This is a genomic window from Pseudocitrobacter sp. 2023LY-00077, from assembly GCF_055796175.1.
Window position 1 is genome coordinate 115343 of the sequence record NZ_JBSPEI010000014.1, and the last position, 49143, is coordinate 164485.

General features: G+C 54.8%; 40 protein-coding genes and 1 riboswitch. Of the genes, 19 read left to right on the top strand and 21 right to left on the bottom strand.

Annotation, left to right across the window (positions count from 1 at the left end):
- Nucleotides 1–45: 45 nt before the first annotated feature.
- The 9 genes from ACWWFX_RS18095 to priA form a co-directional block, all read right to left on the bottom strand.
- A complete protein-coding gene (locus ACWWFX_RS18095; protein ID WP_473224420.1) occupies nucleotides 46–1242 on the bottom strand; it encodes a hypothetical protein in 1197 nt (398 codons plus the stop codon).
- Between the two features lie 405 nt (nucleotides 1243–1647).
- Entirely contained in the window at nucleotides 1648–2415 is a 768-nt protein-coding gene (locus tag ACWWFX_RS18100) for a hypothetical protein (protein WP_473224421.1), read from the bottom strand.
- An 11-nt stretch (nucleotides 2416–2426) separates the two neighbouring features.
- Complete coding sequence (gene rraA, locus ACWWFX_RS18105; RefSeq protein WP_015966507.1) at nucleotides 2427–2912, bottom strand: ribonuclease E activity regulator RraA; 486 nt, start codon at nucleotides 2910–2912, stop codon at nucleotides 2427–2429.
- A 92-nt stretch (nucleotides 2913–3004) separates the two neighbouring features.
- Nucleotides 3005–3925 (bottom strand): 1,4-dihydroxy-2-naphthoate polyprenyltransferase, encoded by a 921-nt coding sequence (menA, locus tag ACWWFX_RS18110; protein WP_276223552.1) that lies wholly within the window; start codon nucleotides 3923–3925, stop codon nucleotides 3005–3007.
- Between the two features lie 70 nt (nucleotides 3926–3995).
- Nucleotides 3996–5327 (bottom strand): HslU--HslV peptidase ATPase subunit, encoded by a 1332-nt coding sequence (gene hslU / locus ACWWFX_RS18115; protein ID WP_015966505.1) that lies wholly within the window; start codon nucleotides 5325–5327, stop codon nucleotides 3996–3998.
- Nucleotides 5328–5336: 9 nt separating this feature from the next.
- Entirely contained in the window at nucleotides 5337–5867 is a 531-nt protein-coding gene (gene hslV / locus ACWWFX_RS18120; RefSeq protein ID WP_015966504.1) for an ATP-dependent protease subunit HslV, read from the bottom strand.
- A gap of 90 nt (nucleotides 5868–5957) precedes the next feature.
- On the bottom strand, nucleotides 5958–6953 hold the full coding sequence (gene ftsN, locus ACWWFX_RS18125; protein ID WP_456146734.1) for a cell division protein FtsN: 996 nt from the start codon (nucleotides 6951–6953) through the stop codon (nucleotides 5958–5960).
- Between the two features lie 99 nt (nucleotides 6954–7052).
- Entirely contained in the window at nucleotides 7053–8075 is a 1023-nt protein-coding gene (gene cytR / locus ACWWFX_RS18130) for a DNA-binding transcriptional regulator CytR (protein ID WP_015966502.1), read from the bottom strand.
- A gap of 149 nt (nucleotides 8076–8224) precedes the next feature.
- Complete coding sequence (priA, locus tag ACWWFX_RS18135) at nucleotides 8225–10420, bottom strand: primosomal protein N' (protein WP_473224422.1); 2196 nt, start codon at nucleotides 10418–10420, stop codon at nucleotides 8225–8227.
- Nucleotides 10421–10632: 212 nt separating this feature from the next.
- Here priA and rpmE point away from each other — a divergent pair, with 212 nt between their 5' ends.
- Both rpmE and ACWWFX_RS18145 read left to right on the top strand, forming a co-directional pair.
- Nucleotides 10633–10845, top strand: a complete 213-nt coding sequence (gene rpmE, locus ACWWFX_RS18140) for a 50S ribosomal protein L31 (protein ID WP_015966500.1) — start codon at nucleotides 10633–10635, stop codon at nucleotides 10843–10845.
- Nucleotides 10846–11150: 305 nt separating this feature from the next.
- Nucleotides 11151–12572 (top strand): MFS transporter, encoded by a 1422-nt coding sequence (locus ACWWFX_RS18145; RefSeq protein WP_473224423.1) that lies wholly within the window; start codon nucleotides 11151–11153, stop codon nucleotides 12570–12572.
- 396 nt (nucleotides 12573–12968) lie between these two features.
- Here ACWWFX_RS18145 and ACWWFX_RS18150 read toward each other — a convergent pair whose 3' ends face one another.
- Nucleotides 12969–13577, bottom strand: coding sequence for a YiiX family permuted papain-like enzyme (locus ACWWFX_RS18150; protein ID WP_473224424.1), 609 nt, complete (start codon nucleotides 13575–13577; stop codon nucleotides 12969–12971).
- A gap of 65 nt (nucleotides 13578–13642) precedes the next feature.
- The gene (gene metJ, locus ACWWFX_RS18155; RefSeq protein WP_015966498.1) at nucleotides 13643–13960 is read right to left on the bottom strand and encodes a met regulon transcriptional regulator MetJ; all 318 of its coding nucleotides are present in this window, start codon (nucleotides 13958–13960) and stop codon (nucleotides 13643–13645) included.
- Between the two features lie 264 nt (nucleotides 13961–14224).
- On the opposite strand from metJ, the gene metB reads away from it, so the two are divergent.
- Both metB and ACWWFX_RS18165 read left to right on the top strand, forming a co-directional pair.
- Complete coding sequence (gene metB / locus ACWWFX_RS18160) at nucleotides 14225–15385, top strand: cystathionine gamma-synthase (protein ID WP_108476311.1); 1161 nt, start codon at nucleotides 14225–14227, stop codon at nucleotides 15383–15385.
- Nucleotides 15386–15387: 2 nt separating this feature from the next.
- Complete coding sequence (locus tag ACWWFX_RS18165; RefSeq protein ID WP_473224425.1) at nucleotides 15388–17820, top strand: bifunctional aspartate kinase/homoserine dehydrogenase II; 2433 nt, start codon at nucleotides 15388–15390, stop codon at nucleotides 17818–17820.
- A gap of 87 nt (nucleotides 17821–17907) precedes the next feature.
- Here ACWWFX_RS18165 and ACWWFX_RS18170 read toward each other — a convergent pair whose 3' ends face one another.
- Nucleotides 17908–18282, bottom strand: coding sequence for a carboxymuconolactone decarboxylase family protein (locus ACWWFX_RS18170; protein WP_276223533.1), 375 nt, complete (start codon nucleotides 18280–18282; stop codon nucleotides 17908–17910).
- A gap of 89 nt (nucleotides 18283–18371) precedes the next feature.
- Between ACWWFX_RS18170 and ACWWFX_RS18175 the strand changes: the two genes are divergently transcribed.
- The 4 genes from ACWWFX_RS18175 (at nucleotide 18372) to ACWWFX_RS18190 (ending at nucleotide 23679) form a co-directional block, all read left to right on the top strand.
- On the top strand, nucleotides 18372–19280 hold the full coding sequence (locus tag ACWWFX_RS18175; protein WP_276223531.1) for a LysR family transcriptional regulator: 909 nt from the start codon (nucleotides 18372–18374) through the stop codon (nucleotides 19278–19280).
- A 157-nt stretch (nucleotides 19281–19437) separates the two neighbouring features.
- Nucleotides 19438–20328: a methylenetetrahydrofolate reductase gene (metF, locus tag ACWWFX_RS18180; RefSeq protein WP_015966493.1), complete on the top strand. Its 891-nt coding sequence runs from the start codon at nucleotides 19438–19440 to the stop codon at nucleotides 20326–20328.
- A 164-nt stretch (nucleotides 20329–20492) separates the two neighbouring features.
- Nucleotides 20493–22673, top strand: coding sequence for a catalase/peroxidase HPI (gene katG, locus ACWWFX_RS18185; protein WP_456146728.1), 2181 nt, complete (start codon nucleotides 20493–20495; stop codon nucleotides 22671–22673).
- A 100-nt stretch (nucleotides 22674–22773) separates the two neighbouring features.
- Nucleotides 22774–23679, top strand: a complete 906-nt coding sequence (locus ACWWFX_RS18190) for a DMT family transporter (RefSeq protein ID WP_456146727.1) — start codon at nucleotides 22774–22776, stop codon at nucleotides 23677–23679.
- Nucleotides 23680–23750: 71 nt separating this feature from the next.
- Here ACWWFX_RS18190 and gldA read toward each other — a convergent pair whose 3' ends face one another.
- The 3 genes from gldA to ptsP are packed head-to-tail and all read right to left on the bottom strand — an operon-like array spanning nucleotide 23751 to nucleotide 28042.
- Nucleotides 23751–24854: a bifunctional L-1,2-propanediol dehydrogenase/glycerol dehydrogenase gene (gene gldA / locus ACWWFX_RS18195; RefSeq protein WP_276223518.1), complete on the bottom strand. Its 1104-nt coding sequence runs from the start codon at nucleotides 24852–24854 to the stop codon at nucleotides 23751–23753.
- Nucleotides 24855–24866: 12 nt separating this feature from the next.
- Nucleotides 24867–25529 carry a fructose-6-phosphate aldolase gene (gene fsa / locus ACWWFX_RS18200; RefSeq protein WP_473224426.1) on the bottom strand — a complete coding sequence of 221 codons (663 nt, stop codon included), beginning with the start codon at nucleotides 25527–25529 and terminating at the stop codon, nucleotides 24867–24869.
- Nucleotides 25530–25540: 11 nt separating this feature from the next.
- The gene (gene ptsP / locus ACWWFX_RS18205; RefSeq protein ID WP_473224427.1) at nucleotides 25541–28042 is read right to left on the bottom strand and encodes a phosphoenolpyruvate--protein phosphotransferase; all 2502 of its coding nucleotides are present in this window, start codon (nucleotides 28040–28042) and stop codon (nucleotides 25541–25543) included.
- 308 nt (nucleotides 28043–28350) lie between these two features.
- On the opposite strand from ptsP, the gene ACWWFX_RS18210 reads away from it, so the two are divergent.
- From ACWWFX_RS18210 to ACWWFX_RS18220, 3 genes are all read left to right on the top strand, one after another.
- Nucleotides 28351–29430, top strand: a complete 1080-nt coding sequence (locus ACWWFX_RS18210) for a PTS fructose transporter subunit EIIC (protein ID WP_276223512.1) — start codon at nucleotides 28351–28353, stop codon at nucleotides 29428–29430.
- A 17-nt stretch (nucleotides 29431–29447) separates the two neighbouring features.
- Nucleotides 29448–29768 carry a PTS fructose-like transporter subunit IIB gene (locus ACWWFX_RS18215; protein ID WP_276223510.1) on the top strand — a complete coding sequence of 107 codons (321 nt, stop codon included), beginning with the start codon at nucleotides 29448–29450 and terminating at the stop codon, nucleotides 29766–29768.
- Between the two features lie 64 nt (nucleotides 29769–29832).
- Nucleotides 29833–30189 carry a PTS fructose-like transporter subunit IIB gene (locus ACWWFX_RS18220; RefSeq protein WP_456146723.1) on the top strand — a complete coding sequence of 119 codons (357 nt, stop codon included), beginning with the start codon at nucleotides 29833–29835 and terminating at the stop codon, nucleotides 30187–30189.
- On the opposite strand, the gene ACWWFX_RS18225 is transcribed toward ACWWFX_RS18220, so the two are convergent.
- The 4 genes from ACWWFX_RS18225 to argE all read right to left on the bottom strand — a co-directional run bounded on the left by ACWWFX_RS18225 (nucleotide 30176) and on the right by argE (nucleotide 37290).
- On the bottom strand, nucleotides 30176–31027 hold the full coding sequence (locus ACWWFX_RS18225) for a helix-turn-helix transcriptional regulator (protein ID WP_473224428.1): 852 nt from the start codon (nucleotides 31025–31027) through the stop codon (nucleotides 30176–30178). The genes ACWWFX_RS18220 and ACWWFX_RS18225 overlap by 14 nt on opposite strands.
- Before the next feature lie 200 nt (nucleotides 31028–31227).
- Nucleotides 31228–32961 carry a phosphoethanolamine transferase CptA gene (locus ACWWFX_RS18230; protein WP_276223505.1) on the bottom strand — a complete coding sequence of 578 codons (1734 nt, stop codon included), beginning with the start codon at nucleotides 32959–32961 and terminating at the stop codon, nucleotides 31228–31230.
- Nucleotides 32962–33185: 224 nt separating this feature from the next.
- Nucleotides 33186–35837 carry a phosphoenolpyruvate carboxylase gene (gene ppc / locus ACWWFX_RS18235; protein ID WP_276223503.1) on the bottom strand — a complete coding sequence of 884 codons (2652 nt, stop codon included), beginning with the start codon at nucleotides 35835–35837 and terminating at the stop codon, nucleotides 33186–33188.
- A gap of 301 nt (nucleotides 35838–36138) precedes the next feature.
- Entirely contained in the window at nucleotides 36139–37290 is a 1152-nt protein-coding gene (gene argE / locus ACWWFX_RS18240) for an acetylornithine deacetylase (RefSeq protein ID WP_276223500.1), read from the bottom strand.
- Between the two features lie 181 nt (nucleotides 37291–37471).
- Here argE and argC point away from each other — a divergent pair, with 181 nt between their 5' ends.
- From argC to oxyR, 4 genes are all read left to right on the top strand, one after another.
- Entirely contained in the window at nucleotides 37472–38476 is a 1005-nt protein-coding gene (gene argC, locus ACWWFX_RS18245; protein WP_473224429.1) for an N-acetyl-gamma-glutamyl-phosphate reductase, read from the top strand.
- Nucleotides 38477–38488: 12 nt separating this feature from the next.
- Nucleotides 38489–39262 carry an acetylglutamate kinase gene (gene argB, locus ACWWFX_RS18250; RefSeq protein WP_015966480.1) on the top strand — a complete coding sequence of 258 codons (774 nt, stop codon included), beginning with the start codon at nucleotides 38489–38491 and terminating at the stop codon, nucleotides 39260–39262.
- 101 nt (nucleotides 39263–39363) lie between these two features.
- Nucleotides 39364–40737 (top strand): argininosuccinate lyase, encoded by a 1374-nt coding sequence (gene argH, locus ACWWFX_RS18255; RefSeq protein WP_456146717.1) that lies wholly within the window; start codon nucleotides 39364–39366, stop codon nucleotides 40735–40737.
- A 350-nt stretch (nucleotides 40738–41087) separates the two neighbouring features.
- Nucleotides 41088–42008, top strand: coding sequence for a DNA-binding transcriptional regulator OxyR (gene oxyR, locus ACWWFX_RS18260; protein ID WP_015966478.1), 921 nt, complete (start codon nucleotides 41088–41090; stop codon nucleotides 42006–42008).
- Here the strand turns inward: oxyR and sthA are convergent.
- A complete protein-coding gene (sthA, locus tag ACWWFX_RS18265) occupies nucleotides 41991–43391 on the bottom strand; it encodes a Si-specific NAD(P)(+) transhydrogenase (protein WP_149464197.1) in 1401 nt (466 codons plus the stop codon). The genes oxyR and sthA overlap by 18 nt on opposite strands.
- A gap of 197 nt (nucleotides 43392–43588) precedes the next feature.
- Between sthA and fabR the strand changes: the two genes are divergently transcribed.
- Both fabR and ACWWFX_RS18275 read left to right on the top strand, forming a co-directional pair.
- Nucleotides 43589–44224 carry an HTH-type transcriptional repressor FabR gene (fabR, locus tag ACWWFX_RS18270; protein ID WP_015966476.1) on the top strand — a complete coding sequence of 212 codons (636 nt, stop codon included), beginning with the start codon at nucleotides 43589–43591 and terminating at the stop codon, nucleotides 44222–44224.
- A 15-nt stretch (nucleotides 44225–44239) separates the two neighbouring features.
- Nucleotides 44240–44599: a YijD family membrane protein gene (locus ACWWFX_RS18275; RefSeq protein ID WP_015966475.1), complete on the top strand. Its 360-nt coding sequence runs from the start codon at nucleotides 44240–44242 to the stop codon at nucleotides 44597–44599.
- A 55-nt stretch (nucleotides 44600–44654) separates the two neighbouring features.
- Here the strand turns inward: ACWWFX_RS18275 and trmA are convergent, their stop codons facing one another.
- Nucleotides 44655–45755, bottom strand: a complete 1101-nt coding sequence (trmA, locus tag ACWWFX_RS18280; protein WP_276223482.1) for a tRNA (uridine(54)-C5)-methyltransferase TrmA — start codon at nucleotides 45753–45755, stop codon at nucleotides 44655–44657.
- Nucleotides 45756–45869: 114 nt separating this feature from the next.
- A riboswitch (cobalamin riboswitch) is annotated at nucleotides 45870–46051 on the top strand.
- 66 nt (nucleotides 46052–46117) lie between these two features.
- On the opposite strand from trmA, the gene btuB reads away from it, so the two are divergent.
- Both btuB and murI read left to right on the top strand, forming a co-directional pair.
- Nucleotides 46118–47989, top strand: coding sequence for a TonB-dependent vitamin B12 receptor BtuB (btuB, locus tag ACWWFX_RS18285; protein ID WP_473224430.1), 1872 nt, complete (start codon nucleotides 46118–46120; stop codon nucleotides 47987–47989).
- Nucleotides 47934–48785, top strand: coding sequence for a glutamate racemase (murI, locus tag ACWWFX_RS18290; RefSeq protein ID WP_015966472.1), 852 nt, complete (start codon nucleotides 47934–47936; stop codon nucleotides 48783–48785). Before btuB ends, murI begins: the two co-directional genes overlap by 56 nt.
- Nucleotides 48786–49143: the final 358 nt, after the last annotated feature.

Below are 49143 nucleotides of genomic sequence, written 5' to 3' on the forward strand. Positions count from 1 at the left end.
AGTTTTCAGGCGCTTCCCGCGCGTAAACGCGCGGGATATCGGTCATCAAAAATAGTAGCCGATATTGACGTTGGTGCGGAAATACCATTTTCCGCTGCCTTCCGACTGTGTGCTGGTCCAGCCCGTGGCGTTAAGCGCACCGCCCCACGGATTAACATTTTTCGCCCAGCTAAGGTCGACCCAGAACATCACCGGTAGCGCGAAGACCTGCACCCCGACGGTGTTCATCTGGGAGTTACTCCAGTCGCTTTTGTCTTTCCATAACACACTGTAATCGTTATAGAACCGTAGTTTTGATACCGCGCCCCATTTGACGTCCACATCACGGGCCACGTTGAGCGACGCGGTGGTGGCTTTTGCCGGGATTAAATACGACGGCGTCAGGCCGTTGCCACCCATCAGAATGGTATCGTCGCTTACGCCCGCCGGATTTTTCGGATCGTACTGGTAACGGATCACCTGTGAGGAGAGCTGCCACGGTCCGTTTTGCACGGTTCCGTGCAGGCCCGCCGCCCAGAAAGTGCCGTCATCATTGGTCTCGCGATTGTGCAATCGCGCCAGCGCCAGCGATCCGCCCAGCTCATTATTCCAGCCCCCGCCGTGGAATGTTCGCGCCAGCCGCACGTTCACCTGATCGCGTTTCTCATTACGCTGCTGATGCTGGCTGGGATAATTGGTATTTTTTAAGCGGTCATAATCCCCGACATCTGGCGCATAGCGCAGGTTCTCAGGCTCCATCCACGGGAAATAAGCCACATCCAGCGACCAATTATTATCGTGATATTGGTAATTTACCCCGCTACCGGCATTGGCGCCGAACCCTAAATAAAAGGGAATGCCGTATGACCAGCCAAATTGTGGATACGGCTCCAGGCCAAAAGGCTTGCCGGGAATGCCAAGCTGCACGCTATTATTCTGATCTAACCGATACCCCACATAGGCGCGGTCAATCGCATATTTATGGTGATCCTGGAACCAGAATCCGGCATCAAAGAAATAGTTATTATAAAAACCGCTGCTGTCGATACGGAATGTATCAAAACGCAGATGCGGCGGATCGCGATAATTACTGCCTTTCCAGTCTTCATAGCGATAATTTGCCCGCAACGCCCCGCCAATATCTAACCCGGCGCTGCTGTCCGCACTGCGCCAGCCAATATGCGGGAAGGGCTTACCGCCTTCCGCCAGCGCGGATGCGGCGGTGCATGCGCCCAGCAGCAGCGCGAAAAATTGTTTACGCATAGCTCACCTCTTATTTCATATTCAATATGCAATAGCTCGCCGCCGCGGATAAAATCAGCGAGAATTAATTGATGTCGTTTCGCCAGTGAAACGAATATTATTTTTTATGAATTTGTTTCAAATATGAAACTCAGTTTATTATTTGATATAAAGAAAATCGCACGTGAAAGGTAGGCCGTCAAGGCATAAAACTTGAGCTATAACGCAATATTATTAAATGATTGAATATCGATTGGTATTTTTTAGAGGGGGGAGGGTATGTCTCAAATATGAAACAAAAGAATTTATTGGCGGCTAAGTGGAGCCCTATCCGCCATGTAATGACTGGATAAGTAGGCTATTCCCAAGGATGATGATGAGCACAAAGAGTGCTCCAGTTAAGCCGCTTAAATAGCAAGTTTTTATTTAATCCTTTATAGCCTTTGCAGACTGCATAATTCCCATGATTTCATCATAATACTCATCATCATATTTCTGATCGATAACCGCCGCCACCTGGATAAAATGGGTATTATCAAATAGCGTCATCAAAATAGACCGTTTTTCATCGCCATCATCGGTTGTGGCGATATAGTCCTGATAGGCGCAGCGGAAGCCGTCAACCTGACAGGGAAAAAGCGTAAACACATCCGCCTGATAGCTACTCTTGAAGCGAATCTGCTGTGATGTGAGTAATTCATCAAAGTTATGAACATTACTTGAATCCTGCATGCTGGATATCACGGAGATCCCGGCATGAGCATTTTTCATCACCACCGTCATACGGTAGCCATGAGGCGTGGTCACCACCGTTTTCCACTCGTTACTCGGGAACGTCAGCGTGATGGGCGCATTCGGTGCGGTGTACTCCCAGCTAAAAAATTGCCAGAAGTGTGTGGCGCAGCTGAACAGGAGTATTATCCCCATCACCCAGCTTGTACCGGCAATAATTTGCGGCTGCGCCGTTTTACGAAATATTACGCAGAATGCAGCCGCCACAAGGCAAGCGGTACCTAACGGATAAAAAAAGACGAGATTAACATAGGAGATAATATTACCAGCGTCGTCCGTGATCAGGTTTTTCCATTGCAGATGCTTGATAATAATAACTGAAATATATAAAACGCCTAAAACTATAAATCGCATATATACATCCGTGTATAAAAAAGGGGAAATAAATTTCCCCTTTATCATATGCGAATTATTTACTCGATATCCAGCGGATCTTCAGAAAGGATAATGCCGGTGTTATCAGCATAGAGATGGTCGCCGGAGAAGAAAGTTACGCCGCCGAAATTGACGCGTACGTCGCTTTCGCCAATGCCTTCGCCAGCTGCGCCAACCGGAATGGCGGCAATGGCCTGGATGCCGATATCCAGCTCTTCAAGGTCATCAACCTGACGCACGGCACCGTAAACCACAATGCCTTCCCACTCGTTCTGGGTGGCGATACGCGCCAGTTCCGCATCAATCAGCGCGCGGCGTACAGAACCGCCGCCGTCAACCAGCAGAATGCGGCCACGGCCATTCTGTTCGAGCAGATCATACAGCAACCCGTTATCCTCGAAACATTTCACGGTGGTGATTTGCCCACCAAACGACAACCGCCCGCCAAAGTTGGAGAACAGGGGTTCCACGACGTTGACATCTTCCTGGTAGATGTCGCAAAGCTCGGAAGTATCGTATTTCATAGGATTAACACTCAGTTGCTGCGAGTGATTTCAGTATATCGCGCTCTGTGCACTGTTGGCAAAATCATCAATTGTTAATTGATATTTGTCAGTTAACCCAGTGCCTTGCTCAGGATAATCCCAACGATAAACAGGACGTTAGTGAGCAGCGCGCCTTTGACCGTGCGTTCAAGCATCGGGCGCATTGCGACCGGCTCACGCTGCGTCATGACGTAGCGCGCCTGTTTGAACAGCAGCGGCGTGGCGAGAATAAACAGCCAGCCCCATACGTTTTGCAGCGAAATCAGGTTAAACAGTGCCAGACACACCAGTGTGCCGCCAAGCAGGCAAGCGTGATAGCGACGTGCGCCCACCGGGCCTAAACGTACCGCAAGCGTGTTTTTGCCGTTTTCGCGATCGCTGTCGATATCGCGCAGGTTATTGATATTCAGTACCGCCGTTGCCAGCAGCCCGCACGCCGTGGCGGGAAGAATCAGCGTGGCGCTCAGCATATGCGCCTGCAAATACCAACTGCCGATAACGCTCAACCAGCCGAAGAAAATGAGTACAGAAATATCACCCAGACCGATATATCCGTAAGGGCGAGTGCCCACGGTATAGGTGATTGCGGCGACAATTGAGAGCAATCCCAGTACCAGGAAACCGATAAAGTCACCGATGTTTTGATACGCCGCAAACAGCAGCCCCAGACCGGAAAGACAAATGAGCGCCACGGTAATCATCAGCGCGCGTTTCATTTGCGACTGGGTGATGGCACCTTTTTGCATGCCGCGTAGCGGCCCGATGCGATCGGGTTTATCACTGCCCTTCACCGCATCGCCATAATCGTTCGCGAGGTTAGAGAGGATTTGCAGCAGGCCCGCAGTAACCAGCGACAGCACAGCCACAGTTGCATCGAAGTGCCCTTGCCACCAGGCGAGCGTAATGCCCACAAGGATAGAGGCGAAGGCCAGAGGTAACGTTTTAGGGCGCAGGCTTTCAAGCCAGGCCTGGGTGCGGCTGATTTCAGTCATAGTGATTTTTTGCCAATAAAAATGGGGCTTTTCAGCCCCATCAACAGTGATGAATATGCATTGAACGCGATTATAGGATAAAACGGCTCAGATCTTCATCTGCAACCAGCGCATCCAGGTGTTTGCTCACGTATTCCGCATCAATTGTGATGCTTTGACCATTTAAATCACTGGCGTCATAGGAAATATCTTCCATTAAACGCTCCAGAACCGTGTGCAGACGACGCGCACCGATGTTCTCGGTGGTTTCGTTAACCTGCCATGCGGCTTCGGCAATACGCTTGATACCGGATTCGGTGAACTCAATGTTCACGCCTTCGGTCGCCATCAGCGCTTTGTACTGAACGGTAACGGACGCATTTGGTTCGGTCAGGATGCGTTCGAAGTCGCTGGTGGTCAGCGCCTGAAGCTCAACGCGAATCGGCAGACGGCCCTGCAGTTCCGGGATCAGGTCAGACGGTTTTGCCACCTGGAATGCACCGGAGGCAATAAACAGAATGTGATCTGTTTTCACCATACCGTGCTTGGTGGACACGGTGCAGCCTTCAACCAACGGCAGCAGGTCACGCTGTACGCCTTCGCGGGAAACGTCCGGACCGGAGGATTCGCCGCGCTTACAGATTTTGTCGATTTCGTCGATGAACACGATACCGTGCTGCTCAACCGCGTCGATAGCGTCTTGTTTCAGCTCTTCCGGGTTAACCAGTTTCGCCGCTTCTTCTTCAATCAACAGCTTCATCGCATCTTTGATTTTCAGCTTACGCGGTTTCTGTTTCTGCCCGCCGAGGTTCTGGAACATCGACTGCAGCTGGCTGGTCATCTCTTCCATTCCCGGAGGCGCCATGATTTCAACGCCCATCGGTGCAGCAGCGAGATCGATCTCAATTTCTTTGTCGTCCAGCTGGCCTTCACGCAGTTTTTTGCGGAATGCCTGACGCGCGGCAGACGGTTCAGCCTGCTGCTCCGCCTGGCCCCAGTTGTTTTTGGCCGGTGGGATCAGCACGTCGAGGATACGCTCTTCGGCCATCTCTTCCGCGCGGAAACGGTTCTTTTCGATGGACTGCACGCGCACCATTTTGATGGCGGAATCGGTCAGATCGCGGATGATGGAATCCACTTCTTTACCCACATAGCCCACTTCGGTGAACTTGGTCGCTTCAACTTTGATGAATGGCGCGTTAGCCAGCTTGGCCAGACGACGCGCGATTTCGGTTTTACCGACACCGGTCGGGCCGATCATCAGAATGTTTTTCGGGGTTACTTCGTGACGCAGCTCTTCATCAAGCTGCATACGACGCCAGCGGTTACGTAAGGCGATCGCAACGGAGCGTTTGGCCGCGTCCTGACCAATAATGTGTTTGTTCAGTTCGCTGACAATTTCGCGTGGGGTCATTTCAGACATGGTCAATCCTTACGCTTTAGACGGTAATTCTTCAATGGTGTGGAAGTGGTTGGTGTAAATGCAGATATCGCCTGCAATATCCAACGCTTTCTCAGCAATATCGCGCGCGCCCAGTTCGGTGTTTTCCAGCAGGGCACGGGCTGCGGCCTGGGCGTATGGACCACCAGAACCGATAGCAATCAGGTCATTTTCCGGCTGAACGACGTCGCCGTTCCCGGTAATGATGAGGGATGCGGTTTCATCCGCGACGGCAAGCAGGGCTTCCAGCTTGCGCAGCATACGGTCGGTACGCCAGTCTTTCGCCAGCTCAACGGCGGCTTTCACCAGGTGGCCCTGGTGCATCTCCAGCTTACGTTCGAACAGCTCGAACAGGGTGAAGGCATCAGCGGTGCCGCCAGCGAAACCGGCAATTACTTTGTCGTTGTACAGGCGACGGACTTTCTTCACGTTGCCTTTCATCACGGTATTGCCAAGCGTAGCCTGTCCATCACCGGCGATTACGACGTGGCCGTTACGGCGAACACTTACTATTGTTGTCACGAGCAGACCCCTTGTTGCAAATACGGAATAGGGGCCCCGCAAGCTTTGCGGGGCAGAATGTCATTATAGATGGGGGGTATTTCGGGGGTTTCAACCCCCGGAAGCGAGTCTTATGCAGTTTCCGTGACCGGCCATTTTCAGGCGGTTGAGGGTGCTGTCGGCATTATCTTTGCCTTTGATAGGCCCGATGACGACGCGGTTCCAGCCATTATTGGTGGTGATGCGCGAATCAAACCCTTCGAACGCCAGCTGTGCACGCACGGTTTCGGCCTGCTCCGCGCCTTTAAACGAACCGCACTGTACCATCCAGCGGCGCTCGTCTTTTTTCTCGGTTGCCTTAGGCGGCGTGGTTTCACGCGTCACCGGCGCGGCGGCCTGCTGTTTAGGCGCAGACGTCGTGGTGTGCGCAGGCGTTTGCAGCAGATCCTGATACGGCTGCTGGTTAGAAGCGGCCGCTTTCGGCTGCTGCGTCTGACGCGGCGGCTGCTGTGTGGTTTGCGCCTGGCGCGCAGGTTGCTGTGTCTGCTGTTGCGTGCGCGGCTGCTGCACAGGCTGCGTTTGCGCCCATTGTTGCTGCTGTTGCGCTTGCTGAGCCTGCTGCGCTAAACGCTGACGTTGCAGCGTTTGTTGACGCTGTTCCGGCGTTTGCTCGTTCCACGGCACTTCCGTCAGCTGCGTCGGCTGCTGGCGCATATCGGCCTGCATTTGCGCAAGCAGCTGGCGCTGTTCGTCGGTCAACTGGTTCGGGTTCATGACTTCCCCGCCCGCAGACGGTTCCGTTGGCGCACGCACGCCTGGCTGGCGGCTTTCCAGTTCTTTAATGTAGCGCCAGCGTTCTTCCGGTTTTGGCGGTAGACCATTCCCTGTCATCTGACGGCTTTGCAGCGTTTCAGAATCTTCTTTTTTATGATGGGTAATAAAGTACAAACCACCGATAAAGGCGACGACCACCGCGGCGGCAATGGCCACCATCGCCGGTGATACCGCCGGGAAGCTACTTTGATTTTTCCGCGAACTCCGTGAGGTGCTCTTTTTGCGCCGCGAAGGAGCCTGTTGGCTGCGGCGTACATAATCTCGTTGTGCCACTATCGTTTCGCTGTATTTATTCGTTCGTGAACCCGACATGTTACTTAAGCGACGAGGCTTTGACCAGACAAGCAAGTCCTAAAGCCCCACACTTTTATGTCATATTTTTTGTGTGCTGCCGCGAATGACCAGTTCACAGTCCAGAAGACGCGAGCCGCTGTCGACATATTGCCCACTTAGCTGATTCAGTAATAACAGCATCGCTTCCCGACCAATGTCGAAGCGCGGCTGAGAAACGGTCGTGAGCGGTGGGTCGCAGAACTCCGCCAGCGAGATGTTATCAAAGCCGATAATCGACAGGTCGTCCGGGATTTTCAGACCGTGACGTTTGGCGCAGGAAAACGCGCCGAGTGCCATGATATCGCTATGGCAGAACACGGCGGTCGGCGGTTGCGGCAGCGCCAGAAGCTGCTCAAGCGCCTTAGCGCCCGCTTCGTAGGTAAAGTTGCCGCGCGTGATGTACGCCGGATCTACCGTGATACCGCTGCGGCGCAGCGCCTGCACGTACCCCTGTAAGCGGTAGTGGCACAGCGGCATCTCTTCTGGCCCGGCGATACACGCAATGCGTTTATGACCCAGCTCGTGCAGGTAGTTAACGGCATTGAACGCGGCGGTGAGGTTATCGATGTGCACTGTCGGCAGCCCCAGCTCCGGGGCGAATTCGTTGGCCATCACCATCGGCGGCAGATTGCGCTGCTCTTCAATGCTGGCATCAAACGGCAGTTGCGAACCGAGCAGCAACATACCGTCGATCTGCTTGGTGATGATTAAGTCGATGAAGGTTTTTTCCTGCTGATTCTGATGCGCGCAGTCGCCTATCAGCACCAGATAACCCTGCGAGGCAGCGGTGACTTCGATACCGCGGATCACTTCGCTGAAGAAGGGATCGCAGATATCCGGCACGATGACCAGAATGGTCCGGGATTCATTGCGTTTCATGTTACGCCCCTGCGCCTGCGGGAGGTAACCGACTTCCAGTGCGGCCTGCTCAACGCGAGTTCTCGTTGCCTGTGAGACCTTCTCGGGGTTCATTAATGCGCGTGATACGGTTGCCGTAGAGACTTTCGCCTGCATAGCAACGTCTTTCATGGTTGCGGCCACAACCGGTTTTTTAGCCTTCACCTGATTTCTCCTCGCTGACTGGCGCAGACACGTCCCCTGTGTCTGACATCAGACACACTTTTATCAGATAGTTAATCCGATCTGTTACAGAATTTTCATAAAAAGTGTGACGATTGTTAGATTCCTCGATCTTGCTCGCAACCTGAGAATTAACCTTCAATCGGGTCAACGTCGAGGACCCACTTCACTTTGCGCGCTTCCGGCAGCGTATTGATGAGGACCAGCGCGCCGTTGACGATATGTTGCAGGCGCACGCGGGAAGGGTGTTGCAGCAAGATTTGCCAGCGATAACGCCCGCCGCGTTTCGGCGCGAGGGCCGGAACCGGGCCGAGAACCCACAGTTTGTCATCCGCCAGCGGGCTGGCCTGCAGCAGATTACGCAACTGTTGCAGGAACACTGGCGCCTGCTGATTGTTGTGATCTTCCGCGCGAATCAGCACGTGGCTGGTCCACGGTGGAAGCTGCATGGTCTGGCGCTCGGCCAGCGCCTGCTCGGCAAAGGCGTCGTAGCCTTTATACAGCAGCGTTTGCAGCAACGGGTGATCCGGATGGTGCGTTTGTAAAACCACTTCGCCCTGTTTACCTGCACGGCCTGCGCGCCCGGAAACCTGGGTGTAAAGTTGGGCAAAACGTTCCGCTGAGCGGAAATCCGCCGAGAAAAGTGCGCCATCGACATCGAGCAGGGCAACCAGCGTGACGTCGGGAAAGTGGTGGCCTTTGGCCAACATCTGGGTGCCAATCAGAATACGTGCGCCGCCGCGATGCACTTCCGCCAGATATTGCTCCAGCGCGCCTTTGCGGCTGGTAGTATCGCGATCGATACGGGAAAGCGGTACGCCGGGGAAGAGCGGGGCCAGCACCTGCTCCAGTTGCTCGGTTCCCAGCCCAACTGGCACCAGATGTGTTGAACCGCAGGAAGGGCATTGGCGCGGGATCGGGCGCTGGCTGTCGCAATGGTGACAACGCAAATGATGCTGCGACTGGTGCAGCGTGTAGTAGCTGTCGCAGCGTGGGCATTCGGCTATCCATCCGCAGTCGTGGCATAGCAATGTGGGCGCGAAACCGCGGCGATTGAGGAACAGAATCACCTGATTATCCGCCTGCAAATGCTGGCGCATGCGGTTGATGAGCGCCGGTGAAAGCCCCGCCTGCAACTGCTGACCTTTTAAATCAAGCACGTGCTGCGTAGCTGGCCGCGCATTCCCGGCGCGACGCGTCAGGCGCAGCATGTGATATTTATGCTGGCGCACGTTGAGCAGCGTTTCCAGCGCAGGCGTCGCCGAGCCGAGAATTATCGGAATTTGTTCGCTGTGCGCGCGCCAGACAGCGAGGTCGCGGGCATGATAGCGCCAGCCTTCCTGCTGCTTATAAGAGCTGTCGTGCTCTTCATCGATAACAATCACGCCGAGGTTTTTAAACGGCGTAAACAAGGAAGAACGCGTGCCGATAACGATCGCCGCCTCGCCGCTTTTGGCTTTCAGCCAGGCGTTCAGGCGCTCGCTGTCGTTAAGCCCGGAGTGCAGCACTTCCACGGGCGCGTTAAAACGTTCACGAAAGCGGGCGATAGTCTGCGGCGTCAGGCCGATTTCCGGTACCATCACCAACGCCTGTTTCCCCTGCGCCAGCACGTTTTCCAGCACGCTGAGATACACTTCGGTTTTACCGGAACCCGTCACCCCCGCCAGCAGCCACGCAGAGAAGCGGTCAGATGCGCTATGGATCGCGCCCACGGCGGTAGCCTGTTCGGTATTCAGACGCAGTCGTTCGCCAATGGCGGAGTAGCCTTCGCGCCAGTCCTGCAATGCAGGCGCTTCGCTGGCCAGTTCACTCAGGCCCTTACTGCGCAGCGACTGCAACGCCGCTTCGGTAAATTCCAGTTCTGCGACCTGATGACGCCAGATTTTCCCCTGACGCAGCGCGGCCAGCGCCTGTTGCTGTTTTGGTGAGCGCTTCAGACTATTGATATCCACCGCCTGGCCCTGCTCGGTGGCAAACCAGTACCACAGCGGCGCATGGCTGGCCGGTTTCCCCTGACGCAGCAGAATCGGTAGCGCGTGGAACAGCACATCGCCAATCGGGTGATGATAGTAATCCGCCGCCCACAGCAACAGTCGCCACACCGAGGTGGTGAACACCGGTTCGCTGTCGAGCACTTCAATGACCGGTTTCAGCTCATCCAGCGGCAGTTCGCTTTTTTCGCTGACTGACACCACCATGCCAACGCGCTCCTGTTTGCCGAACGGCACGCGAACGCGACATCCCGCTTTGGCGCTGAGGCCTTCAGGCAGCAGATAGTCAAACGTACGCGGTAGCGGAACGGGCAGGGCGACGTGGGCAACAGGCATTTTTTCTTCCTGGACTTGAAAAGTGGCGGGTTAGTATACACATTGTATTCAGGTGAAGAACGGATCAGTTTGCATACCCTGTTCAGATTCTGTATGATCCGCCGCCTTTGATGCAGAAAAAATGCGTCGAAAGCCGAGAAGTTTACTATCAACATCGCGTGGTGTCTGGCGTTAGGGCTGGAAGAGCGACGCGGCCTTAACTGAGGTTTCCCATGAAAAAAGGTATTCACCCGAATTACGTAGAAATTACTGCAACTTGTTCTTGCGGTAATGTTATCAAGACTCACTCCACTGCGGGTCATGATCTGAACCTGGACGTTTGTGGCGCATGCCACCCGTTCTACACTGGTAAGCAGCGTGACGTTGCTACCGGTGGCCGTGTTGACCGCTTCAACAAGCGTTTCAGCATCCCGGGCAGCAAATAAGTTTTGCTTCTCCGAAAAAGGCGCCGAAAGGCGCCTTTTTTGTATCTGTAAGAAATGTAATTGACAAATTCTATTACTATCTTGAATGTATATAAAATGCAAAAAATAAAACCATGTTTTATTTTTATGTGCAATGTGTTATTTTAGTGATCGTTATCTTCTCGATCTTTTGTTTTTTGCCATTTTATATTCACAGGTGGCAAAAAACAGAAGGTGTCGCCACTTCCCCTGAAACTAAAATTGCCAGCGTAATTAAATCATCTCTAAATATATTTTCGTGAATAATATGTCTAAGGAGTGACATCATGCCTGGCAATGAATATATTACGAAAAACAGCAGTGTGGCGATCAGACCTTTTGGATTCAGAGATAAAATAGGTTATTTATGCGGTGACCTGGGAACCTGTTTTATTCTTGGGTTGGTCAACAGCTTTTTAATGATTTACTACACTAACGTTCTGGGCGTTTCCGGTGTGATTGTCGGTTCGCTCTATTTTGTCACCAAACTTTTCGATGCATTTGTTGATGTTACCGTTGGGCGCTTATGTGATACCTCGAAACTGACGGCAACCGGGCGTTTTAATCCGTGGGTGCGAAGGATGAAGTACCCTTTCTGCATTATTTCGGTGGTGCTTTTTCTGCCGTTTGTGCATGATTTTTCGTATACAGCGAAAATTATTTATATCTGCTGTTCCTATTTTATTTATGGCTCGTTGTTATCGACCGTCAGTATTCCTTACGGCGCGATGTCAGCGGCAATTACCTCCAACCCGGACGAACGTGTTTCGCTTTCAACGTATCGCAGTATTGGCTCGGCAATCGGAGGGGGGACAACCGGTTTCTTTATTCCTATCCTGATGTATACCACCCTGGTTGATGGAAGCCAGGTGATTTCCGGCCAGCACTTTTTCTGGATTTCAATAGGCTGCGCCATTCTGGGTTTTATCTTTTTAACGCTGACCTGCCAACTCACCACAGAGCGGGTGCGCGTAGAGAAAAAAGAGAGCATGCCTGTTTCCGTTTTACTGAAAGGGTTGCTGCGTAATAAGGCGCTGATTGTTTTAGTGGTGGTCGATTTACTGATTGTGATTAACCAGGGACTTTCCGGCACTAACATGACCTATCTGTTTAATGACTATTTCCACAATAAAGAAGCAATGTCCGTCGCCCTGTTGTTTACCTTCGGCTCGCTGGTGCTGCTGGCACCGTCGGCATCCTGGCTGACAAAACGGTTTGGTAAAAAAGAGGCCAGCGTCGGCGCGCTGCTGTTTGCGGTGGCGATGTATCTGGTTATGTACTTTATTCACATCACCGATGCGAAAGTGTACCTGGTATTCCTTTTCCTCGCGACGCTGGGGGCCGGGCTGTTCAACCTGATGATTTGGGCATTTATGACCGATGTCTGTGACTACCATCAGTATGTGACCGGCGATCGTGAAGATGGCACCGTTTATGGCGTGAACTTCTTCGCCCGTAAAGTGGGTCAGGCGTGCGCGGGGGCGATTGGCGGCTTTATGCTGGCGATTATCGGTTATCAGTCTTCCTCGACCGGCGGCGCGGTGCAAACCAGCGTGGTGCAGGAAAATATCTACACCATGGCCAACCTGTTACCGGCATTATGCCTGTTCCTGGCGGCAGTGATTTTGATTTACTTCTATCCGCTGAACCGGAAACAGACGCTAAAAATGGAAGAAACGCTGAATAAACTCAATGGTATCAGTAAGTAATCCGGAGTAAGTCGTGTCGGGCGCGGGTTTGCTTGTCGGGTGGCGCTGCGCTTACCCGACCTACGGGTTGCGGGTTGCTTGTCGGGTGGCGCTGCGCTTACCCGACCTACGGGGTGCGGAGTTGCTTGTCGGGTGGCGCTGCGCTTACCCGACCTACGGGGTGCGGAGTTGCTTGTCGGGTGGCGCTGCGCTTACCCGACCTACGGGTTGCGGGTTACTTGTCGGGTGGCGCTGCGCTTACCCGGCCTACGGGTTGCTTGTCGGGTGGCGCTGCGCTTACCTGGCCTACGGGTTGCGGGTTGCTTGTCGGGTGGCGCTGCGCTTACCCGACCTACAGATTGCAGAATTTGTAGGCCTGATAAGCGCAGCGCCATCAGGCATTTTCTTCAGCGCGCACTACCACGAAAATAACGGCCACTTTTTCTCAACCGTTTCCAGCCCCGGCGCATCAAACACGGCCTGCGGGGAGATAACGGTTTCATTGAGCGGCACATTCTTGCCGTAGCGTTCTTTCAGTTTGGCCTGCACCGTCGGATTACTGAGATCGAAATCCTTCAGTTTTTGCAGCTTACCCAATTTCATTCCCAGCGCTTTGTCATACACCTTCCACACCACTTCAGAGCAGTACTGGCGGTCATCGCTCCAGGAAAAGGCCAGATCGTAAGGTTTACCGAGATAGCGCTTCGCGGTTTGTGCCAGCTTCTGTTTTTGCTGAGCCGATAACCCGCCGTCCACACGACGCACGATATATTTCCCGTCTTTTCCGTGCCTTATCCATTTTTGCAGCGGCGTATAGATAACCGGACCAACGGCCTCGAAGACATACGGTTTTTTCTCGCGGAAAACAATCATGCCGGTGTGACTATAGTCAGAATGGGTGGCCAACTGAATGGCTTTACTTTGTGAAGATTGAGAAATTTGAAAGATGATGTCGCCGGTTTGCGGCTCCCAGGCATAAGCCGGATAAGCCAAAACCAGGCCGAATGCCAGTAAACAGGGTTTCATGGCACAACCTCCGTGTCATCACATTAAAAAGCGCGGCTCGTACTCCGTGAGCCGCGCTCCCTGAATCAGTACTCCCACGTCTCCGGGTCGATACCCAGTTCACGCATAATCACCTTCGCCTCTTCCGGGATTTCATCGCTGCGCTCTTTACGCAGGTCTTCATCGTTAGGCAGCGGTTGCCCGGTGAATGCATGCAGGAACGCTTCACACAGCAGTTCGCTGTTGGTGGCGTGACGCAGGTTGTTCACCTGACGACGCGTGCGTTCATCGGTGAGGATTTTTAACACCTTCAGAGGAATGGAAACCGTAATTTTTTTTACTTGCTCACTCTTCTTACCGTGCTCAGCGTATGGGCTGATATATTCGCCGCTCCATTCAGCCATGAGATACCTTAATCCTCTTTATCATTAATAAAAGGTCGAGCTTCGGCCCTGACCATAATCGCGCATAGTTTACCGTAGTGACGCGGCCCTGACACGATATGAGCCGCCGCAGTTGTGCGCTAATGCATATAATTTTAACGGCTATTCGTCTTTTGCTCAATCTATACGCAAAGAAGTTTAGATGTCCAGATGTATTGACGTCTATTGTGACAATGTTTACTCTGGTGCCTGACATTTCACCGATTAAGTCAGGAACGAATCACAATGACCCGTAAACAAGCCACCATCGCAGTGCGCAGCGGTTTAAATGACGACGAACAGTATGGCTGCGTTGTCCCGCCGATTCATCTCTCCAGTACCTATAATTTCACCGGTTTTAATGAGCCGCGCGCTCATGACTATTCTCGTCGCGGCAACCCAACGCGTGATGTGGTGCAGCGGGCGCTGGCCGAGCTGGAAGGTGGTGCGGGTGCGGTAATGACCAATACGGGCATGTCGGCGATTCATCTGGTGACAACCGTGTTCCTGAAGCCGGGCGATCTGTTAGTTGCCCCGCACGACTGCTATGGCGGCAGCTATCGTCTGTTTGACAGCCTGGCAAAACGCGGCTGTTATCGCGTGAAGTTTGTCGATCAGGGTAACGAACAGGCGCTGCGCGCTGCGCTGGAAGAAAAACCGAAGCTGGTGCTGGTCGAAAGTCCGAGTAATCCGCTGTTACGTGTGGTGGATATTGCGAAAATATGTGGGCTGGCGCGTGAAGTCGGCGCGGTCAGCGTGGTGGATAACACCTTCTTAAGCCCGGCGCTGCAAAATCCGCTGGCATTGGGCGCGGATCTGGTGTTGCATTCCTGTACTAAATATCTGAACGGCCACTCTGATGTGGTTGCCGGGGTGGTGATTGCCAAAGATCCGGAAATCGTCACCGAACTGGCCTGGTGGGCAAACAATATCGGCGTGACCGGTAGCGCATTCGACAGCTATTTACTGCTGCGCGGTTTGCGTACACTGTCGCCGCGCATGGAAGTGGCGCAACGCAATGCCTACGCGATTGTCGACTTCCTGAAAAACCAGCCGCTGGTGAAAAAACTGTATCATCCTTCTTTGCCGGAAAATCAGGGGCACGAGATTGCCGCTCGCCAGCAGAAAGGGTTTGGCGCGATGCTCAGCTTTGAGCTGGACGGCGATGAGCAGACGCTGCGCCGTTTCCTGAGCGGGCTGTCGCTGTTTACGCTGGCGGAATCGTTGGGTGGGGTTGAGAGCTTAATCTCCCACGCCGCTACGATGACCCACGCGGGCATGGCGCCGGAAGCGCGCGCCGCCGCCGGGATTTCTGAGACGCTGTTGCGTATCTCAACCGGTATTGAAGATAGTGAAGACTTAATTGCCGATCTGGAAAATGGCTTCCGGGTTGCAGCCGAGGGATAAAAATGAGTGTGATTGCGCAGGCAGGGACGAACGAACGTCAACTGCATAAATTTGGTGGGAGTAGTCTGGCAGATGTGAAGTGTTACCTGCGTGTTGCCGGGATTATGGCAGAGTATTCTCATCCCGGCGATATGATGGTCGTTTCCGCAGCCGGTAGCACCACTAACCAGTTGATTAGTTGGCTGAAACTCAGCCAGAGCGATCGTCTCTCTGCGCATCAGGTTCAACAGACGCTGCGTCGTTATCAGTCTGATCTGATTAGCGGTCTGCTGCCCGCTGAGATTGCCGATGGCTTGATTAGCGCATTTATTCATGACCTCGAACGTTTAGCCGTATTGCTGGATGGCGGTGTCACCGATGCCGTGTATGCGGAAGTGGTGGGGCACGGTGAAGTGTGGTCAGCTCGTCTGATGGCGGCCGTGTTGCAACAGCAGGGTCTGGAAGCCGCCTGGCTCGACGCGCGTGAGTTTTTACGTGCCGAGCGCTCCGCCCAGCCGCAGGTGGATGAAGGTTTATCTTACCCGCTGCTGCAACAGTTAATGGCGCAGCATCCGGGTAAACGTCTGGTAGTTACCGGGTTTATCAGCCGCAACAACGCGGGTGAAACCGTCCTGCTGGGGCGTAACGGTTCTGACTATTCCGCGACGCAAATCGGTGCGCTGGCGGGCGTTTCCCGCGTGACCATCTGGAGTGATGTCGCCGGGGTATACAGCGCCGATCCGCGTAAAGTGAAAGATGCCTGCCTGCTGCCGCTGCTGCGTCTCGATGAGGCCAGCGAACTGGCGCGTCTTGCCGCGCCAGTACTGCACGCGCGTACCTTACAGCCGGTTTCCGGCAGCGATATCGACCTGCAACTGCGCTGTAGCTATACGCCGGATCAAGGCTCCACGCGTATTGAACGCGTGCTGGCCTCCGGTACGGGCGCGCGTATTGTCACCAGCCATGACGATGTCTGCCTGATTGAATTCCGCGTCCCGGCAAGCCAGGACTTTAAGCTGGCGCATAAAGATATTGACCAATTACTGAAGCGTGCGGGTATTCGTCCGCTGGCTGTTGGCGTTCATACGGATCGCCAGTTGCTGCAATTCTGCTACACCTCGGAAGTGGCGGATAGCGCACTAAAAATTCTTGATGAAGCCGGATTGCCGGGCGAGCTGCGTTTACGTCAGGGCCTGGCGCTGGTCGCGATTGTCGGGGCGGGCGTCAGCCGTAACCCGCTGCACTGCCACCGTTTCTGGCAGCAACTGAGAGGCCAGCCGGTCGAATTTACCTGGCAATCGGAAGAGGGTATCAGCCTGGTGGCCGTGCTGCGTACCGGCCCAACCGAAAGCCTGATTCAGGGCCTGCATCAATCTGTCTTCCGCGCTGAAAAACGCATCGGCCTGGTGCTGTTTGGTAAGGGCAACATCGGTTCTCGCTGGCTGGAGCTCTTCGCGCGCGAGCAAAGTACACTCTCGGCGCGTACCGGGTTTGAATTCACGCTGGCAGGCGTGGTGGACAGTCGCCGCAGCCTGCTGAGTTATGAAGGGCTGGACGCCAGCCGCGCGCTGGCATTCTTCGAAGATGAAGCGGTCGAACAGGACGAAGAGTCCCTGTTCCTGTGGATGCGCGCGCACCCGTATGATGATTTGGTGGTGCTGGATGTCACTGCCAGCCCACAGCTGGCGGATCAGTATCTCGATTTCGCCAGCCACGGTTTCCATGTTATCAGCGCCAACAAACTGGCCGGAGCAAGCAGCAGCCACAACTATCGCCAAATCCACGATGCGTTCGAAAAAACCGGGCGTCACTGGTTATATAACGCCACCGTCGGCGCGGGCCTGCCGGTAAACCATACCGTGCGCGACCTGATCGACAGCGGCGACAGCATTCTGTCCATCAGCGGGATTTTCTCCGGCACGCTTTCGTGGCTGTTCCTGCAGTTCGACGGCACCGTGCCGTTCACCGAACTGGTGGATCAAGCCTGGCAGCAGGGCTTAACGGAACCCGACCCGCGTGACGACCTTTCCGGGAAAGACGTGATGCGTAAGCTGGTGATTCTGGCACGTGAGGCAGGCTACGATATCGAACCGGATCAGGTTCGCGTGGAGTCGCTGGTGCCGTCGCACTGTGAAGATGGCTCGATCGACCACTTCTTTGAAAACGGTGATGAGCTGAACGATCAGATGCTGCAACGCTTTGAAGCTGCGCAGGAAATGGGCCTGGTGCTGCGCTACGTGGCGCGTTTCGACGCCAACGGCAAAGCGCGCGTCGGTGTGGAAGCGGTGCGTCCGGAACACCCGCTGGCGGCACTGCTGCCGTGCGATAACGTCTTTGCCATCGAAAGCCGCTGGTATCGCGACAACCCGCTGGTGATCCGTGGGCCAGGCGCGGGGCGCGATGTCACCGCCGGGGCGATTCAGTCGGATATTAACCGTCTGGCGCAGTTGTTGTAATAATCCATTTGTCGGACGGCGGCTACGTCTTATCCGACCTATACAAAACGTAGGCCGGATAAGATGCGTGAGCATCGCCATCCGGCGTTACGGCTGATGGGTAAAGACCTCTTTTGCCGCAAACAAGCCATTCAGCGCCGCCGGGAAACCGGCGTAAACCGCCATCTGCATGATCACTTCAGTAATTTCTTCCTGCGTTAACCCAACATGAAGCGCCGCCGCAATATGCACTTTCAGCTGTGGCGATGCGTTTCCTAATGCAGTTAAAGCAGCGACTGTGGCGATTTCTCGACTGCGTAAATCCAGACCGGGGCGGGAATAGATATCTCCGAACGGAAATTCGATCAGGTAACGGGCAAAGTCTGGAGCGATATCTTTCAGGCTTTCGACGACAGCATTGCCTCCTTTACCATCCACTTTTTGCAGCATGTCCTGGCCGGTAATAAAACGTTCTGAATGCATGGGGAAATCCTCGTTTATCTTAGGTGTGACGGGAGAATAGTCCGCCAGATGCTGTTTGGATAATACCGTTTCCGTGATACCTTTTCGGTATGACAAACACCCCCATTCATTCTCTCGATATTCGCCTGCTACGCTACTTTGCCGTGGTGGCGGAAGAGAACAACATGAGCCGGGCCGCTCAACGACTCTTTATGTCGCAACCGCCGCTCAGCCGTCATATTCGCCAGCTTGAGGAGCGTCTGGGGGTAACGCTGTTTGTCCGTCATACCCGAGGGCTAACGTTGACGGAGGAAGGGGCACGCGTGCTGGAGATCGTTCGTCCGCTGCTGGCGTTGCAGGAGAAAACCTATGCTGCGCTCGATAAACTTGCGCTGGCAAATGGCCCATTACTGCGTATTGGGCTAACCACGGCGTTTGAGCAGGGGGTTTTTACGGCGTTAGAAACCCGGCTACGTGCGCGGGTTGATACGCTACGTATCGCGCGGCACAGTTCTCTTGAACTGGTACGTCAGGTGCAACGAGGAAAACTGGATGCGGCGCTGGTGGCACTGCCGCTTGAGATCGGTGGATTATCTGTTGTACCGCTTGGTTGGCAAGAACCGCTGATTGCCGCTTTGCCCGCTATCTGGCCAGAGGCAGAATCTGCTTCGATCTCTTTATCCTCTTTAAGTTCTCGCCCTTTATTCTGGTTCAAGCGAGAGCGTAACCCGGCTTTTTTTGATTACACTCGTCAACGTTTCCAGCATGCCGGTTATGTGCCATCCTGCATCGAAGAGCCTCTCGAACATGATGTTCTGCTCGCCAGAATCGCAAATGGAGATGGCTTAAGCCTGCTTCCGGCATCTTTCGCCGCCATTCAGCGGCAGGGTGTTGTTTTTCGTCCATTATCAGACAATAGTCTGCGAGTCAGCGCAGGCGTCGTGGTGTTGCCTGAAAAGCAGCCGAAACTTGAGTGGTTGATAACTCTTTTAAAGAATCAGTTCACAGCACCGGAGTAAGATGAATTTTTTTCATCTTGCCTGAATATTCCTCACCGTTTGCGCGGATCTTTCTATTGACCTTCCCCCATTTTTCCTTCATCTTTACATCTAGACGTCTAAACGTATAGCAGTTCACAACACAACAAATAATGACACGCGATTGATGAGGTAAGGTATGAGCTTTTTTCACGCCAACCAGCGGGAAGCCCTGAATCAGAGTCTGGCAGAAGTCCAGGGGCATATTAACGTTTCGTTCGAATTTTTCCCGCCGCGCACCAGTGAAATGGAGCAAACCCTGTGGAACTCTATCGATCGTCTGAGCAGCCTCAAGCCAAAATTCGTTTCCGTCACATATGGCGCAAACTCCGGCGAGCGTGACCGCACGCACAGCATCATTAAAGGCATCAAAGATCGTACCGGCCTTGAGGCCGCGCCGCACCTGACCTGCATTGATGCCAGCCGTGATGAACTGCGCGCCATCGCGCAGGACTACTGGAACAACGGCATTCGCCATATCGTCGCCCTGCGCGGTGACCTGCCGCCAGGCAGCGGCAAGCCGGATATGTATGCGGCGGACCTGGTTGGCTTGCTGAAAGAAGTGGGCGATTTTGATATCTCCGTTGCCGCTTATCCGGAAGTGCATCCGGAGGCGAAAAGCGCGCAGGCGGATCTGCTCAACCTGAAACGTAAAGTTGATGCCGGGGCGAATCGCGCGATCACCCAATTCTTCTTCGACGTGGAAAGCTACCTGCGTTTTCGTGACCGCTGCGTTTCTGCGGGTATCGATGTTGAAATTATTCCAGGCATCCTGCCGGTCTCTAACTTTAAACAGGCGAAGAAATTTGCTGACATGACCAATGTGCGTATCCCACACTGGATGTCTACAATGTTTGAAGGGTTGGACGATGACGCAGAGACGCGCAAACTGGTGGGTGCATCTATCGCGATGGACATGGTAAAGATTTTAAGTCGGGAAGGGGTAAAAGATTTTCATTTTTATACACTTAACCGTGCTGAAATGAGCTACGCCATCTGCCATACGCTGGGTGTCAGACCTGGCTTATAACGAATGAAGCCCTCTGCGGAGGGCTTTTTTACGCCCAATTTGATCTACATCTCTGTAACGAACAAATTAAGAGTTTCCAACTATCGAATCTGTGGATTATTTCAATTATAACTCTATGCTGATGCTGTATATCGTAACGGTAACATTGTAGAGGGAGCATATTGATGAGTACGTCAGACGATATCGAGAACAAAACGTCCGCAGGTAAGTGTCCTTTCCATCAGGGCGGTCACGATCAGAGTGCGGGTGCAGGGACGACCAGCCAGGATTGGTGGCCAAAACAGCTTCGCGTGGACCTTCTCAACCAACACTCCAACCGTTCTAACCCGCTTGGGGAAGACTTCGATTACCGCAAAGAATTCAGCAAACTGGACTACTCCGCTCTGAAAGGCGATCTGCGTGCATTGCTGAGTGAATCTCAGCCGTGGTGGCCTGCCGACTGGGGTAGCTATGCCGGTTTGTTTATCCGCATGGCGTGGCATGGCGCAGGTACCTATCGTTCTATTGACGGACGTGGCGGTGCGGGCCGTGGTCAGCAACGTTTTGCGCCGCTGAACTCCTGGCCAGATAACGTAAGCCTCGATAAAGCGCGTCGCCTGTTGTGGCCAATCAAGCAGAAATATGGCCAGAAAATTTCCTGGGCTGACCTGTTCATCCTTGCGGGCAATGTGGCGCTGGAAAACTCTGGCTTCCGTACTTTCGGTTTTGGTGCCGGTCGTGAAGACGTCTGGGAACCGGACCTCGACGTAAACTGGGGTGACGAAAAAGCCTGGCTGGCTCACCGTGACCCGGAAGAGCTGGCGAAACGTCCGTTAGCGGCCACTGAAATGGGCTTGATCTACGTGAACCCGGAAGGCCCGAACGCCAGCGGTGAACCGCTTTCTGCGGCGGCGGCAATTCGTGCGACCTTTGGCAACATGGGGATGGACGACGAAGAGACCGTGGCGCTGATTGCCGGTGGTCACACTCTTGGTAAAACCCACGGCGCAGGCCCGGCAACCCACGTTGGCCCGGACCCGGAAGCCGCACCGATTGAAAACCAGGGTCTTGGCTGGAAGAGCGACTTTGGTACTGGCGTAGGTAAAGATGCGATCACTTCCGGTCTGGAAGTGGTGTGGACGCAGACTCCAACCCAGTGGAGTAACTACTTCTTCGAGAACCTGTTCAAATACGAGTGGGTTCAGACTCGCAGCCCGGCTGGCGCAATTCAGTTCGAAGCCGTTGATGCGCCTGAAATTATTCCTGATCCGTTCGACCCGTCGAAAAAACGTAAGCCGACCATGCTGGTCACCGACCTGACGCTGCGTTTTGATCCGGACTTCGAAAAAATCTGCCGTCGTTTCCTGAACGATCCGCAGGCGTTTAACGAAGCATTCGCCCGTGCATGGTACAAGCTGACCCACCGTGATATGGGGCCGAAAGCGCGCTATATCGGGCCGGAAGTACCGAAAGAAGATCTGATCTGGCAGGACCCGCTGCCGCAGCCGACTTACCATCCGACGGAAGAAGATATTCTGAGCCTGAAAGCGGAAATCGCTGCTTCTGGTCTCTCGGTGAGTGAACTGGTTTCCGTTGCGTGGGCCTCCGCGTCTACCTTCCGTGGTGGTGATAAACGCGGTGGTGCCAACGGTGCTCGTCTGGCGCTGAATCCGCAGCGTGGCTGGGCGGTGAACGCGACTGCAGCTCGCGTGCTGCCTGCACTGGAGAAAATCCAGCGTGCATCCGGCAAGGCGTCACTGGCGGATATCATCGTCCTGGCAGGCGTTGTGGGTGTTGAGAAAGCCGCGAGCGCTGCGGGTGTCAGCATTCATGTTCCGTTCACGCCGGGCCGCGTAGATGCGCGTCAGGATCAGACCGACATCGAGATGTTCGAGCTGCTCAAACCGATCGCCGATGGTTTCCGTAACTATCGCGGCGAACCGGGCGCGGCAACCACCGAATCTCTGCTGATCGACAAAGCTCAGCAGCTGACCCTGACTGCGCCGGAACTGACTGTGCTGGTGGGCGGTATGCGTGTTCTGGGCGCGAACTTCGACGGCAGCAAGCATGGCGTCTTTACTGACCGTCCGGGCGTGCTCAGCAATGATTTCTTCGCAAATCTGCTGGATATGCGCACCGAATGGAAAGCCACCGACGACACCAGCGAGCTCTTCGAGGGCCGCGACCGTCTGAACGGCGAAGTGAAATACACCGCCACCCGCGCGGATCTGGTATTTGGCTCTCACGCGGTACTGCGCGCGCTGGCCGAAGTGTACGCCAGCAGCGATGCTCACGTGAAGTTTGTTAAAGACTTCGTGGCGGCATGGGTGAAAGTGATGGAACTGGACCGTTTCGACCTGCAATAATCTAAGCACTTAATCCGTCAGCGATTGCTTTGCAGCAGTCGCTGACGTTTTTTTTGAGGCGTATAGTGCACGTAGAAAACGTCACTCTACGGGATTCATCATGTCTGCCTCAGGAAAGAGCAACCCCCTGGCCATTAGTGGCCTCATCGTACTGACCCTCATCTGGAGTTACAGCTGGATTTTCATGAAGCAGGTCACGGGCTACGTTGGCGCGTTCGACTTCACTGCTTTGCGCTGTATTTTTGGCACCCTCGTTTTATTCCTTGTCTTGCTGGTACGTGGTCGCGGCCTGCGCCCGACGCCGTTTAAATTTACCTTCGCTATCGCCTTACTTCAGACCTGCGGCATGATCGGCCTCGCTCAATGGGCGCTGGTGAGCGGCGGCGCGGGGAAGGTCGCCATCCTCACCTATACCATGCCGTTCTGGGTGGTGATCCTCGCTGCGCTGTTGCTGGGCGAGCGTTTGCGACGCCTGCAATATGCCGCCATCGGCATTGCCGCGATAGGCCTGGTGCTGGTGATGCAGCCGTGGCAGCTTGATTTTAGCGCCATGAAAAGCGCGTTGCTGGCGATTCTTTCCGGCGTAAGCTGGGGAGCGAGCGCTATCGTCGCCAAGCGGATGTATACCCGTCATCCGGGGATTGATCTGCTGTCGTTGACCGCCTGGCAAATGTTGTATGCCGCGCTGGTGATGAGCCTTGTGGCCTGGCTGGTGCCGCAACCCGAAATCGACTGGCAGCCTATCGTTTTCTGGGCGCTGGCCTATAGCGCAATACTGGCGACCGCGCTCGCCTGGAGCCTGTGGCTGTTTGTGCTGAAAAACTTGCCTGCCAGTATCGCCAGCCTGAGCACCCTGGCTGTACCCGTTTGCGGCGTACTGTTTTCCTGGTGGCTGCTTGGCGAGAATCCAGGCCCGGTCGAAGGTGCGGGGATAGTGCTAATTATCCTGGCGCTGGCGGTGGTGAGCAGGAAGAAGCGTGAAAAGGTGGTCGTGAAGCAAGGGTAAACTAAACCATTGTAGGTCGGGTAAGCGTAGCGCCACCCGACGAACAACGGTCAATCAGGCCTTATCAGCCGTTATTCCCACTCATGCAGAAAACGCTGACCGTACTGGTCGGCAACCAGCAGCGCTGCGTAAACGCGGTCCGGGTCGGCGCCGCCAGGCATATTGTGGATAGTTTCGCCTTCCGCGCAGGACGCTTCAGCAACCTTACGCATTTTCGCCGGGATATCCTCTTTGATATCCAGTTGCGCGAGGGTTATCGGCAGTCCGACGGAGTGGCACAGGGCGGCGACGGTTTCAATCTCTTCTACCGGCGCGTTCTCGAAGACCAGTTGCGTCAGCGTACCGAACGCCACTTTCTCACCGTGATAATAATGATGCGCATCCGGAATGGCCGTCAGACCGTTGTGGATAGCGTGCGCAGCCGCCAGGCCACCGCTTTCAAAGCCGACGCCGCTCAGGTAGGTGTTGGCTTCAATCACGCGATCCAGCGCCGGGGTAACAACGTGTTGCTCTGCCGCCAGCATCGCTTTCTCGCCTTCTTCAATCAGCACGTTGTAGCATAGTTCAGCCACCGCCAGCGCGGCCTGAGTGCATTTACCGCCTGCCATGGTGGTGGCGCCGCTGCGTGAACAGGCGCGGGCTTCGAACCAGGTGGCCAGTGCATCGCCGATACCGGCGGCCAGCAGACGAGCCGGTGCGCCCGCGACGATTTTGGTATCGACAATGACCACGTTCGGGTTGTGCGGCAGCATCAGGTAACGGTCGAATTCACCGTCATCGGTGTAGATGACAGACAGCGCACTACACGGCGCATCGGTAGATGCGATGGTCGGCGCGATGGCGACCGGAAGCGACATAAAGTGCGCCAGCGCTTTGGCGGTATCGAGCGTTTTGCCGCCGCCGATGCCCAATACAGCGCCACACTGCGCTTTTTCGGCTACGCCGCGTAAGCGATCGATTTCGTTTTGTGAACATTCGCCGCCAAACGGAGCGATTTCCAGCGCCAGGCCCGCATCACGGAAACTCTTTTCCAGCGCGGCCTGAGCGAAGCCTAAGACAAATTTGTCACCGACAACCAGCCAGCGTTCCGCCATTGGTTTCAGGTAGTCGCCCAGACGGGTGATGACATCGGCGCCCTGGATGTATTTACCAGGTGATTGAATAATGCGATCCATACTCTATTTCCCTCACAGGTTGATATGACCAAATGCGTTATTCCAGTCCTGCTCAAACTTCTCTATTGCCGACTCTACCGCAGGGGTGTTGATCATTTGTTGCGCTACATCTAAAGGAAGGGTAATTGCTTCACATCCAACGAGTAAGCAATCCAGCGCCTGACGAGGTGTTTTAAAGCTCGCTGCCAGTACTGTGCTGTTGGGGGCATGCCGTTCCAGCAGCGTTTGCAGTTCCTGCACCATGCCAATGCCGTCGCCACCCTGGGCATCGACGCGGTTAACATAGGGCGCAACATATTTGGCGCCTGCCAGCGCCGCCAGTAACCCTTGTGATGCGCTGTATACGGCGGTGCCGAGTGTTGGAATGCCTTCTTTTTTCAGCAACTTGATAGCCGCGAGACCTTCAGCAGTGACCGGGATTTTCACCACAATGCCGGGAACGGCGTTGCTCAGGCGTTTCGCTTCCGCCACCATACCCGCCGCATCACGGCTCATGGTCTGGGCGAACAGAATGCCTTCCGGGCCGACGGCTTTTTGCAGGCGTGGCAGTACATCCCAGATGGATTGTTTGCTGGCGGCGACAATGCTGGGGTTGGTGGTCACACCCGCCAGCGGGAAAATGCGCGCCAGACGTTCAACTTCCGCGACATTTGCGGTATCCAGATACATTTCCATGATTCGTCCTCTTACAGTTCCAGTTCGTGTTGCAGCAGGCTGGCGATGGCGTCGGCAGATGCCGCGTTCACCAGCGCGTTACGGAATTCTTCATGCATAATGCGGCGCGCCAGGCGGGAGAAAATCCGCATGTGCTGGTCGCCCGCGGCGTGTTTGTTGAGCGTCAGCATAATGATGAACTGTGCGTCTTCATCGCCCCAACGTACCGGTGCGTTCAGGCGCGCGACGCTAATGGTCGATTGCTCAATATGTTCTGATTTGCTGTGCGGAATGGCGAAGCTGAAGCCCAGCCCGGTCGAAAACACCGCTTCGCGCGCCCAGAGGTCGGCTTCCAGCTTGCGCGGGTAACGGCAGCGCCCGGCCAGCAGCAGGTTATCGGTCATGCCTTTGATCACTTCTTCTTTGCTCTGCCAGTCGTTATCCAGCGAGATACAGGAGGTGGCGATCAGCGGCGCGTCCTGCTGGCTCATGCGGAATTGCGCCAGCAGATGCTCCACTTCCAGCGAGGTACGGCAGGCCATCGCCTGATTCAGCAACTGGCGGCAGGCGCGGCTGTCGAGCTGTGCGAGGCGCGATTTGGTCGCCGGAATAGAAGGCGCGCTCATGCTCAGTTCGTCCAGCCCCAGGCCAACCAGCAGCGGCAGCACGGAACCTTTCGCGCCCAGCTCGCCGCACAGGCCAATCCATTTCCCCTGGCGATGCACCGCCTGTACCGCGTAATCGAGTGCGCGCAGGAACGCCGGGTTCAGGCTGTTGTAATGACGGGTGACTTTGGCGTTATCGCGGTCTACCGCCAGCAGATACTGGGTTAAATCGTTGCTGCCGATGCTGAAGAAGTCGATCTCTTCGCAGCACTGATCGATGATGAACATCACCGAAGGCACTTCCAGCATAATGCCCAGCGGAATACGCTCATCGAACGGAATATGTTCATTACGCAGTTGTTGTTTGGCTTCCGCCAGCTTCTCTTTGACCCATAAGATCTCTTCCATCGAGGAGATCATCGGGATCATGATTTTCAGCTTGCCGTGCGCCGAGGCGCGCAGAATGGAACGTAACTGGGTGGTGAACAGCGCCGCATATTCTTCATAAATACGCACCGCGCGATAGCCGAGGAACGGGTTGTTTTCTGCCGGAATATTGAGGTAATCCACCGGCTTATCGCCGCCGATATCCATGGTGCGCACGATAATGCTGCGGCCATTGGCGGAACTCAGCGCCTGGCAGAAAATGTTATACAGCTCGTCCTCGCCCGGTGCGCAGGCGCGGTCCATATAGAGCATTTCGGTGCGGAACAGACCGACGCCTTCCGCGCCGTTCCCGAAGGCGGCCTGCGCTTCTACCGAATGGGCGATGTTAGCGGCCACTTCAATGCGTAAACCATCGGCGGTTCGCGCTTCCTGGTTCAGCCAGACGCTCTGCTGCTGGCGCAGTTGTTCCTGTAGCCACGCTTCCTGCTGGTAATAGCGCGTCACTGCGGCATCTGGCGCAACGACGATAGCTCCGGCATTACCGTCGAGATAAATGTGCTGCCCCTGCCAGGCGTTGAGGGCGTCAATATCCACGCCGACCAGCGTTGGGATATTAAAAGAACGCGCCAGAATCACCGTGTGTGAGGTGGTGCCGCCGCTTTGCAGCAGCAAACCTTTGAGCAGGGTTTTGTCCAGTTCGAGAAACTGGCTTGGGGTGAGTTCTTCCGCCATGCAAATGGTCGGCTGCGCCAGTTTTCCGGGGGCCGGGAAACGTTGTTCACCATAAATTTGCTGTAACAGTTGATAGCCGACGTCACGCACGTCCAGCGCACGTTCCTGTAAATAGCTGCTGCTGGAGCGGGCGAACTCATCGCAGAAATGGTTGGCGCTGCGAACAATCGCTTCGGCACAGCTCAGGCCATCGTTCACTCCAGCCAGCAGATGCTGGCGCAGGGAGGTGTCGGTGGCGAGCGAACGATGGGCTTCCAGAATCGCGCTGGCAGTGGTGTCGCTGTCCAGCAGATGCAGTTCCAGCATTTTTGTCAGCCGTGCCAGGCCGCTGTCCAGCGCCTGTTGCTCCTCTTCCACGCTGCGTGAGGCAGGCAAATCGCCCAGACGATTTAAATCGAGCGAGGCAAGACGCGTTAAAATGCCACCTGCGCTACCGCTACAGACGGGCTGCGCGCGAAACAGCGTTGGATTGAGATGGGTGAGCGATTCCGGCAGCGGCGCTTGTTCAACCGTGGCTGCCTGCGCCAGCGGCGCGTCGCACAGGGGAAATTCTTCGCTTATCCAGCGGGAGAGATGCTGCCAGGCGGCCTGTTCATCCTCGCCGGTAATCAGCAACTGGCAGGCATCGTTCACTAGGGTATCGGTGCCGATCAGCGCCAGCGCGCTTTTGGCGTTACCTTTACGGTCGGTGCGCAGGTTGTGCCATTCAATGGTGCTGGTAAATTTATTGCACTGCGTTTCGACGTGGCTGGCGGGGCGTGCATGGACGCCATTAGGTAATTCACAGACAAACTCTACAACCTGAGCCATCACTTCATCTCCCAAATCATTCGATATAGGGAACAGGATGGAGGGTTGAGCGCGGCCTCGCTATCTGACAAATCTGTCAAAAACTGGATAAATGTAATATCCGGCGTAAAGTGAGAGATCCTTCACAAGTTCCCATCTGGTGGGCTATAGAGATGGCACCAGAACTTTTGAGACCGATCGCATTTTTCTGATGCGATCACAAATATCCAGTAAATGCCCCTTTTATCCACTGTCTGTCACTTCGTCAATTGCCTATCGTTTCCACAACCTCGTTATGGATATGGGCGCGTAACGCCCGGGAGCAACTGATGAAAGAGTTGGTGCAGATTCTAAAAAACACCCGTCAGCATTTAATGACCGGTGTGTCGCACATGATCCCGTTTGTTGTGGCGGGTGGGATCCTGCTGGCGGTTTCCGTCATGTTATACGGCAAGGGCGCGGTGCCGGATGCCGCCACCGATCCAAACCTCAAAAAGCTGTTTGATATTGGCGTGGCCGGCCTGACGTTGATGGTGCCGTTTCTGGCGGCGTACATCGGTTACTCCATCGCCGAGCGTTCCGCGCTGGCACCGTGTGCGATTGGCGCGTGGGTGGGCAACAGCTTTGGCGCAGGCTTCTTCGGCGCGTTAATCGCCGGGATTATCGGCGGGATTGTGGTCTATTACCTGAAAAAGATCCCGGTGCATAAAGTGCTGCGCTCGGTGATGCCGATCTTCGTGATCCCGATTATCGGTACGCTGATCACCGCAGGCATCATGATGTGGGGGCTGGGTGAACCGGTCGGCGCATTGACGGCCAGTTTGACCCAATGGTTGCAAGGTATGCAGCAGGGCAGCATCGTCGTACTGGCGGTCATTATGGCGCTGATGCTGGCGTTTGATATGGGTGGCCCGGTGAACAAAGTGGCCTACGCGTTCATGCTGATCTGCGTATCGCAGGGCGTGTATACGGTAGTGGCGATTGCCGCCGTCGGGATATGCGTACCACCGCTGGGGCTGGGCCTCGCGACGCTGATTAATCGTAAAAACTTCAGTAGCGAAGAGCGCGAAGCGGGCAAAGCGGCGCTGGTGATGGGCTGCGTGGGCGTGACGGAAGGGGCGATTCCTTTTGCGGCCGCTGACCCGCTGCGCGTGATCCCGTCCATTATGATCGGCTCCGTTTGTGGTGCAGTGACGGCAGCGCTGATGGGCGCACAGTGCTACGCCGGGTGGGGCGGGCTGATTGTTCTGCCGGTGGTGGAAGGCAAGCTCGGCTACATCGTGGCGATTGCCGTTGGCGCGGTCGTGACGGCGGTGTGCGTGAATCTCCTGAAAAGTCTGGCACGTAAAAATGCGAAACCGGTCGCGGAAAAAGAAGACGACCTGGATCTGGATTTCGAAATTAACTGATTGAAGAGGTAACTATTATGACCATGATTATCGCGGTAACCGCTTGTCCGTCTGGCGTCGCACATACTTATATGGCGGCGGAAGCGCTGGAAAGCGCGGCAAAAGCCAAGGGCTGGGACGTGAAGGTTGAAACGCAGGGTTCCATTGGCCTCGAAAATGAACTGACGGCAAGCGATGTAGCGGCGGCGGATATCGTGATTCTGACCAAAGATATCGGTATCAAGTTTGAAGAGCGTTTTGCCGGGAAAACTATCGTGCGGGTTAATATCAGCGATGCCGTAAAACGCGCCGACGCGATTATGGGCAAAATTGAAGCGCATCTCGCACAAACGGCGTAAGCGCGAATACCGGGCTGGCGGGGAGACCCGCCAGCATGCATGAAACCCGAAGCAGGAGAAGACGATGACGGTATCCCCCGGTAGACGATTAGTCGCAGTCACCGCCTGCGTGAGCGGTGTGGCGCATACCTATATGGCCGCTGAACGTCTGGAGAAACTGTGCCAACAGGAAAAATGGAGCATCAAGATTGAAACCCAGGGCGCGCTGGGTATTGAAAATGCGCTAACTGCCGACGATATCAAGCGCGCCGATGCGGTGCTGTTGATCACCGATATCGAGCTGAGCGGGGCAGAACGTTTTACCCACTGTCGCTATGTGCAGTCGGGTATTTATGCGTTTCTGCGCGAGCCGCAGAAAGCGATGAGCGCAGTGCGTAAACTGCTCTCCGCGCCGCAGCAAACGCATATTATTCTGGAGTAGTTTTCTTTTCCGTGAGCTGACTGTGGTACTGGCGACGGTATTCTGACGGCGAGCGTTCGGTATTTTTGCGAAACAAGCGGCAGAAGTAGTTGCTGTCGACAAAGCCACAGGCATGGGCAATTTCTTTCACCTTCAGGTCGTAACCCTTCAGCAGCATTCTGGCGTGTTCCAGCCGCGTATGATTCAGGTATTCGTTAAAGCCAACGGCCCCGGTTTTTTGAAACAGATGGGAAAGGTAGTTGGGCGAGATATAAAACGCCTGGGCAACCGATTCACGAGTGAGCGGCGAGGCGTAATGTTCGTCGATATAGTCACGAATGGCGTCGAAAAGCGCCTGACTGCGCGAAGCAGTTTGGATCTGGCTGCCCAGCAGGTCGCAGCAGTGGCTCAACAGGCTGGCGACAATCAACCGCGCGGTGTGTTGTTCCTGCGGCTGCATCTGCATTTCATGCAGCGTTTGCAGCAGAAACGAACCGATACGTGGCCCACGCCGGGCAACGTGCTGGCGATTGAGACTGTGCGAATGGCTGCCGTCCCAGTGCACCAGGCTAAAGCCGAGCTGCTGCTTGCCAAACAGAATGCTGAGGGTGGTCACCGGTGTTTGCCATTGCGGGAAGTTCCAGCCGCCTGCGGGTACAAACAGGACATCATGATGCTGCATGCGCGTGGCCGCACCTGCATCGCTAAACTCGCCCTCCAGCACAATTTCCAGACGTGGGAAATCGACCTGATACGCCAGTTCAGGCGCCGGGCTGGTGGTGCTGGCAAAGTGAATTTTTTGCAGTTCAGACGGCGTATTGATTAGCCGGGTGAGCAGTTGCGTGATGTCGTGATGCATAGCGATCCCTTCTCTGTTGCATTGCTCGCAACATTAACGGGATGCGAAAAAAAAGGCCACTCCTGAATGAAGTGGCCTCAAAGATTGCAGACAACGTGCGCTTTGTTTTGCCGGATGCGGCGTAAACGCCTTATCCGGCCTACATTCAATAAATTGCAGAAAACCTGTAGGCCTGATAAGCGGAGCGCATCAGGCAATTCTTACTGATTACCCTGGAGTTCTCCGTAAGGCAGTGAATCGTAATCTTTTAAGCCGTTTTTCTTGTACGGGTTGCCAATCCAGCGCGTCATAGGCGTGAACTGCGGGCTGGTGATGGAACGCGTCGCGTCATAACCGTCATAACTCAGCCCTGCTAAGTCGGACCAGGTATGGATCAGCTCCGAGCTGCTGTACTTGCGGTTAACGTCCTGCGAGAAATCACGCGGATGCGCAGCCTGCCATTTTTCAGACGTCCACAGCATAAACGGTACGGTATACATGTGACGCGTCGGTGCCAGTTCGTTGCGCCCCTGAATGTTATGCGGCGGCGTGTCGTAAACCTCTTCACCATGATCGGAGAAGTAGAGCAGGAATCCGTTCGGGTCCGTTGCTTTGTACTCGTTGATCAGGCTGGCGACAACGTGGTCGTTGTACAGGTTCGCGTTATCGTAGGCGTTGTATTCGTCCTGCTGTTCCTGCGATAAACCGGCAGGCAGATTGTCGGTTTTGCCGTCAAACTTGCCCCATTTCTCCGGGTAGCGATACTCATACTTGATATGCGTACCCAGCAGGTGAACGATGATCAATTTCTTCGGCGCCGGGTCAGCCATCACTTCTTTAAAAGGGTCCAGCACGTTGGTGTCGTATTCGCGCGCGCTCTGCGTACGCTGCTGGTTCATGTAGAACTGTTTGTCCGTTTGCTTCGAGAATACCGTCAGCATGGTGTTACGTTCGGTCATCGTCTGCTGGTTAGTTATCCAGAACGTTTTGTACCCGGCCTGTTTCATCATGTTCATCAATGACGGTTTGGTCAGGTAGAGGTCCGGATTTTTCTCGTTCGCAAAGGTCAGCGCCTGTTGCAGGATTTCGATGGTATAAGGGCGAGACGTCACGACGTCGTTGAAGACGGTCAGGTTCTTATCGCTCTTATGCAGGGCATCCAGTTCCGGCGTGGTTTCACGCGGGTAGCCATACAGGCTCATACGGCCACGTTGGGTCGATTCCCCAATCACCAGCACCAGCGTGCGCGGCGCATCGCCGGAGCTGTCTTTTAAATTCGCCAGTGGCGGTAATGCGTTGTTAGCGCTTAACAGCTTGTTCAGGCTGGTTAATTGCTGGCGATATTGATAGTAGCCGGTAATAAACTGCCACGGTGCGGCGGGCTCCATACGGGAGGCCATACCGTTCAGCGTTTTTTCCAGCGGTTTATCACCGACAACGCTTCCAGCCACGATAGGATTAAGAATTAACCCATACAGTAGCGCAAAAGAAACCAGCCAGCGGCTGAGGTGTGGGATATAGACAGGCTTCAGTCTCGACCACAGGAAAATCGCCACCGCGGTATACGCCACCGCCGTCAGCACAATCTTCAGGCTGAAATACTGGCTCATGTATTCGCTGGCTTCATTAGCGTTCGATTCGAACATAATGAACAGCACGCTTTGCGAGAATTCTTGCCCATAGATAACGAAGTAGCACAGCGTCGCCAGCGAGGCGGCCCACAGCACTATCCCAATAACGGCAGCAATAATGCGCGTTTTACTCGGGAACAGAAAAATGGGGATCAGCCACAGCGAGCTGAATAAGAGAGAGTCACGAAATCCGTTCGTACCGCTATAGCCCGTTAAAAGAATAATGGCCTGTAGCAGGGTAGAGAAAAACCAAAAGTAGAGCAGCGCCCAACCAAGGGCCTTCCAGCTAAACTTAGTTTCAGCCGGGGTAGTAGTGGAGAGCATAAATTAAGCCTGTCAGAATTCGTGGCGCCAACCGTAACAATATTTTATTAAGTGAACCTTAAGGTGCACTCCAGCCGTTATTGTTGCAGCAGTAAAAAATCACGTCGAGCACATTGATAGACAGAGCGAATATGAAAAGGTTTTGCGGCGAAATCAAAAAAATAAATGCGCTTAACTCGGTGTGAGCCAGCGCACTTATTTCATTGAGACTTAACTTAAATTGATTAGCCGGTGTTACGCATACCTGCCGCAACGCCTGCGATGGTGACCATTAGCGCCTGTTCAACGTTAGGATCCGGCTCTTTGCCTTCTTCTTCCGCCAGACGAGAGCGGTGCAGCAGTTCGGCCTGGAGTACGTTCAGCGGGTCGGTATAGATGTTACGCAGCTGGATTGACTCGGCAATCCACGGCAGGTCGGCCATAAGATGTGCGTCATTGGCGATTGCCAGTACCACTTTGATATCGGCTTCCAGCAAGGTGCGAAGTTCTTCACCCAGACCCCACAGCTCTTTTTTCACCAGGCGCTGATCGTAATATTCCGCCAGCCACAGGTCCGCTTTGGCGAATACCATTTCCAGCATCCCCAGACGCGTGGAGAAGAACGGCCAGTCGCGACACATCGCTTCGAGCTGGCTCTGTTTGCCATCTTCCACCACTTTTTGCAGCGCTGCACCCGCGCCCAGCCAGGCGGGAAGCATCAGGCGGTTCTGCGTCCAGGCGAAGATCCACGGAATGGCGCGCAGGGATTCCACACCGCCGGTCGGGCGACGTTTTGCCGGGCGCGAACCGAGCGGCAGTTTGCCCAGCTCCTGTTCCGGCGTCGCGGAGCGGAAGTAAGGCACGAAATCTTTGTTTTCACGCACGTAGCCGCGATACATCTCGCAGGAGATATCGGACAGCTCGTCCATAATGCCGCGCCACTCTTCTTTCGGCTCCGGCGGCGGTAACAGGTTCGCTTCCAGAATCGCACTGGTATACAGCGACAGGCTGCTGACGGTGACTTCCGGCAGGCCGTATTTGAAGCGAATCATCTCGCCCTGTTCGGTCACGCGCAGGCCGCCTTTCAGGCTTCCCGGCGGTTGAGAAAGCAGTGCCGCATGGGCTGGCGCGCCGCCACGGCCAATGGAGCCGCCACGACCGTGGAACAGAGTCAGTTCGATACCGGCTTTTTCGCAGGTTTTGATCAGCGCGTCCTGTGCCTGGTACTGCGCCCAGGAGGCGGCCATCACGCCCGCATCTTTCGCGGAGTCGGAATAGCCAATCATCACCATCTGTTTGCCCTGAATAAAGCCGCGATACCAGTCGATATTCAGCAACTGCGTCATGACATCGTTCGAGTTGTTCAGGTCATCAAGCGTTTCAAAGAGCGGCGCAACCGGCAGAGCAAAAGTAATGCCCGCTTCTTTCAGCAGAAGATGCACGGCCAGTACGTCGGACGGCGTTTTCGCCATCGAGATGACATAGGCGGCGACCGAGCCAACCGGCGCATCGACAATCGCTTTACAGGTATTAAGGACTTCGCGCGTTTCGTTGCTCGGCTCCCAGCTACGCGGCAGCAGCGGGCGCTTGGAATTCAGTTCACGAATCAGGAACGCCTGTTTGTCGGCTTCGGACCAGCTTTCGTAGTCGCCGATGCCCAGGTAGCGGGTCAGCTCGCCGAGCGCTTCAGTGTGGCGAGTGCTCTCCTGACGGACGTCAATACGTACCAGCGGCACGCCGAAACACTTCACGCGGCGCAGGGTGTCGAGCAGTTCGCCGTTGGCGATAATGCCCATTCCGCAGGCTTGCAGGGATTTATAGCAGGCGTAAAGCGGGTCCCACAGCTGTTCGTTCTGGCTGATTAAGCCTGCCGGTTTTGGCAGACGCTGGCCTTTCAGGCGTGCTTCCAGCCAGGACTGGGTCGCCATTAACTGGCTGCGAATGTTTTTCAGCAGATAGCGGTACGGCTCCTGCGAACCTTCTTCGCCCACCAGGGCACGCAGTTCGTCGGTGCACTCGACCATCGACAGTTCGGAGATCAGCAGCTGAATATCTTTCAGGAACAGATCGGTCGCTTTCCAGCGGCTCAGCAGCAGGACGTGACGCGTGATTTCGGCGGTGACGTTCGGGTTGCCGTCACGGTCGCCGCCCATCCAGGAAGTAAAGCGAACGGGGACGAAATCGACCGGCAGGCGGTAGTTCAGGTTCTCTTCAAGCTGTTCGTTAAGCTCGCGGAGATAATTTGGCACGCCTTCCCACAGGCTGTTTTCCACCACGGCGAAGCCCCATTTGGCTTCATCCACCGGGCTTGGGCGGTGCTTACGAATTTCGTCCGTATGCCACGACTGAGCAATCAGCTGGCGCAGGCGGCGCATCAGCTGGTGACGTTCATAATCGGCGATATCTTTGTTATCCAGCTGCTTCAGGCAGCCGTTGATTTCGCCCATTTTATGGATAAGCGTGCGGCGCGTGATTTCGGTCGGGTGCGCGGTCAGGACCAGCTCCAGCGACAGTGATTCGACGGCTTTTTTAATGGTGGCTTCGGTGAGATTGGGTTGGTCTTTGAGTTTACGCAGCGTACGTGCAATCACTTCCGGGTTGCTCGCGCCTTCGCCTTTTGGCGAGATGCTGTGATACTGCTCGGCGGTATTCGCCAGGTTCAGAAACTGGCTGAAGGCACGCGCCACCGGCAGCAGTTCATCATTGGAGAGGTTTTGCAGCGTTGTCAGCAGTTCCTGACGGTTGGCTTCATTGCCAGCGCGGGAGGATTTCGACAACTTACGGATAGTTTCTACACGGTCAAGAATGTTCTCACCAAGCGCATCCTTGATGGTATCGCCTAGCACTTTACCGAGCATACTGACATTACTACGCAACGCGGAATATTGTTCGTTCATGTTAACCCAGACACCCCATCTCATTTTATTTTGTTATACCCCAGGCTTCGGAACGCAAAGCCAGGATAAGCAACCTCCTTTATAAAGCCACGTAAAAACCCCCACGTCAATTGCTGCGAAATCGCTTCAGCAATCGAGTAAATAGCGGCAATTTACGAAATTTAATTCGCATCGTGTCAGATAAGTAATGCTTATGGAAATGTGCGCGCGGATGCCCTCACCCCGGCCCTCTCCCACAGGGAGAGGGAGAAAATCGGGTCCCCTCTCCATTGAGGGAGAGGGTTAGGGTGAGGGGGGCATATCAATGCCAGCAGAAGTGATGCACAACCTGGGTGATCAATTCGCGCGTCGGCTTGATAAACCGCGTTTCCAGATATTCATCCGGTTGGTGGGCCTGGTTGATAGAGCCCGGTCCGAGTACCAGCGTTGGGCACAGGGTCTGGATAAACGGCGCTTCGGTACAGTAGTTCACGACTTCGGTTTGTGCACCGAGCAGTTTTTCCACCACCTGAACCAACTGGTGGTCCGGCGGGCATTCGTAGCCCGGGATCGGCGGGTGCAGTTCGGAGACAGTCAACCGGCCAGGCCACTGGGCGCTTACCGGTTCCAGTGCTTCATCCAGCAACCCGTTGAGATCGTTCAGCGTCATACCCGGCAGCGGGCGAATATCCATATGCAGTTCGCAGCAGGCACAGATGCGGTTTGACGCATCGCCACCGTGAATGGCGCCGAGGTTGAGGGTCGGGTAAGGCACGGTAAACGCCTCGTAGTGATAGCGCTCTTTCAGTGAGTCACGCAGTTGCATCACGCGGCCAATCGCGTCGTGCATAATTTCAATCGCGTTGACGCCGCGCGCCGGGTCGCTGGAGTGGCCCGATTGCCCCATCACGCGAATGGCGCTGGAGATGTGGCCTTTGTGCGCACGTACAGGCTGCAATGACGTTGGCTCACCGATGATGGCGCAGTCCGGACGCAGGGCGGTGGTTTCGGCAAAGTAGCGCGCGCCTGCCATGCTGGTTTCCTCATCGGCGGTCGCCAGAATGTAGAGCGGCTTTTTCAGCGTTGTCACGTCCACATCGCGCAGGGCATCGAGAATAAAGGCGAAGAAGCCTTTCATGTCGGCGGTGCCCAGACCGTAGAGCTTGTTTTCATGCTCGGTCAGGGTGAAGGGATCGCGCGTCCAGCGGCCATCGTCAAACGGTACGGTATCGGTGTGACCGGCAAGCAACAGGCCGCCTGCGCCGTTTCCGGTGCTGGCCAGCATATTGAATTTATTGCGCGTGCCGGGAACCGGCTGGATTTCGACGTTAAAGCCTAACGAGGCAAACCAATCGCCCAGCAGAGTGATTAAAGACGCATTACTTTGATCAAGCGCTTCCTCGGTCGCGCTGATGGAAGGTGTGGCGATCAATGCACGGTAAATCTCGATAAATGGCGGTAAATTGTTTTTCATTGTTGACACACCTCAGGTCGTGATAGTATCAATATTCATGCAGTATTTGTGAATAAAAATACAATATCGTTGAGCGTAAGAAAACCCTTAAACCGTAGGGTAAAAGGCAAAAGACGCTCAACAGGGTGAGGAAGATAAGCATTCTTCCCAGGCATATGACGTAAGAAGGTGAACAGCCCCGATGTTGAATACGCTGATTGTAGGTGCCAGTGGCTATGCTGGCGCAGAGCTTGTGACCTATGTAAATCGCCATCCGCATATGAACATAACCGCTTTGACGGTCTCAGCGCAAAGCAATGATGCAGGAAAGTTAATCTCTGACCTGCATCCGCAGCTGAAGGGCATTGTGGATTTGCCGTTGCAGCCGATGTCGGATATCAGTGGATTCAGCGCCGGTGTGGATGTGGTTTTCCTCGCCACCGCGCACGAAGTCAGCCACGATCTGGCCCCGCAGTTTCTGGCCGCCGGTTGCGTGGTGTTTGACCTCTCCGGGGCGTTTCGCGTCAACAATGCGCCTTTCTACGAAAAATATTACGGCTTCACCCATCAGCATCCTGAATTACTTGAGCAGGCGGTATATGGCCTCGCCGAGTGGTGCGGCGACGCGCTGAAAGAGACCAACCTGATCGCCGTGCCGGGTTGCTACCCGACGGCGGCACAGCTCTCGCTTAAACCGCTGATTGATGCCGATCTGCTGGATCTCACCCAGTGGCCGGTGATCGACGCCACCAGTGGCGTGAGCGGAGCAGGGCGCAAGGCTGCGCTTTCCAACAGCTTCTGCGAAGTGAGCCTGCAACCGTATGGCGTGTTTAACCATCGCCATCACCCGGAAATTTCAACCCACCTGGGGGCGCAGGTGATTTTTACCCCGCACCTGGGTAACTTTAAACGCGGCATCCTTGAAACCATCACCTGCCGCCTGAAACCGGGCGTGAATGCAGACCAGGTGGCGGCGACCTTCCAGCAGGCATATGCCCACAAACCGCTGGTGCGTCTCTATGACAAAGGCATTCCGGCGCTGAAAAACGTGGTCGGTTTACCGTTCTGTGATATCGGTTTTGCCGTGCAGGACCAGCACCTGATTGTGGTGGCCGCGGAAGATAACCTGTTAAAAGGCGCCGCGGCGCAAGCCATTCAGTGCGCCAATATCCGTTTCGGCTTCGCCGAAACGCAGTCTCTTCTTTAAGGTGTGATGACGATGAATCCATTAATTATCAAATTAGGCGGCGTGTTGCTGGATAGCGAAGAGGCGCTGGAGCGTCTGTTTACCGCACTGGTGAATTATCGTGAGTCACATCAGCGCCCGTTAGTGATTGTGCACGGCGGCGGCTGCGTGGTGGATGAACTGATGAAACAGCTCAATCTGCCGGTGAAAAAGAAGAACGGCCTGCGCGTGACGCCTGCCGATCAGATTGACATTATCACCGGTGCACTGGCGGGGACGGCCAACAAAACGCTGCTGGCGTGGGCGAAGAAACATGATATCGCCTCTGTTGGCCTGTTCCTGGGCGACGGCGATAGCGTCAAGGTGACGAAACTCGATGAAGAACTGGGCCATGTCGGCCTAGCGATGCCGGGTTCGCCAAAACTTATTAACCTGCTGCTGGACGGTGGCTTCCTGCCGGTTGTCAGTTCAATTGGCGTGACGGCCGAAGGCGAACTGATGAACGTCAATGCGGATCAGGCGGCGACGGCGCTGGCGGCGACGCTGGGCGCGGATCTTATTCTGCTTTCTGATGTGAGCGGCATTCTCGACGGGAAAGGCCAGCGTATCGCCGAGATGACGGCGGAAAAAGCAGAGCAACTGATCGAGCAGGGCATTATTACCGATGGCATGATTGTGAAAGTGAATGCGGCGCTGGATGCCGCACGCACGCTGGGTCGCCCGGTGGATATCGCATCATGGCGTCATGCGGAGCAACTCCCGGCGCTGTTTAATGGCACGCCGATTGGCACGCGGATTCTGGCTTAATATTTCCCCTCACCCTAACCCTCTCCCACAGGGAGAGGGGACCGATCGGTGCGTGAGGGTAGCTTTCAGGCAACATTAAACGAATTTTAAGGAAACGAGTTATGGCACTTTGGGGCGGGCGTTTTACTCAGGCAGCGGATCAACGGTTCAAACAGTTCAACGACTCTTTGCGCTTCGACTATCGCCTGGCGGAACAGGATATCACTGGCTCTGTCGCCTGGTCTAAAGCGCTGGTCACGGTCGGCGTGCTGACGGCTGAAGAGCAGTTGCAGCTGGAAGAGGCGCTGAACGTGCTGCTGGAAGAGGTTCGTGCAAACCCGCAGCAAATTTTGCAAAGCGATGCCGAAGACATTCATAGCTGGGTGGAAGGCAAGCTTATCGACAAAGTCGGCCAGTTGGGCAAAAAACTGCATACCGGGCGCAGCCGTAACGACCAGGTGGCGACCGACCTGAAACTGTGGTGCAAAGATACCGTTGCGGAACTGCTATCCGCTAACCGCCAGTTGCAGAGCGCGCTGGTGGAAACCGCGCAGCAGAATCAGGATGCAGTAATGCCGGGTTACACCCACCTGCAACGTGCGCAGCCGGTGACTTTTGCTCACTGGTGTCTGGCTTATGTTGAGATGCTGGCGCGCGATGAAAGCCGCCTGCAGGATGCGGTAAAACGCCTCGACGTTAGCCCGCTGGGTAGCGGTGCGCTGGCCGGTACGGCATACGAAATTGACCGTGAACAACTGGCTGGCTGGCTGGGTTTTGCCTCTGCGACCCGCAACAGCCTGGACAGCGTTTCTGACCGCGACCACGTGCTGGAACTGCTGTCCAATGCCTCTATCGGCATGGTGCACTTGTCGCGCTTTGCTGAAGATTTGATCTTCTTTAACTCCGGGGAAGCGAATTTCGTCGAACTGTCTGACCGCGTGACCTCAGGTTCTTCCCTGATGCCGCAGAAGAAAAACCCGGATGCGCTGGAGCTGATTCGCGGTAAATGTGGCCGCGTGCAGGGCGCGCTGACCGGCATGATGATGACGCTGAAAGGTCTGCCGCTGGCGTATAACAAAGATATGCAGGAAGACAAAGAGGGCCTGTTCGACGCACTCGACACCTGGCTGGATTGTCTGCATATGGCGGCGCTGGTGCTGGACGGTATTCAGGTGAAACGTCCGCGTTGCCAGGAAGCGGCGCAGCAGGGTTACGCCAACGCGACAGAACTGGCGGATTATCTGGTCGCCAAAGGCGTGCCGTTCCGCGAAGCGCACCATATCGTGGGCGAAGCAGTGGTTGAAGCCATTAAACAGGGCAAACCGCTGGAAGCGCTGGCGCTGGCCGATCTGCAAAAATTCAGCAGCGTGATTGGCGATGACGTGTATCCGATTCTGTCGCTGCAATCGTGCCTGGATAAACGTGCGGCGAAAGGCGGCGTATCACCGAAGCAGGTGGCGCAGGCGATTAGCGATGCGAAACAGCGTTTGATTTAACGATTTTCCCCCTCACCCTAACCCTCTCCCTCAGGGAGAGGGGACCGAACGAGCACAGACATAAGTTCACAATTATTCTGCGGACTCGCCCCTCTCCCTCCGGGAGAGGGGTTGGGGTGAGGGGTATTCGTACAAAAAAAATGCGGACCTGAGGGTCCGCAAAAGTTCACGTTGGCTTTAGTTATTTCGAGTTTGAGAGAAACTCTGCGAAACATCACGGTGACTTCAAGGGTTAAGGAGGTACCGCTCCGTTTCTGTGTTGCATTATTGAACAGAAAGCTTGATAGGGATAATCGTTCATTGCTATTCTATCTATCGCCGCGAACTATCGTGGCAATGGAGGATGAATAATGAATATTCGTGATCTTGAATACCTGGTCGCGTTAGCCGAACACCGGCATTTCCGTCGGGCGGCAGACTCGTGCCACGTCAGTCAGCCAACGCTGAGTGGGCAAATCCGCAAGCTGGAAGATGAGCTGGGCGTGATGTTGCTGGAACGCACCAGCCGTAAAGTGCTTTTCACCCAGGCAGGCTTGCTGCTGGTGGATCAGGCGCGCACGGTGCTGCGTGAGGTCAAAGTGCTCAAGGAAATGGCAAGCCAGCAGGGAGAGACCATGTCTGGTCCGCTGCATATCGGTTTGATTCCGACGGTCGGCCCGTACCTGCTGCCGCACATTATCCCAATGCTTCACCAGACTTTCCCAAAACTCGAAATGTACCTGCATGAAGCGCAAACGCATCAACTGCTGGCACAGCTCGACAGCGGTAAGCTGGATTGCGCCATTCTGGCGCTGGTGAAAGAGAGCGAGGCGTTTATCGAAGTGCCTCTGTTTGATGAGCCAATGATGCTGGCGATCTATGAAGATCATCCGTGGGCCGAGCGCGATCGCGTGCCGATGTCCGATCTGGCGGGTGAGAAGCTGCTGATGCTGGAAGATGGTCACTGTCTGCGTGACCAGGCGCTGGGCTTCTGTTTTGAAGCGGGCGCTGATGAAGATACGCATTTCCGGGCAACCAGCCTCGAAACGCTGCGTAATATGGTGGCGGCAGGCAGCGGCATTACGCTGTTACCGGCGCTGGCTGTGCCGAAGGAGCGTCGTCGCGATGGCGTTGTCTACCTGCCGTGCATTAAACCAGAACCTCGCCGCACCGTGGGCCTTGTTTATCGTCCGGGATCACCCCTGCGCAGTCGCTATGAGCAACTGGCAGAGGCTATCCGTGGAGCGATGGAAGGTCACTTCGACGAGAAAGCGTTACCAAAGGCGGTTTAAGCCATTAAGCGCCGCTACCCGATAGGCTTCGGCCATGGTCGGGTAGTTAAAGGTGGTGTTAACAAAGTACTCGATGGTGTTACCGCCGCCTTTTTGCTCCATGATCGCCTGGCCGATGTGAATAATCTCCGCCGCGCGTTCGCCAAAGCAGTGAATACCCAGAATCTCTTTCGTCTCCCGGTGGAACAGAATTTTCAGCGTTCCCACGTTCATGCCGACAATCTGCGCGCGCGCCAGGTGTTTAAACTGCGCCCGACCCACTTCATACGGCACTTTCATCGCCGTCAGTTGCTGTTCGGTTTTACCCACAGAACTGATTTCCGGAATGGTGTAAATCCCGGTTGGAATGTCTTCCACCAGGTGCGCCGTCGCTTCGCCTTTTACCATCGCGTGCGCGGCAATGCGGCCCTGATCGTAAGCGGCTGAGGCCAGGCTTGGATAGCCAATGACGTCGCCCACTGCGTAAATGTGCGGCAGCGCGGTCTGGTACATGCTGTTCACTTTTAACTGACCACGGCTGTCACATTGCAGGCCGATGTTTTCCAGCGCCAGTGAATCGGTATTCCCGGTGCGCCCGTTGGCGAACAGCAGACAGTCGGCTTTCAGTTTCTTGCCGGATTTCAGGTGCATGATGACGCCGTCGTCCAGGCCTTCAATTTTCTCGTACTCTTCGTTGTGGCGAATCACCACACCGCTGTTCCAGAAATGATAAGAAAGCGAGTCCGACATCTCCTGGTCAAGGAACGCCAGCAGACGGTCGCGGGTGTTGATCAGATCTACTTTGACGTCCATTCCACGGAAAATGGAGGCGTACTCACAGCCAATCACCCCTGCGCCGTAGATAATGACGTGGCGTGGTTCGTGATGCAGGCTGAGGATCGAGTCGCTGTCGTAAATGCGTGGGTGGCTGAAATCAACATCGGCAGGGCGGTAGGGGCGCGAGCCGCAGGCGATGACGAATTTTTCCGCCGTCAGGGTTTCGACCGAGCCGTCCGGACACTCCAGCGCCAGCGTGTGTTCGTCAACGAAATGCGCGTTGCCCTGCAAAATTTCGCAGTGATTACGCTCATAAAAGCCCTGACGCATGCGAGTCTGCTGATTAATCACGCTGTCAGCATGGTTCAGAATGTCGGCGAAAGAGGAACGGAGAAGTCGGGTGTGGTCGCTGTAAAGGGGGTTCTGGTTGAATTCAATAATACGACTAACGGCATGACGAAGTGCTTTTGAGGGGATGGTGCCCCAGTGGGTACATCCGCCGCCGACATTATGATAACGCTCAATAACGGCGACACGCGCTCCCTGTTTCACCAGACCCATAGCAGCGCCTTCGCCGCCGGGGCCGGAACCAATTACTATTGCATCATAATCGTAGGAATTTGGCATGGTAAGGCTTACCTGTTCTTATACATAAAAGCAACAGAATCATAACATCTTCACCGGGATAACCCAATTATCATTGTGCTTTTTTCATGCAAAAGAGCATAAATCGCCCGTAAACAATCATTCACAAAGCAGTGTAAGTCGATTAGTTTTAATCTCTGGTATAGTGCCAACAAGGCATTTGGAAGGATTCAATCATCGTGATGGGCGTTAGAGCGCAACAAAAAGAAAAAACCAGGCGTTCGCTGGTGGAAGCAGCATTTAGTCAACTGAGTGCTGAGCGAAGCTTTGCCAGCCTGAGTCTGCGTGAAGTGGCTCGCGAAGCGGGCATTGCGCCAACCTCCTTTTACCGACATTTCCGTGATGTCGATGAACTAGGGCTGACGATGGTGGACGAAAGCGGCCTGATGCTGCGTCAGTTGATGCGCCAGGCGCGTCAGCGTATCGCTAAAGGCGGCAGCGTGATCCGCACCTCCGTATCGACATTTATGGAGTTCATTGGCAATAACCCGAACGCTTTTCGCCTGCTTTTGCGCGAACGTTCCGGCACGTCTGCGGCGTTTCGTGCTGCGGTCGCGCGCGAAATTCAGCACTTCATTGCGGAACTTGCCGACTATCTGGAAATCGAAAACCATATGCCGCGCGCGTTTACCGAAGCGCAGGCGGAAGCGATGGTGACGATTGTCTTTAGCGCAGGCGCGGAAGCGTTAGATGTCACGCCGGAACAGCGACGCCAGCTGGAAGAGCGGCTGGTGCTGCAATTGCGCATGATCTCGAAAGGTGCGTATTACTGGTATCGTCGCGAACAGGAAAAAACGACACATCATTCCGAATAAGGTGGAAGACGAGCAATGAAACAGTCAGGACAAGATAAAGGAACGCTGTTGCTGGCGCTGATCGCTGGCTTATCAATTAACGGAACTTTTGCGGCGCTGTTTAGCTCCATTGTGCCGTTCTCTGTATTCCCGATTATTGCGCTGGTGCTGACGGTGTACTGTCTGCATCAGCGGTATCAGAATCGCACGATGCCGGTGGGGTTACCTGGACTGGCGGCGGCCTGCTTTATTTTGGGCGTGCTGCTGTATAGCACCGTGGTGCGCGCGGAATATCCGGATATCGGCTCTAACTTCCTGCCAGCGGTGCTGTCGGTGATTCTGGTGTTCTGGATTGGCGTGAAAATGCGTAATCGGAAGCACGAGATTTCTGAATAGCGCAATGCTGTATGCCGGATAAGGCGATGACGCCGCATCCGGCAATGCAAAGAGTCTATTTCTTCGTCAGCAGTACGCCGCACTCCATATGGTGCGTATACGGGAACTGATCAAACAGCGCCAGGCGCTCCACATTATGCGTCTGGCCTAATGTTTCCAGATTCTGACACAGCGTTTCCGGGTTGCAGGAGATATACAGAATACGCGGATACGCCTGCACCATTTTCTCGGTTTCGCTATCCAGCCCGCTGCGCGGCGGATCGACAAAAATCGTTTCACACTGATAGCTTTTTAAATCAATTCCCTGCAAGCGGTTGAATTCCCGTACGCCGTTCATCGCCTGGGTAAACTCTTCCGCCGACATGCGAATAATCTGCACATTATCAATGTGGTTCGCCGCAATGTTGTATTGCGCGGCGGCGACGGACGGCTTGGCGATTTCGGTTGCCAGCACGCGGTCAAAGTTGCGCGCCAGCGCCAGCGAGAAGTTGCCGTTCCCGCAGTAGAGTTCCAGCAAATCACCGGTTGAGTTTTCCGTGGCGTTGAGCGCCCACTCCAGCATCTGCACGTTCATTGCCGCGTTCGGCTGGGTGAAGCTGTTTTCCACCTGGCGGTAGATCATTTCTTTCCCGGCTACTGGCAGACGCTCGTCGATATAGTCCTGATCCAGCGCGATTTTCGTTTTCGTCGCGCGGCCGATGATATGCACATTCAGGTTCTGCGCACGTAATGCATCGCGCAGCGCCTCCGCTTCCACACGCCATGCGTCGTCGAGCTTCTTATGGTACAGCAGAGAGACGATCGCCTGATTGCTTTGAGTAGACAGATAATCAATCTGGAACAGTTTGTGGCGCAGCGCGTGGTTATTACGCACGCCGTCCAGCATGGCGGTCATCAGCGTATTGATGAGCTCGCTGGCTGCCGGGAAGGAATCGACGCGGATGCGGCTTTTGGTCTGCTGATCGAAAATGATGTGGTACAGGTCGTCCCCATCATGCCAGATGCGAAATTCCGCACGCATGCGGTAATGACTGACTGGCGAGCGAAACACCTCCGGAACCGGCGCGTTGAACGGGGCCATCATCGTTTGCAGACGGACCACTTTCTCGGCCAGCTGCGCTTCGTATTGCTCGGTAGGAAGGTGTTCGGGGGTCATGATGCATCCTGAATAATAAAAGTACGCGGGGATTGTAGGGCCTGCTCAGGGGATGTCCAGCGATTGATGTTTTCCTAAATCGTGATGGCAGTCTGGACATCTATATGTAACTAAATGTAGCATCCGGGTTCCGGTCCTGTGAGTTAAAAGGGAATCCAGTGAAAATCTGGGGCTGACGCGCAGCGGTAAGGAGTGGTGGGATGAACGCATTTTGCAGACACTGCCTGAAAAGGTGGGAAGTCTTCATCCGGTAAACGCCCCCGAGCCCGAAGACCTGCCGGGTGACGTCGCACTGGGTTTTCATCATCGCGGGCTATCGATGAAACCGGCGGCATCCTTTTTCTATTGTGGATGCTTTAACAATGATTAAAAAAACTTCGCTGATGACGGCGTTATCCGTATCGGCTTTTTCCGTTTGGGCGCAGGACAGCACTTCAGACACTCTCGTCGTAACCGCCAGCCGTTTCCAGCAACCGGTTAATACCGTCCTCGCACCGATGGATGTCGTCACCCGAGATGACATCGACCGCTGGCAGGCCAAAAATCTTAATGACGTCATGCGTCGCCTGCCGGGTGTGGATATCGCGCAATATGGTGGGATGGGGCAGAGTTCTTCGCTCTTTATCCGCGGTACTGAGACCAAGCAGGTTTTGGTGCTGGTCGATGGCATTCCGATGACCCGCCCCGGTATCTCAAATAACCCGGACCTGAACCAGATCCCGCTTTCGTTAGTTCAGCGCGTGGAGTATATCCGTGGGCCGCGCTCGGCGATTTATGGTTCCGGCGCGATGGGCGGGGTGATCAACATCATTACCCACTCTGATGAGGAACAATCGAAAATTTCCGCCAGCATGGGCTCTAAAGGCTATCAACAATACGATGGCACGTTGCGTCAGCGTTTTGGCGACACGGTAGCGACGGTGGCGGGTTCTTATGAAACCACCAAAGGGTTTGATGTGCAGCCGGGCTCGACCTGGAGCCACGACAACGACCGCGATGGCTTCCGCAATAAGACCTTCTGGGGTAGCCTGGAGCATAAATTCAACGATAGCTTCGATGGCTTCTTCCGGGGCCACAGCTATACCAATAATGTCGATTACGACCTGGGAAGCCCGCCGTACTCGCCTGCGTACAGCGCTGATGAAGAGCAGCTTTATAACCAGACCTGGGATACCGGCCTGCGATTCCATTCCGGGATCTACTCTTCTGAGCTTATCGCCAGCTATCAGAAGGTGAAGGACTATAACTACAGCAGTATTTATGGTCGTTATAAAGACGGCACGACGCTTGACCGCATGACCCAGCGCAATCTCCAGTGGGGGAACAACCTGATTGTCGGGCATGGTTCGGTAAGCGCCGGGGTAGACTGGCAGCAGCAGCGTTTGACCTCGTCGGATACGGCGATATCCGATACCTATAAGCGCGACAATACCGGGCTCTATCTTACCGGGCAGCAGCAGTTTGGCGATGTTGTGACGCTGGAAGCCTCTGGTCGTGAAGACCACGATAATCAGTTTGGCTGGCACGGGACATGGCAAACGGCGGCAGGCTGGCAGTTCGTTGAGAACTATAAAGTGACGTTATCGTATGGTACCGGCTTCCTGGCACCATCGTTAGGTCAGCAGTTTGGTTCTACACGCTTTGGTATCAGTTCGAATCCGGATCTGAAACCGGAAGAGTCAAAACAGTGGGAAGCAGGGCTGGAAGGTCTGACGGGGCCACTAGACTGGCGTTTGTCAGCGTATCACTACAAGATCTCTAACCTGATTACCTACTATTCCGACCCGGTTACCTATGACGGCGAGTACGCCAACATCAACTCGGCAACCATTAAAGGCGTGGAGTGGACCGGCAGTTTTGATACGGGGATCTTTAATCACCGCGTGACGCTGCAATATATGGACCCGCGTAACGACGAGAATGATGAAGTGCTGGCACGCCGCTCTAAGCGTCAGGCGAAATATCAACTCGACTGGACAATGTTTGATGTGGACATGGATGTGTCGTGGCAGTACTACGGTCGTCGCTACGATAACAACACGTCACAATACAACCCGAAACAGCAGGTTTTACCGAGCTACAGCACGGTTGATATTTCCGCGTCATATCCAGTCACCTCACAGCTCACAGTTCGTGGTAAAATAGCCAACCTGTTCGATAAAGATTACGAGACAGTTTATGGCTACCAAACTGCAGGACGGGAATACACCTTGTCTGGCAGCTACACCTTCTGAACCACGGCCTACCGTACTGGTGTTTGACTCCGGTGTCGGTGGGCTGTCGGTCTATGATGAGGTCCGTCAACTTCTGCCGGACCTTCATTACATCTACACCTTCGATAACGTTGCCTTCCCTTATGGGGAGAAAAGCGAAGAGTTTATTGTTGAGCGCGTGGTTGAGATTGTGACCGCCGTCCAGCAACGTTACCCGCTCTCCCTGGCGATTATCGCCTGTAACACCGCAAGCACCGTTTCTTTACCCGCCCTGCGCGAGAAGTTTGGCTTCCCGGTGGTCGGTGTGGTGCCAGCCATTAAGCCGGCGGCGCGTTTATCGGCGAACCGTATTGTCGGCTTACTGGCAACGCGTGGCACGGTGAAGCGTCCTTATACGCATGAGCTCATCGCCCGTTTTGCCAATGAATGCAAAATCGAAATGCTGGGATCGGCAGAACTGGTGGAGCTGGCGGAAGCGAAATTGCATGGCGATCCCGTTTCGCTGGATGAGCTGCGTCGAATTCTGCGCCCGTGGCTGCGGATGCAGGAGCCGCCGGATACGGTTGTGCTTGGCTGCACACATTTCCCGCTGCTGCGCGATGAACTGCTGCAGGTGCTTCCGGAAGGCACGCGGATGATCGATTCCGGCGCGGCGATTGCGCGTCGAACGGCCTGGCTGCTGGAACATGAAGCGCCAGATGCGAAATCGACGGAAGAGAATAAAGCATTTTGCATGGCGTTGACGGCGGAGACTGTACGACTTTTACCCGTTTTACAGCGCTACGGCTTCGAAACGCTTGAAAAACTGCCAGTTTAAGGCGGTTTTGCTCAAAAAAGAGACGGTTGAAAAGTTTTTTTTAAACAGGGGTTGTCAACGTCTCAGAACTCCCTATAATGCGCCTCCACTGACACGGAACAACGGCACGCAAGCCGCCGGGTCAGCGAGGTTCTTAAGAGAACTTCAGCAGAGAAAAGTGAAATAAAACTTGACTCTGTAGCGGGATGGCTTAATATGCACACCCCGCGCCGCTGAGAAAAAGCGAAGCGACACTGCTCTTTAACAATTTATCAGACAATCTGTGTGGGCACTCAATGATACGGATTCTTAACGTCGCAAGACGATAAATGAATACCAAGTCTCTGAGTGAACACGTAATTCATTACGAAGTTTAATT

Bases quoted from the DNA above. Each gene is read 5' to 3' on its own strand.
- ACWWFX_RS18095 (WP_473224420.1), bottom strand. From the start codon at position 1,242: ATGCGTAAACAATTTTTCGCGCTGCTGCTGGGCGCATGCACCGCCGCA.
- ACWWFX_RS18100 (WP_473224421.1), bottom strand. From the start codon at position 2,415: ATGATAAAGGGGAAATTTATTTCCCCTTTTTTATACACGGATGTATAT.
- rraA (WP_015966507.1), bottom strand. From the start codon at position 2,912: ATGAAATACGATACTTCCGAGCTTTGCGACATCTACCAGGAAGATGTC.
- menA (WP_276223552.1), bottom strand. From the start codon at position 3,925: ATGACTGAAATCAGCCGCACCCAGGCCTGGCTTGAAAGCCTGCGCCCT.
- hslU (WP_015966505.1), bottom strand. From the start codon at position 5,327: ATGTCTGAAATGACCCCACGCGAAATTGTCAGCGAACTGAACAAACAC.
- priA (WP_473224422.1), bottom strand. From the start codon at position 10,420: ATGCCTGTTGCCCACGTCGCCCTGCCCGTTCCGCTACCGCGTACGTTT.
- rpmE (WP_015966500.1), top strand. From the start codon at position 10,633: ATGAAAAAAGGTATTCACCCGAATTACGTAGAAATTACTGCAACTTGT.
- ACWWFX_RS18145 (WP_473224423.1), top strand. From the start codon at position 11,151: ATGCCTGGCAATGAATATATTACGAAAAACAGCAGTGTGGCGATCAGA.
- ACWWFX_RS18150 (WP_473224424.1), bottom strand. From the start codon at position 13,577: ATGAAACCCTGTTTACTGGCATTCGGCCTGGTTTTGGCTTATCCGGCT.
- metJ (WP_015966498.1), bottom strand. From the start codon at position 13,960: ATGGCTGAATGGAGCGGCGAATATATCAGCCCATACGCTGAGCACGGT.
- metB (WP_108476311.1), top strand. From the start codon at position 14,225: ATGACCCGTAAACAAGCCACCATCGCAGTGCGCAGCGGTTTAAATGAC.
- ACWWFX_RS18165 (WP_473224425.1), top strand. From the start codon at position 15,388: ATGAGTGTGATTGCGCAGGCAGGGACGAACGAACGTCAACTGCATAAA.
- ACWWFX_RS18170 (WP_276223533.1), bottom strand. From the start codon at position 18,282: ATGCATTCAGAACGTTTTATTACCGGCCAGGACATGCTGCAAAAAGTG.
- ACWWFX_RS18175 (WP_276223531.1), top strand. From the start codon at position 18,372: ATGACAAACACCCCCATTCATTCTCTCGATATTCGCCTGCTACGCTAC.
- metF (WP_015966493.1), top strand. From the start codon at position 19,438: ATGAGCTTTTTTCACGCCAACCAGCGGGAAGCCCTGAATCAGAGTCTG.
- katG (WP_456146728.1), top strand. From the start codon at position 20,493: ATGAGTACGTCAGACGATATCGAGAACAAAACGTCCGCAGGTAAGTGT.
- ACWWFX_RS18190 (WP_456146727.1), top strand. From the start codon at position 22,774: ATGTCTGCCTCAGGAAAGAGCAACCCCCTGGCCATTAGTGGCCTCATC.
- gldA (WP_276223518.1), bottom strand. From the start codon at position 24,854: ATGGATCGCATTATTCAATCACCTGGTAAATACATCCAGGGCGCCGAT.
- fsa (WP_473224426.1), bottom strand. From the start codon at position 25,529: ATGGAAATGTATCTGGATACCGCAAATGTCGCGGAAGTTGAACGTCTG.
- ptsP (WP_473224427.1), bottom strand. From the start codon at position 28,042: ATGGCTCAGGTTGTAGAGTTTGTCTGTGAATTACCTAATGGCGTCCAT.
- ACWWFX_RS18210 (WP_276223512.1), top strand. From the start codon at position 28,351: ATGAAAGAGTTGGTGCAGATTCTAAAAAACACCCGTCAGCATTTAATG.
- ACWWFX_RS18215 (WP_276223510.1), top strand. From the start codon at position 29,448: ATGACCATGATTATCGCGGTAACCGCTTGTCCGTCTGGCGTCGCACAT.
- ACWWFX_RS18220 (WP_456146723.1), top strand. From the start codon at position 29,833: ATGACGGTATCCCCCGGTAGACGATTAGTCGCAGTCACCGCCTGCGTG.
- ACWWFX_RS18225 (WP_473224428.1), bottom strand. From the start codon at position 31,027: ATGCATCACGACATCACGCAACTGCTCACCCGGCTAATCAATACGCCG.
- ACWWFX_RS18230 (WP_276223505.1), bottom strand. From the start codon at position 32,961: ATGCTCTCCACTACTACCCCGGCTGAAACTAAGTTTAGCTGGAAGGCC.
- ppc (WP_276223503.1), bottom strand. From the start codon at position 35,837: ATGAACGAACAATATTCCGCGTTGCGTAGTAATGTCAGTATGCTCGGT.
- argE (WP_276223500.1), bottom strand. From the start codon at position 37,290: ATGAAAAACAATTTACCGCCATTTATCGAGATTTACCGTGCATTGATC.
- argC (WP_473224429.1), top strand. From the start codon at position 37,472: ATGTTGAATACGCTGATTGTAGGTGCCAGTGGCTATGCTGGCGCAGAG.
- argB (WP_015966480.1), top strand. From the start codon at position 38,489: ATGAATCCATTAATTATCAAATTAGGCGGCGTGTTGCTGGATAGCGAA.
- argH (WP_456146717.1), top strand. From the start codon at position 39,364: ATGGCACTTTGGGGCGGGCGTTTTACTCAGGCAGCGGATCAACGGTTC.
- oxyR (WP_015966478.1), top strand. From the start codon at position 41,088: ATGAATATTCGTGATCTTGAATACCTGGTCGCGTTAGCCGAACACCGG.
- sthA (WP_149464197.1), bottom strand. From the start codon at position 43,391: ATGCCAAATTCCTACGATTATGATGCAATAGTAATTGGTTCCGGCCCC.
- ACWWFX_RS18275 (WP_015966475.1), top strand. From the start codon at position 44,240: ATGAAACAGTCAGGACAAGATAAAGGAACGCTGTTGCTGGCGCTGATC.
- trmA (WP_276223482.1), bottom strand. From the start codon at position 45,755: ATGACCCCCGAACACCTTCCTACCGAGCAATACGAAGCGCAGCTGGCC.
- btuB (WP_473224430.1), top strand. From the start codon at position 46,118: ATGATTAAAAAAACTTCGCTGATGACGGCGTTATCCGTATCGGCTTTT.
- murI (WP_015966472.1), top strand. From the start codon at position 47,934: ATGGCTACCAAACTGCAGGACGGGAATACACCTTGTCTGGCAGCTACA.